This window comes from Halomonas campaniensis (assembly GCF_002211105.1).
Classification (GTDB): domain Bacteria; phylum Pseudomonadota; class Gammaproteobacteria; order Pseudomonadales; family Halomonadaceae; genus Vreelandella; species Vreelandella campaniensis_A.
In genome coordinates, this window is record NZ_JPUA01000034.1 from 710761 (window position 1) to 768431 (window position 57671).

Annotated in this window: 50 protein-coding genes and 2 tRNA genes (2 of these 52 only partly in view); 37 read left to right on the forward strand and 15 right to left on the reverse strand. The window is 55.4% G+C overall.

Translation table 11 applies throughout. From position 1 onward, the window contains the following. Nucleotides 1-83, reverse strand: partial view of a PRC-barrel domain-containing protein gene (locus JI62_RS15705; protein WP_088701040.1) — the 5' end (the start) only. 349 nt of this gene lie to the left of the window's left edge; 83 of the gene's 432 nt are visible here — the first part of the coding sequence; the start codon lies at nucleotides 81-83; the stop codon falls past the left edge of the window. A gap of 439 nt (nucleotides 84-522) precedes the next feature. Here JI62_RS15705 and JI62_RS15715 point away from each other — a divergent pair, with 439 nt between their 5' ends. Next, nucleotides 523-1479, forward strand: a complete 957-nt coding sequence (locus JI62_RS15715; protein WP_088701042.1) for a L,D-transpeptidase family protein — start codon at nucleotides 523-525, stop codon at nucleotides 1477-1479. Nucleotides 1480-1643: 164 nt separating this feature from the next. On the opposite strand, the gene JI62_RS15720 is transcribed toward JI62_RS15715, so the two are convergent. Together JI62_RS15720 and JI62_RS15725 are read right to left on the reverse strand one after the other, a co-directional pair. Further along, the gene (locus JI62_RS15720) at nucleotides 1644-2312 is read right to left on the reverse strand and encodes a 2OG-Fe(II) oxygenase (RefSeq protein ID WP_088701043.1); all 669 of its coding nucleotides are present in this window, start codon (nucleotides 2310-2312) and stop codon (nucleotides 1644-1646) included. Next, complete coding sequence (locus JI62_RS15725; protein ID WP_170938571.1) at nucleotides 2309-2980, reverse strand: CoA pyrophosphatase; 672 nt, start codon at nucleotides 2978-2980, stop codon at nucleotides 2309-2311. The genes JI62_RS15720 and JI62_RS15725 overlap by 4 nt, the downstream gene beginning before the upstream one ends. 94 nt (nucleotides 2981-3074) lie before the next feature. Between JI62_RS15725 and JI62_RS15730 the strand changes: the two genes are divergently transcribed. Next, nucleotides 3075-3632, forward strand: a complete 558-nt coding sequence (locus JI62_RS15730) for an NUDIX hydrolase (protein WP_088701045.1) — start codon at nucleotides 3075-3077, stop codon at nucleotides 3630-3632. 28 nt (nucleotides 3633-3660) lie between these two features. Here the strand turns inward: JI62_RS15730 and JI62_RS15735 are convergent, their stop codons facing one another. Beyond that, entirely contained in the window at nucleotides 3661-3972 is a 312-nt protein-coding gene (locus JI62_RS15735; RefSeq protein ID WP_088701046.1) for an NGG1p interacting factor NIF3, read from the reverse strand. A 142-nt stretch (nucleotides 3973-4114) separates the two neighbouring features. Between JI62_RS15735 and JI62_RS15740 the strand changes: the two genes are divergently transcribed. From JI62_RS15740 to JI62_RS15795, 12 genes are all read left to right on the forward strand, one after another. Next, on the forward strand, nucleotides 4115-5065 hold the full coding sequence (locus JI62_RS15740; protein ID WP_088701047.1) for a sugar-binding transcriptional regulator: 951 nt from the start codon (nucleotides 4115-4117) through the stop codon (nucleotides 5063-5065). Nucleotides 5066-5237: 172 nt separating this feature from the next. Next, the gene (locus tag JI62_RS15745; protein WP_088701048.1) at nucleotides 5238-6560 is read left to right on the forward strand and encodes an ABC transporter substrate-binding protein; all 1323 of its coding nucleotides are present in this window, start codon (nucleotides 5238-5240) and stop codon (nucleotides 6558-6560) included. Between the two features lie 107 nt (nucleotides 6561-6667). Beyond that, a complete protein-coding gene (locus JI62_RS15750; protein WP_088701049.1) occupies nucleotides 6668-7558 on the forward strand; it encodes a carbohydrate ABC transporter permease in 891 nt (296 codons plus the stop codon). A 29-nt stretch (nucleotides 7559-7587) separates the two neighbouring features. After that, the gene (locus JI62_RS15755; protein ID WP_088701050.1) at nucleotides 7588-8454 is read left to right on the forward strand and encodes a carbohydrate ABC transporter permease; all 867 of its coding nucleotides are present in this window, start codon (nucleotides 7588-7590) and stop codon (nucleotides 8452-8454) included. A 12-nt stretch (nucleotides 8455-8466) separates the two neighbouring features. Continuing rightward, a complete protein-coding gene (locus tag JI62_RS15760) occupies nucleotides 8467-9618 on the forward strand; it encodes an ABC transporter ATP-binding protein (protein ID WP_088701051.1) in 1152 nt (383 codons plus the stop codon). Next, nucleotides 9615-10286 (forward strand): HAD family hydrolase, encoded by a 672-nt coding sequence (locus JI62_RS15765; RefSeq protein WP_088701052.1) that lies wholly within the window; start codon nucleotides 9615-9617, stop codon nucleotides 10284-10286. Before JI62_RS15760 ends, JI62_RS15765 begins: the two co-directional genes overlap by 4 nt. Nucleotides 10287-10343: 57 nt before the next feature. After that, a complete protein-coding gene (locus JI62_RS15770; RefSeq protein ID WP_088701053.1) occupies nucleotides 10344-11129 on the forward strand; it encodes an L-iditol 2-dehydrogenase in 786 nt (261 codons plus the stop codon). Between the two features lie 7 nt (nucleotides 11130-11136). Next, nucleotides 11137-11757: a nucleoside/nucleotide kinase family protein gene (locus JI62_RS15775; protein ID WP_088701355.1), complete on the forward strand. Its 621-nt coding sequence runs from the start codon at nucleotides 11137-11139 to the stop codon at nucleotides 11755-11757. A gap of 85 nt (nucleotides 11758-11842) precedes the next feature. Beyond that, nucleotides 11843-13348 carry a mannitol dehydrogenase family protein gene (locus JI62_RS15780; RefSeq protein WP_088701054.1) on the forward strand — a complete coding sequence of 502 codons (1506 nt, stop codon included), beginning with the start codon at nucleotides 11843-11845 and terminating at the stop codon, nucleotides 13346-13348. After that, nucleotides 13348-14835 (forward strand): xylulokinase, encoded by a 1488-nt coding sequence (xylB, locus tag JI62_RS15785; RefSeq protein ID WP_088701055.1) that lies wholly within the window; start codon nucleotides 13348-13350, stop codon nucleotides 14833-14835. Before JI62_RS15780 ends, xylB begins: the two co-directional genes overlap by 1 nt. A 20-nt stretch (nucleotides 14836-14855) precedes the next feature. Further along, the gene (tal, locus tag JI62_RS15790) at nucleotides 14856-15809 is read left to right on the forward strand and encodes a transaldolase (protein ID WP_088701056.1); all 954 of its coding nucleotides are present in this window, start codon (nucleotides 14856-14858) and stop codon (nucleotides 15807-15809) included. 147 nt (nucleotides 15810-15956) lie between these two features. Next, complete coding sequence (locus tag JI62_RS15795) at nucleotides 15957-16799, forward strand: fructosamine kinase family protein (RefSeq protein WP_088701057.1); 843 nt, start codon at nucleotides 15957-15959, stop codon at nucleotides 16797-16799. A gap of 20 nt (nucleotides 16800-16819) precedes the next feature. On the opposite strand, the gene cynS is transcribed toward JI62_RS15795, so the two are convergent. Next, a complete protein-coding gene (cynS, locus tag JI62_RS15800) occupies nucleotides 16820-17260 on the reverse strand; it encodes a cyanase (protein ID WP_088701058.1) in 441 nt (146 codons plus the stop codon). A 57-nt stretch (nucleotides 17261-17317) separates the two neighbouring features. Next, the gene (locus JI62_RS15805) at nucleotides 17318-18130 is read right to left on the reverse strand and encodes a formate/nitrite transporter family protein (RefSeq protein ID WP_088701059.1); all 813 of its coding nucleotides are present in this window, start codon (nucleotides 18128-18130) and stop codon (nucleotides 17318-17320) included. Nucleotides 18131-18566: 436 nt separating this feature from the next. Here JI62_RS15805 and JI62_RS15810 point away from each other — a divergent pair, with 436 nt between their 5' ends. The 5 genes from JI62_RS15810 (at nucleotide 18567) to JI62_RS15830 (ending at nucleotide 27616) form a co-directional block, all read left to right on the forward strand. Then, nucleotides 18567-20489, forward strand: a complete 1923-nt coding sequence (locus JI62_RS15810; RefSeq protein ID WP_088701060.1) for a sigma-54 interaction domain-containing protein — start codon at nucleotides 18567-18569, stop codon at nucleotides 20487-20489. Between the two features lie 257 nt (nucleotides 20490-20746). Next, nucleotides 20747-22216: a TolC family outer membrane protein gene (locus JI62_RS15815; protein WP_088701061.1), complete on the forward strand. Its 1470-nt coding sequence runs from the start codon at nucleotides 20747-20749 to the stop codon at nucleotides 22214-22216. 77 nt (nucleotides 22217-22293) lie between these two features. Then, nucleotides 22294-23571, forward strand: coding sequence for an efflux RND transporter periplasmic adaptor subunit (locus JI62_RS15820; protein ID WP_088701356.1), 1278 nt, complete (start codon nucleotides 22294-22296; stop codon nucleotides 23569-23571). After that, nucleotides 23571-26759 carry an efflux RND transporter permease subunit gene (locus JI62_RS15825; RefSeq protein WP_088701062.1) on the forward strand — a complete coding sequence of 1063 codons (3189 nt, stop codon included), beginning with the start codon at nucleotides 23571-23573 and terminating at the stop codon, nucleotides 26757-26759. The genes JI62_RS15820 and JI62_RS15825 overlap by 1 nt, the downstream gene beginning before the upstream one ends. Nucleotides 26760-26929: 170 nt before the next feature. Next, on the forward strand, nucleotides 26930-27616 hold the full coding sequence (locus JI62_RS15830; RefSeq protein ID WP_088701063.1) for a hypothetical protein: 687 nt from the start codon (nucleotides 26930-26932) through the stop codon (nucleotides 27614-27616). Between the two features lie 55 nt (nucleotides 27617-27671). On the opposite strand, the gene JI62_RS15835 is transcribed toward JI62_RS15830, so the two are convergent. Further along, on the reverse strand, nucleotides 27672-28604 hold the full coding sequence (locus tag JI62_RS15835) for an alpha/beta fold hydrolase (RefSeq protein ID WP_088701064.1): 933 nt from the start codon (nucleotides 28602-28604) through the stop codon (nucleotides 27672-27674). Between the two features lie 76 nt (nucleotides 28605-28680). Beyond that, the gene (locus JI62_RS15840) at nucleotides 28681-29292 is read right to left on the reverse strand and encodes a TetR family transcriptional regulator (RefSeq protein ID WP_088701065.1); all 612 of its coding nucleotides are present in this window, start codon (nucleotides 29290-29292) and stop codon (nucleotides 28681-28683) included. Between the two features lie 208 nt (nucleotides 29293-29500). Here JI62_RS15840 and JI62_RS15845 point away from each other — a divergent pair, with 208 nt between their 5' ends. Both JI62_RS15845 and JI62_RS15850 read left to right on the forward strand, forming a co-directional pair. Then, nucleotides 29501-30532: a succinylglutamate desuccinylase/aspartoacylase family protein gene (locus tag JI62_RS15845; protein WP_088701066.1), complete on the forward strand. Its 1032-nt coding sequence runs from the start codon at nucleotides 29501-29503 to the stop codon at nucleotides 30530-30532. A 207-nt stretch (nucleotides 30533-30739) separates the two neighbouring features. Further along, nucleotides 30740-32212 carry a catalase gene (locus JI62_RS15850; protein WP_088701067.1) on the forward strand — a complete coding sequence of 491 codons (1473 nt, stop codon included), beginning with the start codon at nucleotides 30740-30742 and terminating at the stop codon, nucleotides 32210-32212. Nucleotides 32213-32274: 62 nt separating this feature from the next. Here the strand turns inward: JI62_RS15850 and dusA are convergent, their stop codons facing one another. Together dusA and JI62_RS15860 are read right to left on the reverse strand one after the other, a co-directional pair. Continuing rightward, complete coding sequence (gene dusA, locus JI62_RS15855; protein ID WP_240513266.1) at nucleotides 32275-33312, reverse strand: tRNA dihydrouridine(20/20a) synthase DusA; 1038 nt, start codon at nucleotides 33310-33312, stop codon at nucleotides 32275-32277. A 197-nt stretch (nucleotides 33313-33509) separates the two neighbouring features. Further along, nucleotides 33510-34316, reverse strand: coding sequence for a sulfite exporter TauE/SafE family protein (locus JI62_RS15860; protein ID WP_088701068.1), 807 nt, complete (start codon nucleotides 34314-34316; stop codon nucleotides 33510-33512). Nucleotides 34317-34462: 146 nt separating this feature from the next. On the opposite strand from JI62_RS15860, the gene JI62_RS15865 reads away from it, so the two are divergent. Next, nucleotides 34463-35059, forward strand: a complete 597-nt coding sequence (locus JI62_RS15865) for a hypothetical protein (protein ID WP_088701069.1) — start codon at nucleotides 34463-34465, stop codon at nucleotides 35057-35059. A 5-nt stretch (nucleotides 35060-35064) separates the two neighbouring features. Here JI62_RS15865 and JI62_RS15870 read toward each other — a convergent pair whose 3' ends face one another. Next, the gene (locus JI62_RS15870) at nucleotides 35065-35589 is read right to left on the reverse strand and encodes a helix-turn-helix domain-containing protein (protein ID WP_035563045.1); all 525 of its coding nucleotides are present in this window, start codon (nucleotides 35587-35589) and stop codon (nucleotides 35065-35067) included. A 303-nt stretch (nucleotides 35590-35892) separates the two neighbouring features. Between JI62_RS15870 and gltX the strand changes: the two genes are divergently transcribed. From gltX to JI62_RS15885, 3 genes are all read left to right on the forward strand, one after another. Next, a complete protein-coding gene (gltX, locus tag JI62_RS15875; RefSeq protein WP_088701071.1) occupies nucleotides 35893-37377 on the forward strand; it encodes a glutamate--tRNA ligase in 1485 nt (494 codons plus the stop codon). Between the two features lie 134 nt (nucleotides 37378-37511). Beyond that, nucleotides 37512-37587, forward strand: a tRNA-Ala gene (locus JI62_RS15880). A gap of 65 nt (nucleotides 37588-37652) precedes the next feature. After that, nucleotides 37653-37728: transfer RNA gene (locus JI62_RS15885), tRNA-Glu, on the forward strand. A 622-nt stretch (nucleotides 37729-38350) separates the two neighbouring features. On the opposite strand, the gene gltA is transcribed toward JI62_RS15885, so the two are convergent. After that, a complete protein-coding gene (gltA, locus tag JI62_RS15890) occupies nucleotides 38351-39637 on the reverse strand; it encodes a citrate synthase (RefSeq protein WP_088701072.1) in 1287 nt (428 codons plus the stop codon). Nucleotides 39638-40138: 501 nt separating this feature from the next. Between gltA and sdhC the strand changes: the two genes are divergently transcribed. The 9 genes from sdhC (at nucleotide 40139) to sucD (ending at nucleotide 51974) form a co-directional block, all read left to right on the forward strand. Then, a complete protein-coding gene (sdhC, locus tag JI62_RS15895; RefSeq protein ID WP_088701073.1) occupies nucleotides 40139-40516 on the forward strand; it encodes a succinate dehydrogenase, cytochrome b556 subunit in 378 nt (125 codons plus the stop codon). Continuing rightward, the gene (sdhD, locus tag JI62_RS15900) at nucleotides 40510-40857 is read left to right on the forward strand and encodes a succinate dehydrogenase, hydrophobic membrane anchor protein (RefSeq protein ID WP_088701074.1); all 348 of its coding nucleotides are present in this window, start codon (nucleotides 40510-40512) and stop codon (nucleotides 40855-40857) included. The genes sdhC and sdhD overlap by 7 nt, the downstream gene beginning before the upstream one ends. 4 nt (nucleotides 40858-40861) lie before the next feature. Continuing rightward, a complete protein-coding gene (sdhA, locus tag JI62_RS15905; RefSeq protein ID WP_088701075.1) occupies nucleotides 40862-42634 on the forward strand; it encodes a succinate dehydrogenase flavoprotein subunit in 1773 nt (590 codons plus the stop codon). A gap of 27 nt (nucleotides 42635-42661) precedes the next feature. Continuing rightward, entirely contained in the window at nucleotides 42662-43372 is a 711-nt protein-coding gene (locus tag JI62_RS15910) for a succinate dehydrogenase iron-sulfur subunit (protein WP_088701076.1), read from the forward strand. Between the two features lie 349 nt (nucleotides 43373-43721). Beyond that, nucleotides 43722-46556, forward strand: a complete 2835-nt coding sequence (locus JI62_RS15915; protein WP_088701358.1) for a 2-oxoglutarate dehydrogenase E1 component — start codon at nucleotides 43722-43724, stop codon at nucleotides 46554-46556. Between the two features lie 38 nt (nucleotides 46557-46594). Next, nucleotides 46595-48181 carry a 2-oxoglutarate dehydrogenase complex dihydrolipoyllysine-residue succinyltransferase gene (odhB, locus tag JI62_RS15920; protein ID WP_088701077.1) on the forward strand — a complete coding sequence of 529 codons (1587 nt, stop codon included), beginning with the start codon at nucleotides 46595-46597 and terminating at the stop codon, nucleotides 48179-48181. A 135-nt stretch (nucleotides 48182-48316) separates the two neighbouring features. Beyond that, nucleotides 48317-49756: a dihydrolipoyl dehydrogenase gene (gene lpdA, locus JI62_RS15925; RefSeq protein ID WP_088701078.1), complete on the forward strand. Its 1440-nt coding sequence runs from the start codon at nucleotides 48317-48319 to the stop codon at nucleotides 49754-49756. Between the two features lie 179 nt (nucleotides 49757-49935). After that, the gene (sucC, locus tag JI62_RS15930; RefSeq protein ID WP_088701079.1) at nucleotides 49936-51102 is read left to right on the forward strand and encodes an ADP-forming succinate--CoA ligase subunit beta; all 1167 of its coding nucleotides are present in this window, start codon (nucleotides 49936-49938) and stop codon (nucleotides 51100-51102) included. Then, nucleotides 51102-51974 carry a succinate--CoA ligase subunit alpha gene (gene sucD / locus JI62_RS15935; protein WP_009287300.1) on the forward strand — a complete coding sequence of 291 codons (873 nt, stop codon included), beginning with the start codon at nucleotides 51102-51104 and terminating at the stop codon, nucleotides 51972-51974. Before sucC ends, sucD begins: the two co-directional genes overlap by 1 nt. A gap of 61 nt (nucleotides 51975-52035) precedes the next feature. Here the strand turns inward: sucD and JI62_RS15940 are convergent, their stop codons facing one another. Both JI62_RS15940 and JI62_RS15945 read right to left on the reverse strand, forming a co-directional pair. Continuing rightward, complete coding sequence (locus tag JI62_RS15940) at nucleotides 52036-53061, reverse strand: lysylphosphatidylglycerol synthase transmembrane domain-containing protein (protein WP_088701080.1); 1026 nt, start codon at nucleotides 53059-53061, stop codon at nucleotides 52036-52038. Further along, on the reverse strand, nucleotides 53039-54157 hold the full coding sequence (locus JI62_RS15945; protein ID WP_088701081.1) for a glycosyltransferase family 4 protein: 1119 nt from the start codon (nucleotides 54155-54157) through the stop codon (nucleotides 53039-53041). Before JI62_RS15945 ends, JI62_RS15940 begins: the two co-directional genes overlap by 23 nt. Nucleotides 54158-54358: 201 nt before the next feature. Here JI62_RS15945 and JI62_RS15950 point away from each other — a divergent pair, with 201 nt between their 5' ends. The 3 genes from JI62_RS15950 to JI62_RS15960 all read left to right on the forward strand — a co-directional run bounded on the left by JI62_RS15950 (nucleotide 54359) and on the right by JI62_RS15960 (nucleotide 57297). Next, nucleotides 54359-54775 carry a CopG family transcriptional regulator gene (locus JI62_RS15950; RefSeq protein ID WP_088701359.1) on the forward strand — a complete coding sequence of 139 codons (417 nt, stop codon included), beginning with the start codon at nucleotides 54359-54361 and terminating at the stop codon, nucleotides 54773-54775. A gap of 65 nt (nucleotides 54776-54840) precedes the next feature. Continuing rightward, nucleotides 54841-55968 (forward strand): extracellular catalytic domain type 1 short-chain-length polyhydroxyalkanoate depolymerase, encoded by a 1128-nt coding sequence (locus JI62_RS15955; RefSeq protein ID WP_088701082.1) that lies wholly within the window; start codon nucleotides 54841-54843, stop codon nucleotides 55966-55968. Between the two features lie 42 nt (nucleotides 55969-56010). After that, complete coding sequence (locus JI62_RS15960; protein WP_240513267.1) at nucleotides 56011-57297, forward strand: amidase; 1287 nt, start codon at nucleotides 56011-56013, stop codon at nucleotides 57295-57297. A gap of 58 nt (nucleotides 57298-57355) precedes the next feature. Here the strand turns inward: JI62_RS15960 and JI62_RS15965 are convergent, their stop codons facing one another. Continuing rightward, on the reverse strand, nucleotides 57356-57671 hold the 3' portion of the coding sequence (locus tag JI62_RS15965; protein ID WP_088701084.1) for an exoribonuclease II. The gene runs 1625 nt beyond the window's last position; the window shows 316 of its 1941 coding nt (coding positions 1626-1941); its start codon lies beyond the right edge, outside the window; it ends in the stop codon at nucleotides 57356-57358.

Genomic DNA, 57671 nt, shown 5'->3' on the forward strand with positions numbered 1-57671 from the left:
TCTTCAGCGTTTACGGTGCCTGCGGCAAACATAAAGGCCGGAACCATGAGAGTGCCTAAAATAGCGGGTTTAACCATTTTCATTTTGCTTGCTCCTTGCGATTTTATTGGGCTTAACGACTCCGCGTAACAACCCGAATAAATCAATAGTAACGGTATTAGCTTCGTTTAAAATAAAATAAGCGATGGCAATGCCGGGGCTATTATTCCTAAGTGAGTTAATTACCCTGAATAGCTAATACATTAAGGTATTGCATTAGGATAATTGACGCTGTCTTGCGCGTCACTGCGCTAAGACACTTATCAGGTTAGTCGCTGTGTTCAAAAATACAACCATTCAATTGAAGATTCTAACTAATGGGGCGCTTCTAGGGTTTCTCCCATGGCCCGGCATCCGCGCCTTCGTGCGACAGTCTGTCGAGTTGACCCATCCTCGATCAGTGGTCATATTCATCTCCAAATGGCTCACTTTTATCCTCGGTTTGATAAAAGTGAGGTCGCATAAAAAGGAGAACCTCTGACCATGAACCCCCACCCTTTGCAGACTATCAAGCAGCTCTGCGTCAGTAGTATTGCGTTAGGCGCATGGCTTTTTGCCTCGAGCGCGACAGCCGATAACAGCGAGCTGCCCAAAGGGCATTTTCTGTTGCCTGAAGTGGGCAATATGGTTGGCCAGGTGTATACCGTCACGGCGGCCGAAGATGACACACTGCTGGATATTGCCCGCATACACAACGTGGGCTATGAAGAAATTCGTATGGCTAATCCTGATGTTAGTCTCTGGGTTCCGGGAGAAGGAACAGAGGTCACTATCCCTGGGCAGTTTATTCTTCCCGATGAGGAGCGAACAGGGATCGTCATCAATGTGGCGGAGCTGCGCCTCTACTACTACCCCGATGTCGAGGCCGGAGAAGCGCCGCGGGTGGAGACTTATCCTATTGGTATTGGGCGTGACGCCTATAATACGCCGCTGGGGATTACCGAGACGACCATGCGCCTTGAAAATCCAGCCTGGTACCCACCTGAGTCGATTCGTCGTGAAGCTGCTGAGCGTGGTGATCCCGCCCCCGCGGTTGTGCCTCCCGGCGCCGATAACCCCTTAGGTAAATACGCTATTCTGCTGGATATTCCCGGTTACCTGATCCATGGCACCAATCAGCCTGATGGCATTGGCATGCGCGCTAGCCGTGGCTGTATCCGCATGCACCCTGAAGATATTGAGTCAGTTTTTTGGCGGGTGCCAGTAGGCACGCAAGTCAATATTATCGATTCGCCTATTAAAGTAGGCTGGGATACCAGCGGTAAAGGCTACATTCAGGCGTTTACCGCCACGGATGAAAACGCTTATGGCATGGACACGCTATTAAACGTGGTCGGGCTTATTGAAGAGCACGAGGGCGATAACACGCATAGCGCCAATTATGAGCAGGTGCGCGAAGTGCTGGAGCGGGCCAACGGGCAAATTGTTCCGCTTAGCTAAGCTGTTGTAGCGCTTAAAACGCTAGGATTTGTCTGAAAACTGGCTGCGCTCGACCATACGGCGTTAAAAATCGGCTCAAAGTACTCATTTACGACACGTAAACTCCGTCTTTTCGTCGATTTTTGCCTTGTCTGGCCTTCGCTCGCCGACTTTTCAGACAAACCCTAACGTGCAGGGTCAAGCACGCCACCCAGTGACGCATTGCGCCGAAACCAGCCCGCGATGCTGGTGCGCGGGTGGCGGGTTGGCAGTACTTCGTGGGGAATGGTTTCAGATAGAAAACAGGCGAAAGTGCCTGCTTCGGGGATGACCCGGGCGACTTCCTGGCTGGGGGCGTCAGGGTGATAAATCACCATTTCACCGCCGCCATCGCTTGGCCAGTTGGGGGTCAGATAGCCAACCGTTGAGATGACCCGGTTGGCGCGACCGCGAAAGCTATCCAAGTGTCGCTGATAGAATGCGCCGGGGGGGTAGTGGGCAAAGTGAGCCTCGTACTCAAACAGGCCCAAAAACAGCGCGTGGTTAAGCGCCTGCTGTAGCTCGCTCATGGCGTCTAAATAACGCCGTTGGGCAGCGCTCTCTCGATCCAGCCAGTGAATTGCGTCGCCACGGATATCTTTACGCAGCAGGTGCTGTTGGCCACGGCCAATGCCCGCTTCATCCAGTCCGTTATACGCCGCCCGGTGCAGCAACTCTTGGTTCAGCGCGGCGCATAGTTCCAGGTCGATGACCTCGCGGCCTACATACCAGCCCTGTTCAACCAGCGCATCCACCAGGGTGAGCTGCGTTGCGGGCTGTAGCGCAGGTGACGGCGTAGCAATATTGGGTGTCATTGGTTGGATCTCGATGGCGCCGAGCCCGAAACGGTCGTGGAGGATGTTGATAGGCGGCTTTTGCGTTCAGGGTAGTGGCGCAAAGGTCCGTGGGGGCGTTGATATAGGTCGATCGGCATACCAAAACCTTCAGCCAGCAGTTCCACCAGCATCATGGCCGAAAGCCCCCAGATGACATGGCCGTCTACGTGGTAGCTGGGCACGTAGTGGGCCACCCCATCCACGGTAATCACATCGGTATGCGTACGGTGGTCGTCTAGAAAGTGGCTCAGCGGTACTTCAAAAATGGTGTCTAATTCGCCGGGGTCGGCAACCAAGGGTAGATCCGGCGGAATAATACCCACCCAGGGGGTGACGCGAATGCCGTGCAGCGAAATAACGTCCGACAGCCGCCCCAGGGGTTGCACCAGAGCGGGGTCAAGGGCAATCTCTTCTTCTGCCTCACGAAGCGCCGTAGCGTAGAGATCAGCGTCAAAGGGTTCGCGCTTACCACCCGGGAACGCCACCTGGCCGCTATGGGTGCTCAAATGGCTGGCCCGGCGGGTAAACAGTAAAGTAGGCACTGGGCGCTCGACAATCGGCAACAGCACGGCGGCCTCGGGCATCACGATGTGATCCAAGCGTTGAGGCGTCAGTTGTTGCAGCCGTTTACGCAGTTTCTCTAACATAGGGCATCCCGTTACTTTGTTCTCTTTTACCCAGCAGCGGTCGTTGGCGTCAAGGGCGTCGAGGCTTCTATTCACTAGCCGTTGAGAATATGCGATGAATTTCTGTAGCCAGTGTGGTGCTAAAGTACGGTTTGCCGTCCCGGAAGGGGATGACCGCCCGCGCTATCTGTGCGATGCCTGCGGCACTATTCACTATCAAAATCCACGCATCGTGGCCGGTACGCTGCCCGTTAGCGGGAGTAAAGTGCTGCTCTGTAAGCGCGCGATTTCACCGCGCAAAGGCTACTGGACGCTGCCTGCTGGCTATATGGAAAATGCCGAGTCAACCCAGCAGGCCGCTTCCAGAGAGACTCGGGAAGAGGCCTGTGCCGAAGTCGAGCTGGCCAACCTCTACACGCTCATTGACCTACCGCATATCAATCAGGTGTATATGATTTTCCGCGCCGAGCTGGTGGGAGGCTTTAGCGCCGGGCCGGAAAGCCTGGAAGTCGCGCTATTTGAAGAGCACGAAATCCCCTGGGATGAATTGGCTTTCACCACCATTGAGCGCACGCTACGTCACTTTTACGCTGACCGCGCCCTCAATGAGTTTCCGCTGCATATCAGCATGGTGACCCCCGAAGACCGCGAGCGCTATTTTGGCAGCGCGTGAGTCATTCACACCCCGACGAAAAATCCACTTACAGATCGGCCAACTGCCATACATCATAAGCGACTTCTTCGTAGGGGTGGGCTAGTTTTAAGGCCGCGATGGCGCCGTGAATATGCGCTTCCTCGCACAGCAACTCGACTTTGAACTCTTCGACCTTTTCCAAGCTGCCCACTGAGCCGATATGCGGGTGGGCCCCCTCGGTTGGGCGAAACTGGCCCGTACCGCGGGTTTGGAAACAGGCGTTTTCGTAGGCGCCTACACGCCCTGCACCGGCCTCAAACACCGCCTGCTTGACGCTTTCGGCATCTTCTATGGGGACAAAAAAAGCGAGCTTATACATGGTGTATCTCCAAATGATCGGTTCATTGGAAAGCGCTAAACGGTGGCTATCTTAGCGGATAGGTGACTATTGGTCTCGGGCTTGGCTTTGTATGATGATATTTTTATGACGTTTCCCCTATGACTGTTAGACGAGCCGCCCCATGGATAAATTTGAAGTGAAGTTGGATCAGGCCGCCAGGGCTGCCTGGATGTCCTACGTCGGTGGAATGACTCAGGATGAGATCGCCAGCCAGTTGGGTGTTTCACGCCCCGGCGTTCAGCGTTTATTAGCCTTGGCCCGCCAGGAGGGGCTGGTAAAAGTCCATATCGATCATCCGATCTCTCACTGTATGGCGTTGGGCAGCACGCTGCGCGATCACTTCGGTTTGACCTACTGTGAAGTGGTGCCCGCTGATAACCATGCCGCCGACAGCGCCGCCTCCTACTTGGCAGTTGCGGCCGCCGAGCGCATAGCGCAACTGGTTGAGCGCAGCGAACCGTTGACGCTTTCGCTGGGCACCGGGCGTTCGGTGCGGGCAGCGGTAGAAGCGCTTAGCCGTGTCGAGCGGCCCCAGCACCGCTTTGTGTCGCTGGTGGGCAATGTCGCCCGGGATGGCTCGGCCAACCGCTACGATGCGGTGATGGTAATGGCGGATAAAACCGGCGGCGAACGCTTCTTGCTGCCGGCACCGGTGGTCGCCGAGTCGCTGGCTGAAAAAGAGGCAATGCTTGCCCAGCGGCTGTTTAAGGCGATTGCTGATGTGGCCAGAGAGTCAGAGGCCGCCTTTATCGGTATCGGGCGTATTGATCGTCAGGCCACGCTGTTTCAAGACCACTTTATTAGTGAAAGCGAGCTGGACGAGTTACTGGGACTGAAAGCAGTGGGGGAATTGCTAGGTTGGCCGCTGAACCGAGACGGCGAAGTGATCGACTGCTCCATTACGCGGCGGGTCACCAGTCTTCCCCTGGAGCGCTTTGGTAAGCACCACATGGTAGCCATCGCCGGTGGCCACGAAAAAGCCCCGGCGATACATGCCGCGCTACGCGGCGGCTGGCTGAAAGGGTTGGTGACTGACGAAGTGGCCGCTAGACAGATTGTTGAGTCGTTATAGGTGTTTAACGCTCTGGGTGTGCACTGCAACATGCATTAGAGGTTATGAATTAGCGTAAAGTCTAAGCTAATCAGCTTTGCTTTTTTTTGGCTTACGTACGATCATTTGTTCGATAGGTGATCAATAAGATCAAGGCGACAACAATGCCAATACCAGCCCATAGGAGTGCTTTATGCGACTCGCACGTCACTTGCCCGTTACCACGTTAGCGGCCGCCATTGCCATATCGGGCCATGCCCAGGCGCAAACTGAAATTACCGTGGCCACGGTTAATAACAACGATATGGTGATTATGCAGAGCCTCACCGAGGCTTTCGAAGAGGCACATCCCGACATCACCCTGGATTGGGTGGTGCTGGAGGAGAACGTGCTTCGTCAACGCATGACCACCGATATTGCCACCGGTGGCGCCCAGTTCGATGTCATGACGATTGGTACTTACGAAGTGCCTATTTGGGCTGAGCGCGGCTGGCTTTCACCGCTGGATAATCTGCCCGACGCCTACAATGAAGACGACCTGCTAGCCTCCGTTCGCGATGGTTTAAGCTACGACGATACGCTTCACGCACTGCCGTTTTATGCTGAAAGCTCAATGATGTACTACCGCACGGATCTATTCGAAGAAGCGGGCATTGAGATGAGCGAGCAACCCACCTGGGAAGAGGTGCGCGAGTGGGCGGGTGAGCTACATGGCACCCAGGATGGCTTGGCTGGGATCTGTTTACGCGGCAAGCCTGGCTGGGGCGAAAACATGGCGTTTGTCTCCACCCTGGTGAACACCTACGGTGGCCGCTGGTTTGACGAAGAGTGGAACCCTGAACTCAACTCTGAAGCCTGGGTGAACGCTATTCAGTTTTATGTCGATTTGCTCAACGACTACGGCCCGCCGGGGGCTAGCTCCAACGGCTTTAACGAAAATCTGGCGCTATTCTCCCGTGGCAACTGCGCCATGTGGGTGGATGCCACCTCGGCAGCCGGCAAACTGTATGACGGCAATGAGTCCGATGTGGCGGACAGCCTAGGGTTTGACCCGGCACCCGTGGCCGAAACACCTAAGGGCTCCCACTGGTTGTGGTCCTGGGCGTTAGCCATCCCGGCTTCTTCAGAGAACCAGGACGCGGCGCGTGAGTTTATTACCTGGGCAACCTCCCAGGAGTACATTGAGCTGGTGGGTGAAACCCAAGGCTGGACCAGTGTGCCACCAGGCACCCGGGAATCGACCTACGCCAATGAGCAGTACACCGAAGCCGCGCCCTTTGCTGACTTCGTGCTAAAGGCCATTAAGGATGCCGACCCCACCGACTCCACCCTGGAGCCCAATCCTTACGTGGGTGTTCAGTTCGTCGGTATTCCCGAGTTTCAGTCGATCGGTACCCAGGTGGGGCAAACCATTGCCGCGGCGTTAACCGGTGATACCACGGTGGAGCAAGCGCTAGAGAGTGCTCAGCGTGCCACCGAACGCACCATGCAGCGGGCTGGCTACATCGAACGATAAAAGAGAATGACGCCTGCCTTCCTCTTGTTTACTACAGCGGAGGCAGGTGTTTTATCGATGTTTTCGAGCAGTTTTTGTAAACAGCCTCGTACTTCGCAGGTAACCCCATGACTAAAACACGTGCTTCCGGCCGTACCGTCGGTGGGCTGAGAACGCTGTCGCTCCAAGCGCCGGCCGTGACGCTACTGCTGCTATGGATGATTGTGCCGTTAGGCATGACGCTATGGTTCTCTTTTCAGTATTACAACCTGCTCATGCCCGGTATGACTGGCTTTGCCGGGTTGGAAAACTATGAATACCTGCTCACCGACCCAGCGCTGTGGGCAGCGATGGGTAACACGCTGCTGCTGGTGGGGTGGGTGCTGGCGATTACCGTGGTGGGCGGCACCCTGCTAGCGGTGCTCTTCCAGCAAGAGTTCGCAGGACGCGGGATCGCCCGTGTACTGGCGATTTCACCGTTTTTTGTGATGCCCACCGTGAGCGCTCTGGTGTGGAAAAACATGATGATGCACCCCTCTAACGGGGTGCTGGCGTGGCTGGCTGAGTCCATCGGGTTGCCCGCTGTCGACTGGTTCTCCTCGCTGCCGCTGACCTCGATTGTGATCATCGTGGCTTGGCAGTGGCTGCCGTTTGCACTGCTGATTCTGCTCACCGCCATGCAGTCGCTGGATGAGGATCAAGTGGAGGCCGCCAGAATGGACGGGGCAGGGCCGGTGGCGATTTTCTTCTTTATTACGCTGCCGCACCTAAAACGGGCCATTAGCGTGGTCATCATGATTGAGATGATCTTCCTGCTGACTATTTTTGCCGAGATCTTTGTCACCACCTCCGGTGGGCCTGGCTTGGCCACTACCAATCTGGCCTACCTGATTTACATTCGTGCGCTGCTGGATTTTGACGTGGGCACTGCCTCCGCCGGTGGAGTGATCGCAATCATTCTCGCCAATATCGTGGCGATCTTCCTGGTTCGAATGGTAGCCAAAAACCTGGAAGAGTAGACCGGCACTTGTGTCCTGGGAGTACTTCGATGACAACATTAAATTCCAAAACCGCCGCGCCTCACTCTGTGTCGGGGTGGCGGTCGGCGCAAAGCAAGCGCGCCATCATAACGGTGCTGGGCTGGTCAGTAGCATTAGTGATCTTCTTTCCGATCTTTTGGATGATCCTGACCGGGTTTAAAACGGAATCGGCGGCGATTGCTGACCCCACGCTGATTTTTTCGCCCACCCTGGAAAGCTACCAGGCGGTACAGGCACGCTCGGGCTATACCCGATTTGCACTCAACAGTGTAGTGGTGGCCTTTGGTTCGACGTTCTTCGCGCTGTTGATTGCGATTCCTTCAGCCTATGCCATGGCTTTTTTGCCGACTAAACGCACCAAGGGCACGTTGCTGTGGATGCTCTCTACCAAAATGTTGCCCTCGGTAGGTGTGCTGGTGCCGATTTACCTGATTTTTCGCGACGTTGGGCTACTCGATACCCGCACCGGCCTAATCATTGTCTATACGCTGATGAACCTGCCGATCGTGGTGTGGATGCTCTACACCTTCTTTAAGGATATGCCTAAAGACATTCTTGAAGCGGGGCGAATGGACGGTGCTTCGACACTGCAGGAAGTGTGCTTTCTGTTGCTGCCACTCACGCTGCCGGGGATCGCCTCAACGGGCCTGCTATCAGTCATTTTGAGTTGGAACGAGGCGTTCTGGAGTCTCAACCTAACGACCTCAAATGCTGCGCCGTTAACCGCCTATATAGCCTCATTCTCAAGCCCTGAGGGGCTGTTCTGGGCCAAATTGTCCGCCGCTTCCACCATGGCGATTGCGCCGATTTTGATACTTGGTTGGATGACCCAAAAACAAATGGTGCGCGGCCTCACCTTTGGTGCCGTCAAGTAAAGGATCTTCCTCATGGCAACACTACAACTGCACAATATTACCAAGCGTTTCGGCGATACCGAGGTGATCAAGGGCATCGACCTTGAGGTGAGTGACCGCGAATTTGTGGTCTTCGTAGGGCCTTCCGGCTGTGGTAAATCGACCCTAATGCGCATGATCGCCGGACTGGAGAGTGCCTCTGACGGCGATATTCTGATCGACGGCCAGCGCATCAATGACGTAGGCCCAGCCGATCGCGGCCTCGCCATGGTGTTTCAGAGCTACGCGCTCTATCCGCACATGACGGTAGAGGACAACATGGGGTTCAGCATGCGCTTGGCGGGGGTGCCCAAAGAGGAGCGACGGGCCAAAGTGCTGGAAGCGGCCAAGATTCTGCAGCTGGAGCCACTGTTGGATCGCAAGCCCAAAGCGCTCTCCGGCGGTCAGCGCCAACGGGTAGCGATTGGCCGGGCGATTGTACGTAACCCCAGTATCTTCCTGTTTGATGAGCCGCTCTCCAACTTGGATGCTGCGCTGCGGGTTCAGATGCGTATCGAGCTGGCGCGCCTGCACGATGAGCTGGACGCCACCATGATCTACGTCACCCATGATCAGATCGAAGCGATGACCATGGCGGATAAAATCGTCGTGCTCCACGACGGTGTGGTCGAGCAGGTGGGCTCGCCTATGGCGCTCTACCATCATCCGCGTAATCGCTTTGTAGCGGGTTTTATCGGCTCGCCGAAAATGAATTTTCTGCCGGTAACGCTGATCAGCGTTTCGCCTGAAGGCGTGGGGATTCGGATGCCCGGTGGCGGTGAACGCAGCGTGCCGGTGGACGGTCAGCACTTGGAGGCCAACGCCCCCCTTGAGCTGGGTGTTCGCCCGGAACACTTAGTGCTTGATGAGCAGGGCCCGTTGAGCGGTGAAATTAAAGTCTTGGAGCGGCTAGGCGGCCAGACCTCGCTCTATGTCCAGATGGACGACGAACTCATCACTATCATGGCCGATGGTGACGTGGCCTACCGGGTCAACGATACGGTGCATTTCGGCTTTGCCCCTGAGCGTGCCCATCTTTTTGAGGCTAGCGGCCTGGCCCTGCCCAGCTTGCAGCAGCACCCTCTGGCGGGTCTGACCCGCCACGATAACCGTGCCCCCGGCTCGCCTTCTGAGGAGCCTGCATGAGGACACTCATCTTTGACTGTGATGGCGTGCTGGTCGATAGCGAAGCCCTTGCCGAAGGCACTTTGGTGGAGTACCTCTCCCATTGGCTGCCCGATCTGAATATCGATCAGGAACTTGGCCAGGCGCTGGGGATGACCACGGCGGCTATTCTCGCTCATCTCGAATCGTTAAGCGCCCACGCCCTGCCAGTGGATGCCACTGAACAAGTGGATACCGCCATTGAGGCGCGTCTGGCGCGAGAGCTTAAAGCCATAGAGGGAGCTGACAAAGCGATTCGTGGCATCACATTGGAGAAGGCGGTGGTCTCCAACAGTCGCCGCAGCCGCGTGCTGGCGTCACTGGCGAGCACGGGATTGGCCGATGCGTTTGGCGAGGTGCCTATTTTTACCGCTGACCAGGTGGCTAATCCCAAGCCCGACCCTGCGCTCTATCGCTTGGCGGCCTCTCACTTAGGCCAAGTACCAAGGGACTGCCTGGTGGTAGAGGATAGCGTGGCCGGGGTGACCGCCGCCCATGCCGCAGGTATGTGCGTGATTGGGTTCGTCGGTGCCAGCCATGTGGATGCTGAGCAGTCGACGCGGCTGACGCAAGCCGGCGCCTGGCGCATTTTAGCGCATATGCATGGCCTGGAAGCGTTGGTGGATGAGTGGCAAGCCAGTGGTCCATAGATCACTTAATGAAGGGTTCCCGGCAATAACGGCGCAGCGATAAATGAGAGCATAACGATGAAGCTAAACAACAAAGTCGCGGTGATTACTGGCGGCGCGCGGGGCATCGGCTTGGCCATTGCCCAGCGCTATTTAAGCGAAGGGGCAAGCGTTGTGGTGGCGGATATTGACCGCGTTGCCATTGATGAGGCAGTGGCGACACTGCAGCAGCAGGCGGCGGGTGAAAAGGTGATGGGGGTTGAGCTCAATGTCTGTGTTCAGGCCTCGATAGATGCCATGGTAGAGGCGGTAAACAAGCGCTTTGGCGGTATCGATATTCTGGTCAATAACGCTGCCGTCTTTGATATGGCGCCGGTGCTTGAGGTGACCGAGGCAAGCTTCGACAAGCAGTTTGCGGTCAATACCAAAGGTATGTTCTTTACCCTGCAGGCGGTTGCCCGTTCCATGGTGGCCCGCGGTCAGGGGGGCAAAATTATCAATATGGCCTCACAGGCAGGTCGCCGCGGTGAAGCATTGGTAAGCGTTTACTGCGCCAGTAAGGCCGCAGTGATCAGCCTTACCCAATCCAGTGGGTTGGATCTCATCAAGCACCGCATCAACGTTAATGGCATCGCCCCCGGTGTGGTGGACACGCCGATGTGGGAGGAGGTCGACGCGCTGTTTGCCCGTTTTGAAAACCGCCCGCTCGGTGAGAAGAAACGTTTGGTGGGAGAGGCAGTGCCGTTTGGGCGTATGGGACTTCCCGAAGATCATACTGGCGCCGCCGTGTTTTTGGCCAGCCAGGACAGCGACTATGTGGTCGCCCAGACGCTCAATGTCGATGGCGGCAACTGGATGAGCTGAGGTGGTCATGACCCCTGATCTAGATACGTTGGCCCGGCAGATTATTGGCGCCGCTGAAGGCGCATCACGCTACCTGGTAGCGCTGGCAGGGCCACCGGGGGCGGGAAAATCCTACCGCAGCGCCCAGCTCTGCGCTGCGATTAATCAACACCTGCCCGGCCAAGCGGGGCTGGTGCCCATGGACGGCTACCACTTCGATAACGCTGTGCTGGGCGAGCAGCAGGTGCCCGTCAAAGGTGCGCCCCATACCTTCGATGTAGAGGGGCTGCGCTGCGACCTCGAACGTATCCGCCAGGCTATTCACCCGGTAGCGGTGCCGGTATTTGACCGCCCGCTGGATCTCGCCCGTGCCGGTGGACGCCTGATTACCCTTGAACAGCGCATTGTCATTGTTGAGGGCAACTACCTGCTGCTTGACCGCTCACCCTGGCGCGAACTGCGACCGCTGTTTGATTGGACGCTGTTTATAGACGTCGACGACGTCGTACTGGTTGAGCGGCTGGTCAACCGCTGGCTCGAGATGGGCCAGGATCGCACCGGGGCGCTTGAGCGCACCCACCACAAAGACATGCTCAACGCGCAGTTAGTGAAGAGTTGCTGTTTACCGCCCGACCAGCGCTGGCGCTAGTACTTTGTGTTAGCACATTTAAACCGCCTCTTTTACCTGCCTTATTCACCCCATCGCGCCAAGTAGGCCTTGGCTGGAGAGTCCCATGACCCGTCTTAACAATCACAACCTGGGCAAGCTAACCGACGATGTTGCTAAACCTAATTACGTTGCCAAACCTCAATATGACCGCAAGACGCTCACCCCCGGCATCGTACATATTGGGGTAGGCGGCTTTCATCGTGCCCATCAGGCGATGTACCTGGATACGCTGATGAATCAGGGCGAAGCGCTGGACTGGGGCATTGTGGGCGTAGGCGTGATGCCAGGCGACAAACGCATGCAGCAGGCGCTGGCAGCGCAGGACTATCTCTACACGCTGGTGGTTAAGCACCCTGATGGCCGGTATGAGCCGCGGGTCATTGGCAGCATGGTCAATTATCTGTTCGCACCGGAGGAGACCAAGGCGGTGATCGAGCAGATGGCTGATCCGGCGATTCGCATTGTGTCACTGACGGTGACCGAAGGCGGTTACAATTTTCACCCGGTGAGCGGCGAATTCGACCTCGATAACCCCCAGGTGCGTGGTGATCTTGCCAACCCCACCCAGCCGACCACCAGCTTCGGGCTGGTGGTGGAAGCGCTTGTCCGCCGCCGTGCGCGGGGCATTGCGCCGTTCACCGTGATGTCCTGCGATAATATTCAAGGTAACGGCGATGTGGCCAAGCGTATGTTCGGCGCCTATGCCCAGGCGCGGGACGCCGAGCTAGGCGCCTGGCTGGAAGCAGAGGTGGCGTTTCCCAACGCCATGGTGGATCGTATTACCCCGGTGACGTCGCCCACGGATATTGATGAACTGAGTCAGCGCTTTGGGGTAGAGGACGCTTGGCCGGTGGTCTGCGAACCCTTCACCCAGTGGGTGTTGGAAGACCACTTCCCCCTTGGGCGTCCGGCGTTTGATAAAGTGGGTGTTCAAGTGGTGGAGGATGTCGAGCCCTACGAGCTGATGAAGCTGCGCCTACTCAACGCCAGCCACCAGGCGTTGACCTATTTTGGCTATTTAGCCGGATACCGCTACGCCCATGAGGTGTGCCAAGATCCGCTATTCGTTGATTTTTTATTGGGCTATATGCGCGAAGAGGGCACGCCGACCCTGGCGCCAGTGCCAGGGGTTGATTTGGAAACCTACCGCTTAACGCTGATTGAGCGCTTCGCCAACCCGCAAATCAAAGATACTCTGGCACGGCTCTGCGCCGAGAGCTCTGACCGTATCCCTAAGTGGCTAGTGCCGGTGATTCGTCAGCAGTTGGCCCAAGGTGGCGAGATAGAGCGCAGCGCCGCTGTGGTGGCCAGTTGGGCACGCTACGCTGAAGGGGTAGACGAGCAGGGCGAGCCCATTGAAATTGTCGATCGCTTGAAAACGCCGCTCATGGCGATTGCCGCAGAGAACCGCCAGCGGCCCACGGCCTTTATCGAAAATCGCGAGCTGTTTGGCGACTTAATCGACAGCCCTCGCTTTGTTGAAGCCTATTTAGCCGCGCTAAGTTCCCTGCACGAACGTGGCGCACGCGCTACCCTAGAGGGTCTGGCATCGTCCAAAGGAACAGTGTGATGTATATCGGGGTGGATTGCGGTACCCAGAGTACCAAGGTAGTGGTGGTAGACGTTGAGCGGGGCAAGATTCTGGCTGAAGCAAGCCGCCCTCATCACCTGGACGAGGGCGAAAATGGCCGCCGTGAACAGGCGCCTGCGGAGTGGTTAGCCGCATTGAAAGCGGCGTTTTTTGCCGCGTTGGACAAAGCCGCTGTATCGGCGAGCCAAGTGCGCGGCATGGGTGTTTCTGGTCAGCAGCATGGCATGGTGGCGCTGGATGGCAACGGTGTGCCGGTCTACCCCGCCAAGCTATGGTGCGATACCGAGACCAGTGCCCAGAATGCCGATTTGGTGGCTCGATTGGGGGGCGAGGCGGGTTGTTTGGAGAAGCTGGGGCTAGTGCTGCAAACCGGCTACACAGCCTCTAAAGTTGCTTGGCTGCGTGAGCATCAGCCGGAGGCGTATCGGCGTATCGAGAGTTTGCTGCTGCCCCACGACTACCTCAATTTCTGGCTGACGGGCGAGCGCGTTACCGAGGCGGGTGACGCCTCCGGCACCGGCTACTTTGATACCCGCAAACGCTGCTGGCAGCTAGACGTATTTGCACAGATAGCCCCAGAGTTAGACCCCGAAAGGGTGCTCCCCCGTGTGCTGGCAGCCCATGAGCCGGTAGGCCTTGTGTGCCCAGCCGTGGCCCGGGAACTGGGGCTTGGCGATCAGGTAGTCGTCTCCTCTGGCGGCGGTGATAATATGCTGGGTGCCATTGGTACGGGCAATATCACCCCAGGATTGGTCACGCTCAGTTTGGGCACCTCCGGCACCGTCTGCGCCTACTCGGCGACTTCTGTTGAGTGCGATAGTGCCATGGTGGCCAACTTCTGTTCCAGCACCGGTGGCTGGCTGCCGCTGATCTGCACCATGAATGTCACCTCCGCTACCACCCGTGTGCGCGAGCTGTTTGGTTTGGATCTGGCCGCTTTTGGCGAGCGAGTGGCCAGCGCCCCCATAGGCGCTGAAGGCGTCACCGTGCTGCCATTTTTTAACGGCGAACGGGTGCCGATGCTGCCCGACGCCTCGGCGGACTTTCTTGGCCTGACCAGCTTAAACACCACCCAGGCTAATTTATGCCGGGCCGTGGTGGAGGGGGCCACTTTCGGGCTACGCTATGGGCTGGAGTTGTTGGGCGATTTAACCGCCGGTGCCAGTCAGATCCGTTTGATCGGTGGCGGTGCCAACAGCCCTGTGTGGCGGCAGATGGTTGCTGACATTACCGGCACCCAGGTAATTTGTCCTGAGATTACCGACGCGGCCGCGTTAGGTGCAGCCATACAGGCGGCCTGGTGTGACCAGCGTTCAGAGAGCGTCACCCTGGAAGCGCTGTGTGAAAAACTAGTCCACCTGGATGCACAGTCACTGGCTGACCCCCATCCAGCGCGAGTGGCTGCTTACCAACCCATTTATAGGCGCTACTGCGCAGAACTTGAACAACGCCATGGCGGCGCTTAAACGCATATCAAGGAGATTTTATGACCAGCCAGCTGCAACAGCTAAAGCAACACTCGCTTGTCGTCGCCGACACCGGTGACCTTGAGGCTATTCGTCGCTATCAGCCCCAGGATGCGACGACTAATCCCTCACTGCTACTCAAGGCGTTTAGTTTGGCGGGTTATCAAGCGCTGATTGATGAAGAGCTGAGCAGCGTCAAAGCCTCTGGCGGCAGCCGTGAAGAGCAGGTCAAACATGCCGTTGACCGCCTGGCAGTCGCTATGGGCAGTGAGATTTCCGCCGTTGTGCCGGGGCGTGTTTCCACCGAAGTGGCGGCGCGGCTGTCGTTTGATACCCAGGCCAGTATTGCCAAGGCCCACGAGTTAATCGAGCTGTATGACGCCCGCGGTGTCTCCCGTGACCGCGTGTTGATCAAGCTGGCGTCTACCTGGGAGGGCATTCGTGCCGCTGAGGTGCTTGAGCGCGAGGGCATTCAGTGCAACCTGACGCTGCTGTTCAGTGAAGCTCAGGCCCAGGCCTGCTTTGATGCCGGCGTGTTTCTGATCTCGCCCTTTGTGGGCCGGGTGACCGACTGGTACAAAAAAGAGACCGGCAACGACTACACGCCGGAAAACGACCCGGGGGTTCAGTTTGTGCAAGGCGTTTGCCAACGTGCCAACCAGGGCGGCTACGATACGGTGGTCATGGGGGCGAGCTTCCGTACCACCGGTCAGGTGCTTGCCCTGGCAGGCTGCCCAAGACTGACGATTTCGCCGGCGTTGCTGGAGGAGCTGGAGGCAACAGAAGGCAGTGTCAATGTGCAGATTCAATCTGGCGAAGGTCGCGGCAAACCGACTGAACCGTTAAGTGAATCGGCTTTCCGCTGGGGCCACAACCAAGACGCCATGGCTAATGACAAGCTGGCCGAAGGCATCCGCCGCTTCCACGATGACCAGCTTGAGCTAGAGAGCCTGATCGATAAACGACTAGGCTAATAGGTTAGCCCATGGCGTCGGGGTTAGGGTGCAGCGGGGGGCCATGGCGGTCAGATGGCGAAAGTAGCGCCCATGGATGGGTTAACAGCGACCCCGCGGATCCCTAACCCCGACGCAGTTATTCATTGGGGGACAGGAGATAGCCTCATGGATGCCACCCTTAGCCAACTATTGAAATCTATTGAATTAACCCCCGCTGGTAGTTTGCGGTCGCTCGGTGGGGGTGACATTGCTGCCGTATATCGTCTGGAGACCCGCCAGGGGCAGGTGGTGATTAAGCACGACAATGAATCACGACTGCGCGGTGAAGCCGAAGGGCTACGTGCGTTGCGCAGCGCCTCTGGGCAGTTGGTGGTGCCTGAAGTGTTAGGCCTGTCAGCGGGCTGGCTAGTCATTGAGTCACTGGATACAGTACCTGGCGGGCCGCAGAGCGAAACCGCGTTAGGTGAAGGGCTTCGCGGGCTGCACAGTGTGATTGGCGACGCCCACGGCTGGCATCAGGATAATGCCTGTGGGCGCACGCCCCAACCTAATGCACCGCTCAGTGATGGGCGGGCCTTCCAGCGCGAGCGGCGTTTATTACCCCTGTGTGAGGCGTGCCACCAGCGTGGTCTATTGGACGCAGCGCTACGTGGGCGTATCGAGCGCTTGGCTCAGGATTTGGAGCGCTGGCTGCCAGATGCGCCGCCCAGCTTGCTCCACGGTGACCTCTGGTCGGGGAATGTGCTCTTCACCACAAAGGGGCCAGCGATTATCGATCCAGCAGTGTATCGCCACTATCCAGAGGTGGATATAGCGATGCTGACGCTCTTTGGCTCGCCGGGGGAGGCGTTTTTTGACGCTTACTGGAACGGCGACGCCCCGGCCGACTGGCCGAGGCGTGAAGCGCTGTTTCAGCTCTATCCGTTGCTCAATCACCTGCTGCTGTTCGGTGCCAGCTACCGTTCGGCGGTTGAACGCAGCGTGGCGAGGCTCGAGTCTTTCACCTGAGCCTTGCCAGCACTTGTGTTTTACCAGGATTTATAGGGCAAAAACTTGCCGTTTAAAGTGAGCAGTACCCGGTCGCCCTTGGGGTCTTCGACTTTGTCGACCTCCATGGTGAAGTCGATGGCACTCATAATGCCATCGCCAAACTTCTCCTGTACCACGTCTTTCAGGGTCTCCCCGTAAACACCGACGACCTCATATAAACGATAGATAAAGGGGTCTTGGGGGATCGCTTCATCCCAGGCTTTGGTGGGGAAGGCTACCAGGGCATCGGCGACCTCGCTCTCCACGCCCAGTGTGTCGCAAAGCTTAGCGGCAATCGCTTGGCTGGCGCTATTCATGCCGTAGCAGGCGGAGGCGACCCACACCGGTGACATGCCAACGGCGTTACCAATATCGTCCCAGCTCATTTTTTTACGCGCTTTGGCGGCGAGCAGGGTGTGACGCATTTCGAGCTTATCCATGGTGATTCTCCTCTAGAGTGGGGGGAGGGCGAGTGACGCCCTTTTTTGGTTACTGGATCAAGACAACACTTTTTTGGGCTGAGTACGGACGTGGGTGGTATAGAGCACCAAACCTACCAGTGTCAGGCCGCCAACCAAGTTGCCTAGTACCGTGGGGATTTCGTTCCACATAATGTATTGATACAGGGTGAAATCGGCGCCCATCATCAGGCCAATCGGAAACAGGAACATGTTGACGACGGAGTGCTCAAAACCGAGATAGAAAAACACAATGATCGGCATCCACATGGCCATGATTTTGCCGGAAACCGTTGTCGAGATAGCGGCGCCCACTACGCCCATAGAGACCATCCAGTTGCAGAACATGCCTCTTAGAAAGAGCACAATCCAACCGGCAAATCCTGCCTCCTGGTAACCTACTGTGCGACTTTCACCCACCGTCATCATGGTTTGGCCGACCGCGTTGATCTCCTCGGTACCACCCATGGTGAAATTCAGGTAGCCAAAGGTGGCGATAAACAGGGCGCCCCCCAGATTGCCAAGCCCTACCAGCGCCCAACACTTGAGCATTCGCGGCAGGGTCACGCCGGGTCGTTTGTCGAGCCATGCAATAGGCACCAGCGTAAAAACCCCGGTGAGCAGGTCATAGCCCATCAGATAGAGCATGACGAAACCCACCGGAAAGAGCAGCGCCCCAATTAAGAAGTTGCCGGTTTGGGTCGCAATGGTGATGGCAAAAATAACCGCCAACGCCAGGGTTGCCCCGGCCATAAAGGCGCGGATAAGCGTATCCCGTGTTCCCATATAGACTTTTGACTCCCCCTGATCCACCAACTTGGTGACAAACTCACTGGGCATTAGATAAGACATATGTATGTCTCCTGTGTCATTTCGGTTAATTAACGCTTAATCCAAGAGTTTTAGTGTTTCCTGATAAGAGCAAAAAATAGGAGCAACAAAACCGATGGCTGCGCCGTCCTGGTGCAAAAGAGATTAAGCGTGTGGCGCAATCGCACTATTCACATAGCGTTTCCATCTAGCTATGCCACCTAGTCGTCCTACCTAGCTGTTCCACTTAACTGTTCCACCTAACCATTGCTATTTATGTGCCAACTCGCTAGAAGTGTTTTTAAGCTGTTGTTTTTATTTAATTAATTGGTTTTTGAAGCAGTTTTTCGGGAAAGCTAGAGTGGCCACGAAAAATCGTAATTAACGATATTTCGTTGTTTTATTGACGGAATATCGTAAGTGGCGCGGGAATTGAATGGATAAGTGGAGACCACCTTGAAACCTGGGGTATGCACCAATGGGTGAACAAGCACGTACTCACACTGCCGCTCTAATGGGCGATTTTTCACCGCTTGCAATGATCGTGATTGATCCGTTTGTCGATCAACTACTGGACGCTAACCCAGCTGCTTGCGAGATGCTCCATATTGATCAAACGCTGCCTTTAGCGGCCCCGTTTAGCCACCGCTTGAGTGCTTCACTGCCGCTTTGGGTGAGCTTTACCGACGAGGCGCTGACACAAAAGGCGGCCTGGTCAGATGATTTGGTAATGCTGGATATGCTCCGTCAGCCGTATCGCATTGAGGTTTATGCTCAGCGTGTCGACGACTCTTCGCAGCTGTTATTAACATTGATTGACCGCAACAAGGCCGAGCAGCGCCGTGCCAAAGCCGAGCTAGGCCGCCAGCACCGTCAGGGGGAGGTTGGCTGGCAGCGGGTTGAGCAAGTGTTTGAACGGATTGAAAAGCAGAACCAGCTTATTTTGGGCGCTGCGGGGGAGGGCATTTACGGCCTGGACGCTGAAGGCAAAACCACCTTCGTTAATCCCGCAGCAGAACGCATTCTGGGTTGGAGTACCGAGGACATGGTGGGCCACGATGCACACCTTATGTTTCACCATACTCATGCTGACGGCAGCCATTTTCCGGTGCAGCAGTGCCCTATTCACGCCTCGTTTAGCGACGGCCAGGTGCATCACGTCGATAATGAAGTGTTTTGGCACAAAAATGGCGAAGCAATTCCTGTGGAGTACACCAGCACGCCGATATTTGAGATGGGACGATTGGTCGGGGCAGTGGTGCTGTTTCGTGATATTCGCGAGCGTAAGCGCGCCGAGCAGCAGTTGCGCGATGCCCTTGCAGAAGTGGAGTCTCTTAAGCAGCGTTTGGAATTGGAAAATGAGTACCTTCAGGAAGAGATAAAAGCGGAGCTGAACCATCGGGATATTGTCGGCAACAGCCCGGCGGTGGCCAAGCTGATCCAGCAGATTGAGTTGGTGGCGCCCACCAGCGCCAACGTGTTGATTAGCGGCGAGTCGGGTACTGGCAAAGAGCTGATTGCCCGCGCCATTCATGCCGGGGGCACGCGCAGCGACCGACCGCTAATCCGCGTGAACTGCGCGGCTATTCCTCGTGATCTGTTTGAGAGCGAATTCTTCGGCCATGTAAAAGGGGCTTTTACCGGCGCGGTACAGGATCGCCCAGGGCGCTTTGAGCTTGCTCACGGTGGCACTCTATTTCTGGATGAGGTCGGCGAAATCCCTTTGGAACTGCAGAGCAAGCTGCTGCGGGTGCTGCAGGATCAGCAGTTTGAACGGGTAGGCGATAACCGTACCCGCGAAGTGGATGTGCGGGTGATTGCCGCCACCAATCGCGAACTGCGCGATATGATTGAGGCAGGCCACTTTCGTGAAGATCTCTATTTTCGTCTCAACGTGTTTCCCATTGATTCGGTGCCGCTACGCAAGCGGATTGAAGATGTGCCGCTGTTGGCTCGACACTTCTTACAGCGCGCCTGCCTGAAATTTAATAAGCCGGGGGTGCGCATTCCTCCGGCCCAGCTGGAGATCCTGCAGCGCTATCCCTGGCCGGGCAATATTCGTGAACTGGAGAACATCATTGAGCGGCAAGTTATTGTGACCCAGGATCGGCGCTTGATGTTTGATGACCTGCTGCTGGGAGAGGCCCCGCGCAAGATAGGCCGCACTAACCCTGTCTCTGCGGCGGGCCATGCCGGTGCAGAGCAGAAGGGAGTAGCGCTGCTTACCGAGCAGGCGCTTAGCCAGCGCAAGCGGGAGAGCGCGGTTGCCGCTCTGGAGCGAGCAAGAGGTAAGGTTTCTGGGGCGGGTGGTGCGGCGGAGTTGCTTGGCATAAAGCCAACGACGCTGGCCTCGCGGCTTACTAAGTGGGGCATCGACCCGAGAGAATTCCGTAAAAGCTAACCGTATTAATCGCCAACGCAACATGCGTTGGACTAAGGTAAGCTGGAAGTGACTTGACAATAGACTGTTCACACATTTTTAGATTGTTCAAGGCTAGCATACATACATGAATGTAACTATAATGCTCATCTTTCTGAATGGCACCGTATTTCGAGTGATTTAGCGCGCTAATTGGCTTGGTTTTCTATAGCACGAGTCGAGTAAGCTGAGAGACTAAGCGCGTTTACCATCTGACACTGATACCTAGAGGCAATCCCATGCGACTGGCACACTGGGCAGTCAATGCCCCTTTACGACCCTTACTATTGGCGGTATTAACCGCTTCTTTTGTATTGCCTGCTCAAGCTGCCGATCTCATCACGATTACCCGTGATGCGTTAGACAATAACGCTGAGCTTGCCTCGGCGCGCTCGCAGTATCTGGGTGTAGAAGCAGGCAGAGACGTTGCACGAGGTGGGTTGCTCCCGCAAATTAACGCTTCGGGCACCGTGGCGCACAACGAGCAGTATGAAAGCCAGGGCTCATCTCAAGCCGGAGCAGGTGCTGGCGCGGGCGCGGGCAATGTGAGTGCCGGTGATGACCGTTACAACACCGTATCGCTCACCCTTGAAGCCACCCAAGCGCTTTATGATGAAGTGACACGTAGGCAAGTCACCCAGGCTGAGCGCCAGATCGACCAGCAGGTCTATCTGCTCGCAGCCACCGAACAGCAACTGCTAATTGACGTGGCCAGCGCCTACTTTGACATTTTGCGTGCCCACGAAGTACTCGAAGCGCGTTTTGCTCAAGAGCGTGCCATCGGGCGTCAGCTCGAGCAGGCGGGCGAGCAGTTTGAAGTTGGCTTAATAGCGATTACCGAAGTCGAAGAGGCTCGCGCCACCTTTGACCAGTCCCGTGCTGACCGGATTGCCGCAGAGAGCAATCTGCAGGTGGCTTTTGAGGCACTGGAGCAGTTGACCGGCCAGCGCTACGCCAGTATTGAAGCCCTGGGCGACAGCATGCCCATTGCGCTTCCTGAGCCAAGCAGCCGCGACTACTGGGTAGAGCAAGCCATCGAGCGTAATCCTCAGGTGTTGGCGCAACAGGCGGGGATTGAGGTGTCACGCAGCGGTGTGGAAATTGCCCGCGCGGGTCGTTTGCCTACCCTTTCAGCCTTCGGCAACTATCAGTATGGCGACAGTGATATTGATAACACCACCGGCAATGACTCCTCTAGTCAGGTAGGCATACGCGCTAATTTACCGGTCTACACCGGCGGCAGTACCAGCGCGAGCATCCGCCAGGGTACTTATCAACTGGAAAGTAGCCAGTATGATTTCGAATCTCAGCGTCGCTCGTCGATCCAGCAGGTTCGTTCGCTGTATACCCAAGTCAGCAACGATGTGGAAACCGTCGAGGCCCGTGAGCAGGCGATCGTCTCGAACCGCAGCGCTCTGGAAGCAACCCGCGCTGGCTACGAGGTCGGCACCCGGAACATCGTGGATGTTTTGAACGCTGAGCAGAATTTGTATAACGCCATCGCCAACTACGCAGAGGCTCGCTACGACTATGTCGTTAATCTGCTCTCGCTGCGTCAGCAGGCAGGACGCCTTGATGTGGACGCCATTGAAGAAGTTAATGCGTGGTTAACCGGTGATGAGGTGAATTTTACCTTGCCAGAAAGCATTGGCAATGACCGCTATGAGCCCGCGCTCAACATCGGCGCACCGCCCCAGCCTGGCACGTAATGGCTTGTCGGTTGGAAGTGATACAGATGCGCATGTGCTATCGGTCACCTTAAAAAAGATATATGGGAATGCAACGTATGAAGAAGATGATTCACTCTCGCCGAGCGAGTCTGGTGACGCTGGTAGCTGCGCTGGCACTTTCAGCCTGTGGGCAGGAACAAAACGAGGCGCCTCAACAGGGCCAAGGTGCCCAGCAAGAAGCCCCGCCCCATAAGGTCGAAGTGGCTGAAATGGCGCGCCAGGATATACCGCTGGATAAGTCATATCCTTCTCTGTTGCGCAGTGATGATGAAGTCACTTTGGTTGCCCGTGTCAATGGGTTTCTGGAGGAGCGCCACTTTGAACCCGGTCAGTTAGTGGAAGAGGGCGATCGTCTTTATACCATCGAACCGGATCTTTACCAGGCAACCGTCAATCAGCGTGAAGCCGATCTACAGAGCGCCCGTGCCGAGCTTGCCCGCGCTCAGCGCGACGCTCAACGTTTTGAGCAGCTTCTAAGCCAGAACTCGGTGAGCCGTCAGCAGTATGATCAGGCACTGGCAGACCAACGGGTCGCCCAGGCGAGCGTTGCGCAAGCAGAGGCTGCCTTGACCAGCGCCAACCTGGATTTAGGCTATTCCCAGGTGACGGCTCCTGTCTCGGGCATGATCGGTTTGAGCCAGATTAACGTAGGCAACCTGGTTACCTCTGGTACCGAACTGGCGACGATCACGCCGCTGGATCCACTGGAAGTGCGCTTCCAACTGCCTCAGCGTGACGCCTTCGAGCTGCGTCGCCAGTTGCGTGACGGCGGTGATACGTCGGATATCCGTGCGCGGTTGAGTATCCCTGGAGTGAGTGGTGGCAGCGACTCTGAGTTGGAAGGGCATTTAGACTTCCTGGGGTCGCGGGTAGATAGCGGCACCAGCACCGTGCAAGCGTCCGCTACCTTTGAAAACCCCAATGCGGCTGTGCTACCCGGCCAATTTGTGCGTGTGCGCATTGAGGGCCTGAAGCGCTTTGAGGTCTTGGCAGTGCCTGAGATTGCGGTGACGCAAGGGTTAATGGGCCCTCAGGTGTTTGTCCTGGATGAGGACAACAAAGCCCGCGAAAGAACTGTTTCATTGGGTGAAGTGGCTGGCCCGTGGCAGTTGATTCGTGAGGGGCTGGAGCCGGGGGATCGTGTGGTGGTCGGCGATCCTGCTGGTTTAGAGCCGGGCATGACGATTGACCCTCAGCCGTTTGATGGCAACGCTGAGGATATCGTTGAAGATGTAGAGCAAGAAGAGACGCAGCAGCAGGCTGAAGCGGCAGAGTCAATGGAAGAGGGGGCAGCCGATAGTCAGCCCGCTGAAGGGGAAGAGGGTGCGCAATAATGAACTTCTCTAACTTCTTCATCAGCCGCCCGATATTTGCCACGGTACTGGCGATTATCGTGACGCTGGTGGGCGTGATGTCGATGCGCATTCTGCCCATTGAGCAGTACCCCAGCGTGGTGCCGCCAACGGTGTCGGTGCAGGCGCAGTTCCCTGGGGCGGATGCAGAAACCGTTGCACAAACGGTGGCGGCCCCCATTGCAGAGGCCATTAACGGCGTTGAGGACATGCTCTACATGACCTCTAACAGCGCTGATAACGGCCTTATGAGCCTGAGCGTTGCCTTCAATATCGGCACCGATGGTGATATTAACACCATCAACGTTAACAACCGGGTTCAGGGGGCGCTTTCGCAGTTACCTGAAGCCGTGCAGTCACAAGGTGTTACCGTTGAGCTGCGCTCTGACTCTATTTTGATGTTTATCGCGTTGACCTCACCTGATGGTGACTACGACAACATCTATATGCAGAACTACGCCACGTTGAACGTGCTTGATGAACTGCGTCAGGTGCCGGGTGTGGGTAATGCAGAAGTGCTGGGCGGCGGTGAGTTTGCCATGCGTATCTGGATGGATCCGGATAAGCTGGCCCAGTACGACCTGACGCCCAGTGAAGTAGCTAGTGCGATCAGGGCGCAAAATACGGAAGTTCCGGCGGGCAACTTGGCCTCTACGCCGCAAAGTGAGCCGCGGGCGTACACCTATACGATTACCGCGGGCGGTCGTCTCAGTAATGTCGACGACTTCCGTAATATTTACCTGCGTACCAATAGCGACGGCTCTTCGCTGCACCTGGAAGATGTCGCGCGTATTGAGCTTGGGGCATCTTTCTACGGGGTTGATGCGCGTTTGAACGGCTCAACCATGACGCCGATTATTATTAACCAGCAGCCCGGTGCAAACGCGCTGGAAACTGCTCAGGGTGTGCGGGATACGATGGAGGAGCTGTCTGGCCGCTTCCCACCCGGGCTCGAGTATGTGGCACCTTATGATACAACCCTGTTTATTGATGCCTCCGTGGAAACGGTGCTCCACACTTTTATTGAAGCCTTTCTGATCGTTATCGTCATTCTGTTTATTTTCCTACAGAACTGGCGCTTCACCGTGATTGCCATGTCGGTGGTACCGGTCGCTGTTGTGGGTACGTTTGCAGGTTTCTATGTGTTTGGCTTTTCGATCAACTTGCTGACCCTGTTTGCCTTGGTTTTATCGATAGGGATAGTGGTCGACGATGCCATTTTGGTGGTAGAGAACGTCGAGCGCGTGCTGAGTGAAGAAGACGATATTAGCGTACGCGATGCGACTATTCGGGCGATGAAAGAAGTTGGCGGGCCGGTCATTGCAACTTCGCTGATTATGGCCGCAGTGTTTGTACCCGTGGCGTTTCTGGGCGGTTTTACCGGTCAAATTTACCAGCAGTTCGCGATCACTGTCGCCATCTCGGTGGCTATCTCAGCGTTAATGGCGCTGACCTTTACCCCCGCCTTGTCAGCGATTTTCATCAAGCACAAAATCGCCGGTGCTGGCCAGTCCAAATTCAAGCGAGCCCTAAACACACCGCTACGCCTTTTTGACCGACTGTTTGCTGGCATTACCGCCGCCTATATGTGGGTAGTAAAAGGCTTGGTGCGTTTTTGGGTGTTAGCGTTAGCACTAACGGTGCTTACCGGGGTGGGTTCCTACTGGCTCTACGCCAATACGCCTTCGACGCTGGTGCCGGAAACTGATCAGGGGGTTGTGTTGGTGAGCGTGTCGCTCCCCGACGCCGCATCGCTGGATCGTACCCAGCGCTATATGGCAAAACTGAGTGCGGCGATTGAAGATATCCCCGGGGTAGAATACTCCTCCGCGGTGGCTGGCTATGACATTTTGTCGAGTTCCGTGAATACCGCTCGGGGGGTAATGTTTATCAATCTAAGCCCCTGGTCTGAGCGTGACCTGACGGCCACCGAGCTCGTAGGGCGTATTATGGGGTTAGGCGCCAGTATTGATGGTGGATCCGCGATGGCCTTTAACTTGCCACCTATCATGGGGCTTTCGACTACCGGCGGGTTTACCGGCTACTTGCAGTCCTTTGATGGTGCATCGCCCCGTGAGCTGTATGAAGCGTCGCTGCAAATCATGCAGAAAGCTAACCAGCACCCTGCCTTGAACCGTGTATTTACTACGTTCAACGTTAATGTACCGTCCTACCGCGCCAACATTGACCAGCAAAAAGCCTTAAGTTACGGCGTGGCGCTGGAAAACATTAATTCGGCCCTGGGCAATACCTTTGGTAACGGCTTTGTGAACTACTTCAGCTATCAAAACCGTAATTTCCAGGTCTATCTGCAAAACGAAGATGAATTCCGCAAGACACCGGAAGACGTCAGCAGCGTTTACGTGCGTGGCGGAAATGGCGAACGTATCCCTCTCTCTGAATTTGTCGAGCTGGAGCGCCAAACCGGTCCGTCGGTGGTGTCCCGCTTCGGCGTATACGCCGGTGCAATGTTCCAGGGTGAGCCAGCTGCTGGTTATAGCTCAGCTCAGGCGATCGAAGCGATGAACGAAGTCGTGGAGGAAGCGCTGGGCAGCAACTGGGGTATGGGGTGGACGGGTACCGCCTATCAAGAGTCCAATATGGGCAGCGCCGCGACGCTGGCGATTGTCTTCGGCCTGTTGATGGTCTTCCTGATTCTGGCGGCTCAGTATGAGAGTTGGTCGTTACCGCTAGCGGTACTCACCGCCACACCCTTTGCGTTTCTGGGAGGGATTGGCGGTATCGCGTTGCGCGGGCTGGACACCAGTGTGTATGTGCAGATCGGCATGCTGGTGGTGGTTGGGCTTGCTGCGAAGAACGCGATCCTGATCGTTGAGTTCGCCGAACTGCAGCGTAAGGAGCAGGGGAAATCAATCCGTGAGGCGGCGATTACCGCAGCAGAGCTGCGCTTCCGTCCCATCGTGATGACCTCGCTGGCATTTATCTTTGGTACCTTGCCGCTTGCATTGGCAACCGGTGCCAGCGACGTGAGCAGCCATCACATTGGTACCACTGTGGCGATGGGTATGTTCTCTGTTGCCACCTTGGGTAGCCTGTTTATTCCCAGCTTCTACGCCATGATTGCGACGGTCTCTGATTGGCTGAGTCGCAAAATGAAAGGGCATAAACATGATGGCTCACAACCGGCACTTGAGCATGACAAGCACTAACCCTTAGCGACTCATCAAAGGGTGAGAGTAGGCGGGTGCCATCTTCGGGTGGCACCCGCTTTTTTTATGGAGCTGACCGAGATCAAGGTAGAGGTGGCGCGGAAAAGCTAATCTGAACTAAGCTGGAAGTAACAATACATCACCGGCTAAGTACCGGGGGAGGCGCCATCATGAACGCTCTAGTGCACGCTGCTACGCAGTTTCCGACCATCGTCTTTACGTTGCTACTCGGTCTGTTAGCTCTTTACTGGCTGTTAGTGATTATCCGTTTAGCCCCTCTGGAGCTGTTTGAACGTGATAGCCTCAAAGAAGATCATCTCGCCAGCACGCTGGTTTCTCTAGGCTTCGCTGGAGTTCCCGCCACGCTGGCATTAACGGTGATTCTGACTATTGCCGCAGTACTAACAGTCGCGATCGAGCTGCTGGTATTGCGGTGGCTACCGCTTGGCTTGATACGTATACCGGTAGGGGTGCTAGTGCTATGGGGCACGCTGGTCATGGCCTCGCCCATCGCAGCAATGCTCTGCCAAGCACTGCATCGTGGACTGCATCGGTACCGCCCCTTCACCCGGCGTTGTCTGCTGGGACAAACGGTTGTGGTAACCGAGCGCCAGGGTGCGGGTGAGCAGGCGTTTGCGGTGATTGATAATGAGCCGGCGAGCAGAGTCAAACTGCTTAGCAAAAGCGATGCTCTGCCTGTGCAGGGGGAGCGCCGGGTGCTGGTGAAGTATTTGCCTGAAGAGGGGGCTTACCGCAGCGTATCCGAGCAGACGTACCTTGAAACGCGGATTCGTTTAAATAAAATGCGGCTAAACCAGAAAAATCGCCACTCTACCCATTACTCGGCGTCTCACTGATACCGCTTTTCACTGAGGAGAGTAACCGGGACGCAAATATTTCAAGCATCCCGGTCTACTTCCGCCACCGCCGCCACAGTTGTGCTAGCCACTGCACTGCACGCTGCCAGCGAGTGGCGTTTTGTGTTTTATTCAATGAGGTTGGACGAGGTGCGGGGCGATTTAAAAAGTCGTGAATGGGATCAACCTGCTCGGGCTTATCCAGCATAGGCGCGTGACCGCAGTGAGGCACGTTTAGGGTAACAAGTTTAGGGTGTGCCTCGGCCATCCGCGGCAGCATTTCTGCATCCAGAAGCGTCGATTCCTCGCCACGTATTACCATCACCGGACAGCGAATGTTCGCCCAGTCAGCCCACATGTCCCGCGGCGTATCGTGCACAAACTGCTCGCCAATGCGCGGATCGAAGTGATACGTCCAACTGCCATCCGGTAACCGTCGGGCACTGTTGAGAGCCAGTTCACGCCGAGCAGATTCAGCGCTAATACCGAAACTGGCGTAGTGCCGGTTGAGCTCTTGCTGGAGTTCGCTAAAAGTAGAGAAGCGGTGGGTAACGCCGAAATAGCTAGAAAGACCTATAAGGCCCTGGGTGTTCAGCTCGGGGCCTACGTCGTTAAGAATCAGCCGGGAAATGCGCGCGCTGTGCTGCGGGTCAGCAGCGATCAACATACCAAGCAGACCACCCATTGAGGTGCCCAACCAATCCACGTAATCGAGTTCAAAGTGATCGAGCAGTGCGATCGCTATCGACACGTAATGGCTATAAAGGTAGTCATGGGCAGGAAACAGCGACCAGCTGGATAACCCGCGACCTGGGGTGTCCGGGGCAAGAATCCGCCATTCAATGCCGAGTTCTCGCGCCAGCGCGCTGAAGTCGCCGCCATGACGGGCAAATCCATGCCAGGCGATTAACGTGCGCGGGGCGTTAGGGTTCCAAATGCGTACGACTACTTCTAATTCGCGTACGCGGACAAACTCCAAGGCATCCATAGTGTGCTCACACGGCTATAAAAGTAGCTCAGTATAAGCATACTTGCTGCATTGCAGCGAGAGTGTGGGGGATTGTTTAACGCTGCATCATGCGAATAGAGGCATCAATCAGTTCGCCACCGCGTTCACGAATCGAAAACGCCTCGGGGTTACGTAGCCAATCATGGAAAAGGCCCCCCAGCATGGATTGCATCAAGCGCGTTGCCACTTCGGGACTGAGGTCTTCACGCAACAGTTGCTGCTGCTCTGCAAGTACAAAGACATTCAGCATCTCTTCAAAACACTCGTTGCCGATCTGATCCTGCATATCAAGCGGGTTAATATCACTGAAGAACTCGCAGCGATGCAGCAAAATGGAGAGTATTCGCTGATAAGAAGGTTGCTCAAGGCGTACTAAACCCGCATGGCAGGCCAGCCGTATCGATTCCAGCGGTGATAATTCGGCGTCAGCTTTGTCCACCTCATCCATCAGCGACTGGAAGGGCATGCGCACCTGTTCAACCAGCGCCATAAACAGGTCGCCTTTGTTTTTAAAGTGCCAATAAACGGCACCACGGGTGAGGCCAGCATGGCGAGCGATTTGCTCAAGGGAAGTGCGTGCCACGCCTTTGGCAAAGAATACCTCTTCAGCAGCGTCAAGCAGTGCTTCTCGGGTAGCAGCCGCTTCTGCTTTGGTCTTTCTTGCCATGGAAATACAACCTCATAATCGGACACAGTATGGTCACATTTTAACCTAAGCAGCAGGATATTTACATTCAAAACTGTATGGATAAATGTTCCATCTCATAACGTGAATTAACAAATTCGTCATTTCGCGACTGGAAGCGTATAAACGGGCAGTGAGACAGGCCCTAATGTCGTTAGCAAAACGAATTAAAAAAAACAGGAAAGAAAGCATGGCGCGAGCTCCTTTTCAGCTGGGTGAACATATCATTATGCCTGGCCAACGCTTACAAGTTGATGTGCCGGTGGCACGTTTATATACCCATACGCCTCTGCATATACCTGTCGAAGTCGTTCATGGCCGCAAGGATGGCCCAGTGCTGTTGGTATGTGGTGGCATCCATGGCGATGAAATCAATGGGGTGGAGATTGTTCGTCGAGTACTGCGCGCGAAAGCGATTAGTAGTATCCGCGGTACCTTGATCGCGGTGCCGGTTGTGAACGTACTTGGCTTCTTGCAGCAAACCCGCTATTTACCTGATCGGCGTGATCTCAATCGCTGTTTTCCAGGCAGCGAGTCGGGGTCGCTAGGCGGCCGTATTGCAAATCTGTTTCGCGAACAAATTGTCGATCACGCTACCCATATTATTGACCTACATACCGGCGCAATCCATCGCACTAATCTGCCGCAAATTCGTGCCCAACTCCGTCCTGGAAGCGAAACCGAGCGCATGGCCGATGCTTTCGGTGCGCCCGTGGTACTGAATGCGGAACTGCGTGAAGGTAGCCTGCGCCATTACGCCCAGAACCGCGGGATTCCAGTGCTGACCTATGAAGCCGGTGAGGCATTGCGTTTTGACGAGTGGGCGATTGCCCCTGGGGTGCGTGGTGTACTGCGGGTTATGCGCCGACTAGGCATGCTGACCGGTGAGCAGCGCCACCGCACGCCAGCACCCGCGGAGCTTGCCAAAGGGTCAAGCTGGGCCCGGGCACCTATCGATGGTATTTTGCGGCCCAAGGTGCGCCTAGGCGCCCGGGTTGCCAAAGGCGAGGTGCTGGGCAAAGTCGCTGACCCCTTTGGCAATGACGAGGGCGAAGTGCGCGCCGTCGCCGATGGTATTGTGATTGGCATGAGCCGCTTGCCGCTGGCCAATGAGGGCGAAGCGCTGTTTCATATTGCCCGTTTTGATGAGATTGATGAGGCCGAAACGGCTGTCGAGAGCTTTAACTCAAGCTTGGTGCCGCCGCCTGATTCGTTTTATTAATCGCTCTTCATAGCTAAGAGCTATCGCTGTGATAGTTAAGGATTAGCTACTATAAATGGCAAGTTGGCAGTGGTTTGACTATACCTAGGGGTGGGCTTTGTTAGCGGCTGCAAAAATGATAACAACTAAAACAAACAGCTAAGCTTTCATCGTACTCGAGCGAGTGGCGATCAAACGCCACGTCTACCGTGACACGGAGGAAAAGCGATGACGAGCGATAAACCTAAGCACACCACAACGGATGCGGGCATAGGAGTCAACAGTGATGAACACTCACTCTCAGTAGGCCCCGATGGGCCGATTGTTCTGCATGATCACTATTTGATGGAGCAGATGGCTGCCTTTAACCGGGAAATGATTCCGAATCGTCAGCCCCACGCAAAAGGGAGTGGCGCCTTTGGTCACTTCCAAGTCACTCACGACGTTAGCCAATACACCAAAGCTGACTTTCTCCAGCCGGGCAAGAAAACCGAGATGTTGGCTCGTTTCTCGACGGTGGCCGGTGAGGCGGGTAGTCCGGACACTTGGCGCGATCCTCGTGGCTTCTCGCTGAAGTTCTACACCGAAGAGGGCAACTTCGACATGGTGGGTAACAATACCCCTGTGTTCTTCGTGCGCGATCCGCTCAAATTCCAGCACTTTATCCACTCACAAAAGCGTCGAGCGGATAACGGCTTGCGTGATCACGATATGCAGTGGGACTTCTGGACGCTTTCGCCGCAATCTGCACACCAAGTAACCTGGCTAATGGGCGATCGTGGTATCCCCGCCACTTGGCGCCACATGAACGGCTATTCCAGCCATACCTATATGTGGGTGAACGCTGAAGGCGAGCGCTTTTGGGTGAAGTACCACTTCAAAACTGATCAGGGCATTAAGTGCATGACCCAGGAACAGGCCGATAAGATGGCGGGCGCGGATGCCGACTACCACCGCCGCGACCTGTTCGACGCCATCAAACGCGGCGATTATCCCACTTGGACGCTGCAAGTTCAGATCATGCCCTTTGAAGATGCCAAGACCTACCACATCAACCCCTTCGATTTGACCAAGGTGTGGCCGCACGCCGACTACCCGCTGCAAGAAGTCGGTAAGATGACCTTGGATCGCAACCCCGTCGATTTCCACAGCCAAATCGAACAGGCCGCGTTTCAGCCCAGCAACGCCGTACCGGGTACCGGTTTCTCGCCCGATAAAATGCTGTTGGCGCGGGTAATATCCTACGCTGATGCGCACCGTGCGCGTTTAGGGGTGAACTACCAACATATCCCCGTTAACGCGCCCAAGACCCCGGTGAACAGTTACAGCCAGGGTGGTCAGATGCGTATTAACCACTCCACCGACCCGGTGTACGCACCTAACAGCAAAGGGGGCGCGCACGCCAACCCGGAAAAGTACCCGGAAGATGCAGTATGGGAGACGGACGGCGAGTTGGTTCGCGCTGCCTACACGCTGCGCTCGGGCGATGGCGACTTCAACCAAGCCAATGATCTGGTCAATAAGGTAATGGATGATGCCGCCCGCGACCGATTGGTCAACAATATTGTCGGCCACGTTTCCGACGGTGTGGAAGAGCCGGTGCTGTCACGAGTATTTGAGTACTGGAAAAACGTCGACCAAACGATCGGCGAGCGTGTCGAGCAGGGCGTAATGGCGAACCGTCGGGAAAACGGTCAGTAAGCTTACGCTATTAGAAAAACGAACCCGCTACGCTTGCGTAGCGGGTTTTTTGTACAACGCACTTATACAACGAGCTCGGGTTCGTTCACCAAGCTAAGCGCGTCATCAAATAAGCGCAATCCTGCGCCTTCTTTATGGGCGTATTCTGACAAATGACGGCGGAAGCGCCTGCCGCCAGGGCAACCCTGGAATAAGCCCAGCAAGTGACGGGTAATATGATTCAGCTTCGCGCCTTCATCCAAGCGCTGCTGAATATAAGGCCGGAAAGCTATTGCGGCATCCAGGCGGCTCGCCGCCGGACCTTGCTCACCAAACAGCTGCTTATCGACGCCTGCAAGCAGCCAAGGGTTTTGATACGCCTCACGCCCTACCATCACGCTATCCACATGGGTAAGCTGCGCTTGGCACTCCGCCAGCGTTTTAATCCCGCCGTTAATGCCGATATGCAATTCAGGGCGGCTCTGTTTTAGACGGTGAACACGGGGGTAGTTAAGCGGCGGCACATCGCGATTCTGTTTAGGCGACAGCCCCTGCAGCCACGCCTTACGGGCGTGAACGGTAAACACCTCGCAGCCTGCTTCAGCAACGATAGCGATAAACCGCTCAAGGTCGGCATCTTCATCCTGGTCATCAATGCCAATACGGCACTTCACCGTGACCGGAATAGATACAGCTGCCTGCATCGCCCGCACAGCCTCGGCCACCTTTTCGGGGTAGCCCATTAAACAGGCGCCAATCAGGTTGTTCTGCACGCGGTCACTCGGGCAACCCACGTTCAGGTTCACCTCATCATAGCCCCACGCCTCAGCAATCGCCGCACACTCGGCTAGCTCACCGGCATCGCTGCCGCCCAACTGCAGCGCAAGCGGATGCTCCACCTCGTTATAGCCCAAAAAGCGCTCACGGGGTGTCCCGTGCAAAATCGCACCGGTCGTGACCATCTCGGTATACAGCAGTGCACGCCTAGTTAACGTGCGTGCGAAGGCTCTGTAATCGCGGGTCGTCCAGTCCATCATAGGCGCGACGGAGAAAGTTCTATCCAGCTCCGGGCGGGCAATGCCAGACTTCATGCGGGTTTGCGCGGTTGTGTTATCATTCATAGCTGTTCATATTTACAGTGTTTTAGCCACGTTTTTAGCTAATTGGTGTCACAAATTTGGCACTTCGTGGCACTTTCATTTGTCACATTTCGAGGCAGTGATGGCGACGATCATGAAGCATCCAAAAAGGGAGGGCAGTTTCTCATATACTGCCCATTTTAGCATTCCGAGAAAGGGCCATACGCTAAAGCCTGGGGTTAAGCAGTAAACACCGCATACACCATCTGCAGTGCCAGCCCCATCAGCATAAAAGCGAATACCCGTTTGAGGAGTTTGACAGGTAGCTTATGCGCTAACTTTGCTCCGATGGGAGCCGTTAGGATACTGAAGGGCGCCATCAGCAGTAACGCAGGCAGGTAAACGTAGCCGAGCGCTGCACTGGGCAGCCCTTGGGTAGACCAGCCGTTGATTATGTAGCCAAGCGCACCCGCAACGGCGATTGGTAGGCCTACGGCTGCTGAGGTGCCTATTGCGCGGGGTAGCTTGACATTGCACCAGGTGAGGAAGGGCACTGTAAGTGAGCCGCCGCCAATGGCAACGAGTGCGGAAATGCCACCGATGCCCAACCCCACACCGCTTACACCGATAGGGCCGGGGAGGCCGCGGCTTGGTTTGGGCTTGATGTTTGCCAGCATCTGGAGCGACATTAGCACCATAAAGCAGGCGAAAAAGATAGCAAGGCCACGCGTGGGTATCAGTGCCGCGATAAACGTCGCCAAAAAGGTGCCGACTAATATGCCAGGGGTAATAAAGCGCACGATGTCCCAGCGAACGGCCCCGTGCCGATGGTGGGAAAGCAGGCTAGCGGTAGAGGCGGGAATGATGGCCGCCATGGCGGTGCCTAAAGCCAAGTGGGCAAGGTGGTCGTGGGGCACGCCTTGAAGTACAAAAAGGGACGTTAAAATCGGCACCATAATACCGCCACCGCCAATCCCCAACAAGCCTGCCATCAGACCTACAAAGCCACCCAGTGCTACATAAGCCAACCACCAAATGATGTCCAAAGCCGTTGCTCCTAAAAGTGTCTTGTTAGCATGATAAGCACATTGTACCGGAAGCGGTGTAAGTAGCGGGGCCAAAAACGAGTATTCCACTGTGGCGGCGGCAATGCAGTGGTAAGCTGCAGAACAAGTAATATTTCGGAGTTCGTATGCGCAATGTAATAAGCAGTGTTGGCGTGTTGATGGTATCCGCTGCGCTACTGGCAGGCTGTGGTGAAACAGACGCGCCGAATGAGTCGGCGGCAACCGCAGAACAAACATCAGCCCCTGAACCGACAGTTGCCGAGATAGCAGTGGCTGAAGCGGAAGAAGTGGCGCCACTCGTCGTCGAGATAATGGCGCATGTATCGCTGCGTAGCGACCGGCGTTTAATGGTGGAAGGCGAAAGCAATTTACCTGACGCGACGTTGGTGCAGATTATTGTCGAGCGTGAGATTAGCAGCGTGCGTTGGCGTGAGCGGACACGTGTAGACGATGGTGTGTTTGCAGCGGGGCCATTTGGCCCTGGCAGTGGCTTACCCGATGGTGGCTATATAGTACGGGTGGAGGTTTCCGAAGGCAGTGTACAGCCGGAAGCCGTTCAGGCGCGTATTGGCCACGAGGGCCAGCACCTGGCGGGAGAGCTGGTAAATCAATCCCGCCATGGGCTGGGCCAAGTGGCCACCTACTCACGTCGCTTCTTGGTGGGGAGTGAGCCAAGGCAAACGCGTGACCAGGTGGAGGTGCTAGAGAGTCCGGGGAGGTAGACGCTTTAGGCAGGATGCCAATGGGCTAACAGTACTGCATGAATCGATGTGTCGCTTGGGGCCTTGGCGAAGTGCTCAATGACGAAACGATCGTCGCGTTGCACTACATAGTGGCCCGCCTTGTGAAACACATGGGTCGGCCCGAGTAGCAGTAGATCACCAGCGTTAACGGGCGAAAAATCTGTACCTTGGCCAGGTGTTGCCATCACACAGGGTGCTTTCCAGTCAATGTTCAGCGGGAGATGACTGGGCACTTTAATGGTCGTTGCCTGTACCTGTTCCCAGGGGAGGGGGCCGGTATGAGTCAACGTTAATAGCTCGGGCGCGCTATCACCTTCCAACAGTGTTGCCAGGGAGCAGTCCAGGGCATCAGCGAGCGCCACAAGGCGTTCGTGACCGATCTGTTTGATCGCCCCAGATTCCCAATAAGAAATGGTGACATCTGACACGCCAACTTTGCGCGCAAGGGCAGCTTTGTTGAGCTTGGCCCTAAGCCGCAGTTGCTTGATACGTGAGCCTAGCGATTCCATTTCGTCTTCCTGATAATGAGCGAAAATGCTCGTTGAATGACTTCCACTATAATAATATTTTCTAATATAGATAGTGGCGCTATGAACATACGTTATTGGTCTGTCTCAAGCTTGGGGTATGCGCCCAAGGTTTTGCTGCAGAGCCATACTAAGCGATTGTGCTTTAGCGCGCATTAGTGGACAAATAACGTTGAGTTAATTTCTCTGACGCTTTCTTGCGCTAGTTGTTCCCTGGGCAACGCTGTTGGTTGCGCCTAAGGTGCGTATAATATTGCCATGCATTTTTGCCAATAGGACGTTTTCATGACCGTACGTACTCGCATCGCACCTTCTCCCACCGGAGACCCCCACGTTGGTACGGCTTACATCGCGCTTTTTAACCTCTGTTTTGCGCGTCAGCATGGTGGCCAATTTATTCTGCGCATTGAAGACACGGATCGAGTGCGCTCTACGCCTGAGTCGGAGCAGATGATTCTCGATTCGCTGCGTTGGCTGGGGCTTGAGTGGGATGAAGGCCCGGATATTGGTGGCCCCCACGGCCCTTATCGGCAAAGCGAGCGGGGCGATATTTATGCCCAATACGCCCAGCAATTGTTGGATGCGGGTCATGCCTTTAAATGTTACCGCACCAGCGAAGAGCTGGATGAGCTGCGCGAAGCCCGCAAAGCCGCGGGCCTGCATTTGGCATTGAAGCCAGCTGATTTGGTGCTGGATAGCCAAGAGCAATCACGTCGGGAGCAGGAAGGTTGGCCTTATGTGGTGCGTATGAACGTGCCTGCAGAAGGCGTTTGTGTGGTCAATGACATGCTGCGCGGCACTATTGAGGTGGAGTGGGCACAGGTAGATGCACAAATTCTACTTAAATCAGATGGCATGCCCACTTACCATTTAGCCAATGTGGTCGATGATCATCTAATGGCAATCACTCATGTATTGCGCGGAGAAGAGTGGATCAACTCAGCACCAAAGCACCAATTGCTGTATGAGTATTTTGGTTGGGAAATGCCGCAACTTTGTCACATGCCGCTGCTGCGCAACCCGGATAAATCAAAGCTCTCTAAGCGCAAGAACCCAACCTCCATCAATTACTACCGTCGAATGGGCTTTTTACCCCAGGCCGTTACCAACTATTTGGGGCGAATGGGGTGGTCGATGCCCGATGAGCGCGAAAAATTCAGCTTGCAAGAGATGATGGCAGAGTTCTACGTGCAGCGTGTCTCGCTAGGTGGCCCGGTGTTTGATCTGGAGAAGCTGACTTGGCTTAACGGTGTGTACATTCGCGAAGACCTGGACGACGACGCTCTGTTGTGTGCACTTCGCGAATGGGCTTTCAACGAAGCCTACATTAAGCAGATACTGCCTCAGGTACGACCACGGGTAGAAACGCTCTCCCAGGTAATGCCCTTGGCAGGGCACTTCTTCTCGGGCCTTCCAGCGCTAACAAAAGCGTCGTTTGATAGCGTGAAGCTTGAGGAAGAGGAACTGGTCAAACTACTCCAGTTCCTTGTTTGGCGGTTCGAGGGCGTTTCGGCTTGGCACAAAGAGGCGCTGCTGAGCGAAGTGAAGATACTGGCTGAGTATTTTGATTTAAAAATGAAGGCTTTCCTTGCTCCGGTGTTTATTGCCATTACCGGCAGCACCTCCAGTACCTCAGTGATGGACGCTATGGCGATTCTGGGGTCAGACGTTACCCGGGCGCGGCTGCGCAGTGCGATAGAGGTCTTAGGCGGCGTCTCCAAAAAACAGGCCAAGCGCTTTGAAAAAGAGTTTCGTGAAGTCGCTTCGTGAAATAGTTTAGTAAAATCAGCTAACCGCAATTGATATAGCATTAGCGCCAATTTCTTACTCTTGGGAAATTGGCGTTTTTGCAGTTGACGAAGGTCAGCGGAATCAGTATTATACGCTCCGTCTTCGCGACATGTGGGGCCTTAGCTCAGCTGGGAGAGCGCAACACTGGCAGTGTTGAGGTCAGCGGTTCGATCCCGCTAGGCTCCACCAATTCATACGGCTTTAATCGTAGCGTATGGATAGCAGCTCAAGAAGGCATATAGTGAGTGTTACACGTCCCATTCGTCTAGTGGTCTAGGACACCGCCCTTTCACGGCGGTAACAGGGGTTCGAACCCCCTATGGGACGCCACTGCTCGGTTACCCTTCCTAATTGTTTATTTCCCTGGCAATGAGTTCTCTCATATGCTGGTTTTCTGCATTCCTGTCATTCGCAAAAAAAAGCAAAAATCGACTAATTTTGGACGATTTTGTGCTTGACTTGTCCACTTTTGCGATTCTGGCTTAAAGGTTGTGCACAACCCCTTGTTGTTGACGCAAAAAATCTTTAACAGAACTTAAATCGTTTAAAAACAACAGCTTATGTTAGGTTAAAAAATGACCAATTTAAGGCTGGCCCGCTGTCCATGGCGATTTCGGGACGTTTTGAAGTGGTTGTGAACAGGGTTATCCACAGATAGTGTGGAAAACCCTGAGCAAGATCCAGAAGCAAAAAAGTCAAGCGATAATAGGGTCGAATTAGGTGTTTTTGAAGGCCTTCAATGGTGCATCTGGGCTATCGCAGCAGCCTGGGCTCAGAAAGGGCAAGGGTGGCCTCTAAGGGGAGGGCTTGCTCAAGGCATCTTGGTAGGTTGGTAATTGGCGCGAGCGCGTATGGTGGTGCGTTGCTGGCCTATCAGTCAGAGCGTTAATCAACCCATACGCAAAAGGCCACCCCAAGGTGGCCTTTGATCGTACTATCAAACGAGGATAATTTATTTTGTTGGATAGTCACGCTGGTCGTGGCCAATATAGAGCTGGCGCGGGCGACCAATTTTGTAGCTTTCGCTGAGCATCTCGTGCCAATGCGAGATCCACCCAATGGTGCGCGATACCGCGAAGATCACGGTGAACATATTGGTTGGGATGCCCATCGCTTTCAGAATGATGCCTGAGTAGAAATCAACGTTCGGGTACAGCTTCCGCTCAATGAAGTACTCGTCTTCTAAGGCAATCTGCTCAAGACGCTTGGCAATTTTGAGCTGCGGGTCGTCGGCCATGCCGAGTTCTGCGAGAACTTCGTCGCAGGTCTCTTTCATTACCTTGGCGCGCGGGTCGAAGTTGCGATAAACGCGGTGACCAAAGCCCATTAGTTTGAACGGGTCGTCCTTATCCTTGGCTTTATCGACAAAGTGCTGGATGTTCTCTTCGGAGTCTTCACCGATTTCGTCAAGCATGGCGAGCACGGCTTCATTGGCGCCGCCGTGAGCGGGGCCCCAAAGTGCCGCGATACCTGCGCTAATACAAGCGAACGGATTGGCCCCCGTGGAACCTGCCAGGCGTACAGTTGAGGTAGAGGCGTTCTGCTCATGATCCGCATGCAGCATAAAGATGCGATCCATGGCTTTCGCGTATACCGGGTTGATTTTGTACTCTTCGCAAGGGTTGCTGAACATCATGTAGAGGAAGTTCTCTGCATAGCTCAGGTCGTTGCGCGGGTAGTTAAAGGGCTGGCCGACATTATATTTGTGCGACATGGCCGCTAGCGTAGGCATTTTGGCAATCAGGCGTATCGCGCTGATCACACGATCTTCTTCTTGAGTAATGTCCATGTGGTCATGGTAGAAAGCTGCTAAGCCACCTACTACACCGCACAAGATAGACATCGGGTGCGCGTCGCGACGGAACCCTTTAAAGAAGTTATTGATCTGATCGTGAACCATGGTGTGGTTACGAATGCGCGATTCAAAATCCGCATACTGCTCGTCGTTGGGTAGCTCACCAAACAGCAGGGTGTAGCACACCTCGACGAAATTAGACTCTTTAGCCAGTTGATCAATGGGGTAGCCGCGGTGAAGCAGTACGCCCTTGCCACCATCAATGTAGGTAATGGCAGACTGGCAGGAAGAGGTGGCCATAAAGCCGGGGTCGTAGGTGAACAGGCCTTCAGCGCCTAAACCGCGTACGTCGATGACGTCGGGGCCAAGTGTGCCGGAATACATGGGTAGTTCGATCGGTTTATCCAGACCGTCTACCGTCAATGTCGCTTTCCTGTCAGCCATGCTGGCCTCCTTTCGAATTCGGGTTGGGACGTAAAGTCATTGCTGCGCATACCGCGCCGGCGAAAAGGCTTGCCCACTATAGAAGTGTGCGACATTTTGTCAATTAGCCTAAGCGCTAGCTACAGGTTGTACAAATATTGTTGTTGTGGATAATTTTTGTATATGATGAAAAAGCCTACATGATGGCGAAGCGTCAGAAGATTGACGATAGGCTTATATGATATGTTAACAGGCTTATCAAATTGCTAATCTACTGTCACTATAACCATGCTGCAGCGCAAAATCGACTCAGGATGAAGACAATTTTCTTGCACCATAGTCGAGTTAGGCCTGAGTTCGGTTTGTAAGCGAGGGCGAAGGTTCTTATAATCCACGGCGCGCGACCGGCAGGTAGGTGGTCGTGCCCGACTTGGCAACGGCCGAGCCCCTTCCAGCAACCACCGCCCGCTCGGGCCATGCCCGACCTGTCGCAGAGCGGGCCAAGAGAGTGTGTAAAAAGCCGTGAATAGCAAACGACCCGTAAACCTAGACCTTACTACGATACATTTTCCACTGCCGGCGCTGACGTCGATCACCCACCGCATCACGGGTGTCATCCTGTTCGTTGGCCTGATTTTCGCTTTTTGGGCGCTGGACAAATCCTTGTCATCTCCTGCGGGTTTCGATGCCGTTAGCGATGCGCTGGCCAATAATTTTTTGGCTAAGTTGATTGCTTGGGGACTGTTATCTGCACTGGCATTTCACTTTGTCGCAGGTATCAAGCACCTGCTGATGGATGCCGACATAGGGGTAACCCTTGAGGGTGGCGTTAAAAAAGCGCAGATCACCGTCGTGGTCAGCGCCGTTCTGATTATTCTGGCAGGAGTTTGGGTATGGTAACTAACATTACAAGTTTTGGCCGTAGTGGGCTTTCAGATTGGCTGATGCAGCGCGTTTCTGCTGTGATTTTGGCTCTCTACACGGTCTTTATCGTTGCCTTCCTGCTGTTTAATCCGAACCTCGATTACTACGCCTGGAGCAGCCTGTTCAGCCAGACGTGGATGCGGATTTTCTCGCTATTGGCGTTTGTCGCCATAGCCGCACACGCCTGGATCGGTCTGTGGACCGTTACCACCGACTATCTCAAGTCCACTCGCCTGCGCGTGGGTGTCCAAGCTGTCATCATCCTGGGCATTTTCGTGTACTTGGTGTGGGGCATTCAAATTCTGTGGGGAGCTTGATTACATGTCTAATCTGCGTAGCCTGACGTTTGACGCCATTATCATTGGTGGCGGTGGCTCTGGCCTGCGAGCCGCTTTGGAACTGGCAAAGTCCGGTAAAAAGACGGCCGTGTTATCAAAAGTGTTCCCGACCCGCTCTCACACCGTTTCTGCACAGGGTGGTATCACATGTGCAATCGCGTCCGATGACCCCAACGATGATTGGCGCTGGCACATGTACGACACCGTTAAAGGCGGTGACTATATCGCTGACCAGGACGCGGCCGAGTATATGTGTTCCGAAGGCCCGAAAGCGGTATTTGAGCTTGAGCACATGGGCTTGCCGTTTTCGCGTTTAGACAACGGCCGTATCTATCAGCGCCCATTTGGTGGTCAGTCGAAGAACTTTGGTGAAGGCGGCCAGGCGGCCCGTACCTGTGCGGCGGCTGACCGTACCGGTCACGCGTTGCTGCACACGCTTTACCAGAACAACCTGAAGAACAACACCGTGTTCCTCAATGAGTGGTACGCGGTGGATCTGGTCAAAAACGCCAGCGGTGATGTGGTCGGCTGTATTGCCATGTGCATCGAGACGGGCGAAGTGGTTCACGTTAAGTCCAAGGCCACTGTATTAGCCACTGGTGGTGCAGGTCGTATTTACGCTTCGACCACCAATGCGTTGATCAATACCGGTGACGGCATCGGCATGGCGCTGCGTGCGGGCTTCCCGATGCAGGATATGGAAATGTGGCAGTTCCACCCAACCGGGATTTACGGTGCTGGCACGTTGGTCACAGAGGGCTGCCGCGGTGAAGGTGGCTACCTGATCAATAAAGATGGCGAGCGCTTTATGGAGCGTTATGCGCCGAATGCTAAAGATCTGGCCGGCCGTGACGTTGTTGCCCGTTCCATGGTCATGGAAATCCTCGAAGGTCGCGGCTGCGGCGAGAAGGGTGACCACGTCTTCCTGAAGCTCGATCACTTGGGTGAAGAAGTCCTTGGCAAGCGCCTGCCGGGTATCGTCGAGCTTTCTAAGACCTTTGCGCATATCGACCCGGCGAAAGACCCGATTCCGGTCGTACCGACTTGTCACTACATGATGGGCGGTATTCCGACCAACATTCATGGCCAAGCGATTACCATGGATGAAAGCGGTAAGGATCATATTGTTAATGGTCTGTTTGCCTGTGGTGAGGCGGCCTGTGTATCTGTTCACGGTGCCAACCGCTTGGGCGGCAACTCACTGCTGGATCTGGTGGTCTTTGGGCGTGCTGCAGGCATGTTTATCGAAGGCGCGTTGAACGAAGGCATCGAGTACCTGGACGCTTCCGAGTCTGATATCGAGTTTGCCATGAAGCGGATCACGCGCTGGAACGAGTCTGAAGGTGGCGAAAGCATTCCTGAGCTGAAAGCTGAGCTTCAGGAAATCATGCAGACCTCTTTCGGCGTATTCCGCGAAGAGAAAAACATGCTGGAAGGCGTCGATAAGCTAGCGCTGCTGCGTGAGCGTATCGCCAATGCTTACCTGCCTGACAAGTCCAATGCCTTCAACACTGCCCGTGTAGAAGCGTTAGAGCTTGATAACTTGATGGAAGTGGCAGAAGCGACGGCGATCGCTGCCCTTGAGCGTAAAGAGAGCCGCGGCGCCCACTCGCGCTACGACTATCCAGACCGTGATGACGTCAACTGGCTGAAGCACTCGCTGTTCTTCCCGGCTACCAAAGAGCTGAAAAAGCGCGACGTTAACTTCAAGCCGAAAACTGTTGATACGTTCGAGCCTAAGGTTCGTACCTACTAAACGCCGCATAGACGAGAGGGAGTCACTATGTCCAATCTTCAGGTATCCGTATACCGCTACAATCCGGAAACCGACTCCGCACCTTACATGCAGGAGTTTCAGGTCGATACCAAAGGCCGCGATGTAATGGTGCTGGATGTTCTTCATATGATGAAGGAACAAGACAGCGGTTTGGCGTTTCGTCGTAGCTGCCGTGAAGGCGTCTGCGGTTCTGACGGCATGAACATGAACGGCAAAAACGGCCTGGCGTGCATCACGCCGCTGTCTGACGTTGTCAAAAACAACAAGCTGACTCTGCGTCCGCTGCCAGGTCTGCCGGTTATTCGCGATATGGTCGTGGATATGGGGCTGTTCTATAAGCAGTACGAGCGCATCCAGCCGTACCTGCAGAATGACACGCCACCGCCTGCCATTGAGCGTCTGCAATCGCCCGAAGAGCGCGACAAGCTAGATGGCTTGTATGAGTGTATTCTATGCGCATGCTGTTCAACGTCTTGCCCGTCTTTCTGGTGGAATCCAGAGAAGTTTGTCGGCCCGGCCGGTTTGCTGCAGTCATACCGCTTTTTGGCCGATTCACGTGATACCGCCACCAGTGAGCGGCTGAGCAATCTGGAAGATCCGTTCTCGGTGTTCCGTTGCCGTGGCATCATGAACTGTGTAGCGGTATGTCCAAAAGGCCTTAACCCTACCCGGGCAATTGGTAAAATTCGCGAAATGTTACTCGCTGACGCTACCTAAGCCTATGACATATTAGTAAAAAAGCGTCTGCCACTTAAGTTGGGTGATAATGCCACTTAAATCATGGCGCTTCGCTTGTTATCATAGGGTTTGTCACGCGGTGCGGCGTCACGTCGCACCGCTGATCAGACAAGTTTGAAAGCCGGTACCTGAGGTACCGGCTTTCGAGCATGAATTGAAGACGAAACACCGTACGACCGTTAGATGATGAATAGCTAGACGAACAGGGTTTCCGGCCGTTGGCCGGCGCCGCCGGCAAATGTCCCGCCCCGCCGGCAGGGCAATAGCGATGTCGCCGCACGTTTGCGACGATACCGATACCACCCCATCAGTGCAGGGTGACCGAGAGATGCAACAAGGCATAATGGAGTTGATGTGGCGTTCCTCTCACGTTAGTGGCGGCAATGTTCACTACGTGGAAGCGCTTTACGAGCAGTACCTCGCCGATCCTGAGTCTGTCCCTGACGAATGGCGCAGCTATTTTGACCAGTTGCCGCGTCCCGAGGGCAGTGCCTCCCACGATGTTCCACTTAGCCCCGTGCGTGATCAGTTCTACCAGTTGGGGCGCGAAAGCCGCCCGGGCCGTGTAGTCGCCGCTGCTGATAGCGGTGAAAACAAGAAGCAGGTAAAAGTCCTGCAACTGATTAACGCTTACCGCTTCCGTGGCCATCAAAAGGCCAATATCGACCCGCTAGGACTGCGTAATCCCACCCCCGTCCCCGATCTCGATCTGTCCTTTCATCAGCTTTCCAAAGCTGATCTGGACACCGAGTTCCAGACCGGTTCTTTCTTTTTAGGTATCGACAAAGCGCCACTGCGTGACATCGTGGATGCGTTGGAGCGTACTTACTGCCGCTCCATCGGCTGCGAAATCATGCATATCGTCGATACGGAAGAGAAACGCTGGCTACAGCGGCGTTTTGAGTCGGTACGCAGTGCGCCTGATTTCAGTGCCGACGTGCGCAAGCACGTGCTGGAGCGCTTGACGGCCGCCGAAGGTTTGGAGAATTACCTGGCATCCAAGTATCCAGGTACCAAACGTTTTGGTCTTGAAGGCGGCGAATCGTTTGTGCCGATGATGGACGAACTTATCCAGCGTGCCGGTGGTTATGGCACCAAGGAAGTGGTCATCGGTATGGCGCACCGTGGTCGACTCAACCTGTTGGTCAATATTTTGGGTAAAAACCCAGCTGACTTGATTGACGAGTTCGACGGCAAGAAAGTCATTGAGCGCGGCTCGGGTGATGTGAAGTACCACCAGGGTTTCAGTTCGAACGTCATGTCCCCGGGCGGCGAAGTCCATTTGGCGATGTCGTTCAACCCATCGCACCTGGAAATTGTCGCGCCTGTCGTAGAGGGCTCGGTGCGTGCCCGCCAAGATCGCCGTAACGACGAAGAGGGCAGCAAAGTGCTGCCGATCAACGTCCACGGCGATGCAGCGTTTGCCGGTCAAGGCGTGGTGATGGAGACATTTCAGATGTCCCAGACCCGAGCTTATAAAACCGGTGGCACCGTCCACATTGTGATCAACAACCAAGTGGGCTTCACCACCTCGCATCCGCTGGATGCACGCTCTACCGAATACTGCACCGATATTGCCAAGATGGTTCAAGCGCCTATTTTTCATGTCAATGGCGATGACCCGGACGCAGTGCTGCACGCCACCCAAGTAGCCCTTGATTACCGTCAGCAGTTTAAGAAAGACGTGGTGATCGATTTGGTCTGCTACCGGCGTCGTGGCCACAACGAAGCTGATGAGCCGTCAGGCACGCAGCCGATGATGTATGCCAAGATCAAAGACCATCCTTCGGCGCGCACGCTGTATGCCAAGCGCTTGGTTGAGCAGGGTGTGCTCTCCGAAGAAGACGCCAAAGCGATGGTGGAAACCTATCGTGATGATCTAGTGGCAGGCAACCACGTTGCCAATGCCCTGGTTCAAGAGCCTAATGCGTCGCTGTTCGTTGACTGGGCGCCTTATCTTGGCCACGAATGGTCGGGCGATGCCGACACGACCTTTGATATGAAGCGTCTGCAGCAGTTGGCGGCGCGTATGTGCGAGGTGCCGGATGGCGTCGAAGTGCAGCGCCAAGTAGCCAAAATATATGAAGATCGGCGTAAAATGCAGGCCGGTGGTTTGGCACTTAACTGGGGCTTTGCGGAAACGCTGGCCTACGCCACGCTGCTAGAGCAGGGCCATCCGATCCGGATTACCGGGCAAGACGTGGGTCGCGGTACGTTCTCCCACCGTCATGCAGTGGTGCACAACCAGAAAGATGGCACCACCTATGTTCCGCTACAGAACATGGCCGACGGTCAGCCGCGTTTCACCATTCATGACTCCTTCCTTTCGGAAGAAGCGGTGCTGGCATTTGAGTACGGTTACTCAACCACTGCGCCGAATGATTTGGTGATTTGGGAAGCCCAGTTTGGTGACTTCTTCAACGGTGCCCAGGTCGTCGTGGATCAGTTCATCTCCTCAGGTGAAACGAAGTGGGGCCGAGTGTGTGGGTTAACCATGCTGTTGCCACACGGCTATGAAGGTCAGGGCCCTGAGCACTCTTCGGCACGTCTGGAGCGCTTCCTGCAAATGTGTGCCGAGCACAATATGCAGGTCTGTGTACCGACCACGCCCGCGCAGATTTACCATCTACTGCGTCGTCAGGTGATTCGTCCGCTGCGTAAGCCGCTGGTGGTCATGACCCCTAAATCGCTGCTGCGTCATAAAGAGGCGACGTCGAGCCTTGAAGATCTGGCCCACGGCAAGTTCCATATGGTGCTCGCCGACCAGGCAGATCTCGCGGCGGAGAAAGTCACCCGCGTTGTGCTATGTGCTGGCAAGGTCTACTACGACTTAGCCGCTTGGCGCGCTGAGAATGAGCGTCATGACACGGCAATCTTACGTCTGGAGCAGCTCTACCCCTTCCCGAAAGAAGAGCTTCTGGAAGCGCTGCAAGACTATACCAACGTAGAGGACATTGTGTGGTGTCAGGAAGAGCCGCTCAATCAGGGCGCTTGGTACTCCAGTCAGCACAATATGCGTGCAGTGGCCGATATGATTAAAGATGGCCTCGGTCGCGAGTTGAAATTTGCCGGACGTCCTGCCTCTGCTGCCCCAGCAGCTGGCTACATGTCCGTCCACACTGAACAGCAGCGCCAGCTGGTGGAAGACGCTTTTAATTTATAAGCGGCCACTGGATTTAGAGAACATATAAGGGAAACGACATGGCTACTGAGATCAAAGCGCCAACCTTTCCGGAATCCGTTGCCGAAGGCACAGTGGCGGCGTGGCATAAAAAGCCGGGTGACAGCGTTGAGCGTGACGAGCTGATTGTTGAGATCGAAACCGACAAAGTGGTGTTGGAAGTCGTCGCACCGGAAGCGGGTACCCTGACCGACGTGATGGCCGAAGAGGGCGATACCGTTGAGTCTGAGCAGGTGCTGGGCAAAATCGGCGAAGGCAGCGCGTCTAGCAGCCAAAAAGAAGAGAAATCTTCTGGCGATGACAGCGCTGAAAAAACTGAAGAGAAACCTGAAGAGAAGTCTGAAGGTAAGAAAGAAGACAAAAAAGCCAGCGGTGGCGGCAAGCAGCACGACGTAAAAGCCCCCAGCTTCCCTGAGTCAATTCAGGAAGGCACCGTAGCCACCTGGCACAAAAAAGTCGGCGAAGCAGTGAAGCGTGATGACGTGCTGGCCGATATCGAAACCGACAAGGTGGTGCTGGAAGTAGTGGCACCGGCCGATGGCGCCCTGGCTGAAATTAAAGCCGAAGAGGGAAGCCAGGTTGAATCCGAAGCGATTCTCGCGACTTTCACCGAAGGTGCCGGTGGTGACAGCGGTAGCGAGAGCGGTGGCGATTCAGCGTCCGCGAAATCAGACAGCAGCGATGACGATGGCGCCGATGAAAAAGTCGGTGACAAAATCCTCGCCCCAGCCGCACGTAAAATGGTTGCCGAGCACGACCTGGACGTTGCCAAGATTGAGGGCACCGGCAAAGGTGGCCGCATCTTGAAAGAAGACGTGCAGAAAGCGGTAAAAGACGGTTCCGCCAAGAAAGCAGCGAAATCGGCCGCACCGGCGAAAGCCGCCGCTGCACCGGCTGCCGAGGGGGAGCGCATCGAGAAGCGCGTACCGATGAGCCGCCTGCGTCAGACCATCGCCAAGCGCTTGGTTCAGGCGCAGCAAACCGCGGCGATGCTGACTACCTACAACGAAGTGGACATGACCGAGATCATGGCCCTACGTGCGCAGTACAAAGAGACGTTCTTAAAAGCTCACGATATCAAGCTGGGCTTTATGGGCTTCTTTGTAAAAGCGGCGTCAGAAGCGCTCAAGCGATTCCCCGACGTTAACGCCTCCATCGACGGCACCGACATCGTTTATCACGGTTACCAGGATATCGGCGTAGCGGTCTCCACCGACCGTGGTTTGGTCGTGCCGGTACTGCGTGACACTGACAGCATGAAAATTGCTGACGTCGAGCGTAAGATTGTCGATTTCGGTAAGCGTGGTCGTGACGGTAAGCTGGGCATGGACGACATGATCGGCGGCACCTTTACCATCACCAATGGCGGCACCTTCGGTTCGTTGATGTCGACCCCGATCATCAATCCGCCGCAAACCGCTATTCTGGGCATGCACAAAATCCAGGATCGTCCGATGGCAGTCAACGGCAAGGTCGAGATTCGTCCGATGATGTATCTGGCACTCTCATATGACCACCGCATGATCGACGGCAAAGACGCCGTTCAATTCTTGGTTACTCTCAAAGAGTTGCTGGAAGACCCGGCGCGTCTGCTGCTGGATGTCTAAAGCATAAGCGTCGTATTTATTGAAATAGTGATTCAGTACGCTACTGCTTAACCAGGATTTATCTGCAATCGCACTTAGCCTCCCGCCCGGTTTTAGTCAATAACGGGGGGAGGCCAGCAAGCTAAAGGAGCCAACATGGCTGATAAGTTTGATGTGATCGTTATCGGTGCCGGCCCTGGTGGTTACGTTGCCGCCATTCGTGCTGCACAGATGGGCCTAAAAGCGGCCTGTATTGAAAAATGGATTGGTAAAGAGGGCAATGTTGTCCACGGCGGCACCTGCTTGAACGTAGGTTGTATACCGTCTAAAGCGTTGCTTGAAGCGTCGCATAAGTTTGTCGAAGCCAAGCACGATTTCGACGATATGGGCATTCAGGCTGGCGACGTCTCCATGGACGTCACCAAGATGATGGCGCGCAAGGACAAGATCGTTAAGAACTTGACCGGCGGCATTTCAGGTCTGTTCAAGGCCAACGGCGTTACCGCCATCGAAGGTACCGGTAAAGTGGTTTCCGGCAAGCAGGTTGAAGTCACCGACAACGACGGCAATACCACTACCTATGATGCCGACAACATCGTTATCGCTGCGGGCTCAGTACCGGTGGAAATTCCGCCGACCCCGCTGACCGAAGGCCTGATTGTCGACTCTACCGGCGCGTTGGAATTCACCGAAACACCGAAGCGTTTAGGCGTGATTGGTGCCGGTATCATCGGTCTTGAGCTGGGTAGCGTCTGGAATCGCCTGGGCTCTGAAGTTACCGTACTTGAAGCTATGGACTCCTTCCTGCCGATGGTGGATACCACCGTCGCAAAAGAGACGCAGAAACTGCTCAAGAAGCAAGGCCTGGACATCAAACTGGGTGCTCGCGTCACCGGATCGGAAACTAACGGTGAAGAGGTTATCGTTAAGTACACCGACTCAAACGGTGAGCAAGAGATGACCTTCGACAAACTTATCGTTTGTGTCGGCCGTCGCCCCTACACCAAAGGTGTCATCGCTGACGGTGTTAGCATCGAGTTAGATGAGCGTGGCTTCATCTTTGTTGACGACCAGTGCCGTACCAATGTCCCGGGCGTTTACGCCATCGGTGACTGTGTACGCGGTCCGATGCTGGCGCACAAAGCGTCTGAAGAGGGCATCATGGTGGCGGATATCATCGCTGGCCATAAAGCAGAGATGAACTACGACACTATTCCTAGCGTTATCTATACCTACCCGGAAGTTGCATGGGTCGGTATGACTGAGCAGGACGCCAAAGCGAAAGGCATTGAAGTCAAAACCGGTACCTTCCCGTTCGCGGCCAGCGGCCGTGCAATGGCTAACAACGCCACCGAAGGCAGTGCCAAAATCATCGCCGACGCGGAAACAGATCGTATCCTCGGTATGCACATTGTGGGTCAGCACGCTGGCGAGATGATTGCCCAGGGCGTGATTGCCATGGAATTCGGCTCTAGCGCCGAAGACCTGGCGTTGACCTGCTACGCGCATCCGACCATGTCGGAAGCTGTTCATGAAGCAGCGCTTGCGGTTGATGGCCACGCTATTCATATGGCTAATCGCAAAAAGCGTAAATAATTCAGTAAGCAACAACGAAGCGCCACCTTTTAAGGGTGGCGCAAACTTTCGGCTTTGTCTTAATCCACAAAGATCGAAAGAACGGGGATGGCCCGTTCTTTTAAGACCGTTCTTGTAAGGCTGCTCTTAAAAGAAAACGGGTCATCGTTCGAGTCACATGCAACCAATGGCATGAATCGATGAATCTTCACGAGTATCAAGGTAAACAGCTGTTTGCCGACTATGGTCTACCTGTGTCAAAAGGCTTTGCAGTGGACACGCCCGAAGAAGCAGAAGAGGCGTGTAAAAAAATCGGTGGTGACATGTGGGTGGTTAAAGCCCAGGTGCACGCCGGTGGCCGTGGTAAAGCGGGTGGCGTTAAGCTGATTAAAGATCCGGCTGAAGCGAAAGCCTTTGCTGAGCAGTGGCTGGGTAAGAACTTGGTTACCTTCCAGACTGACGAAAAAGGTCAGCCGGTTGCCAAAATTTTGGTTGAAACCTGCACCGACATCGCCGACGAACTGTACCTCGGTGCCGTTGTCGACCGTACCACCCGTCGTGTTGTCTTCATGGCCTCTACCGAAGGTGGTGTTGAGATCGAGACGGTTGCGGAAGAGACGCCGGAAAAGATTCTGAAAGCCGAAATCGATCCGCTGGTCGGCGCACAGCCGTACCAAGCGCGTGAGCTAGCCTTTGCTCTGGGCCTGAAAGGTGACCAGATCAAGCAGTTCACCAAGATTTTCTTGGGTCTGTCTCAGTTGTTCCACGACAAAGACCTGGCGCTATTGGAAATCAACCCGCTGGTTGTGACCGACGAAGGCAATCTGCACTGCCTCGACGCCAAATTGGGTCTAGACAGCAACGCGTTATACCGTCACCCCGACCTGCAGGCGATGCGTGATCCTTCGCAAGAAGATCAGCGCGAAGCCGATGCGGCGAAGTGGGAACTTAACTATGTCGCGCTTGATGGCAACATCGGCTGCATGGTTAACGGCGCAGGCTTGGCCATGGGCACCATGGACATCGTCAACCTGAGTGGCGGCAAGCCCGCTAACTTCCTGGATGTAGGCGGCGGCGCCACCAAGGAGCGCGTGGCTGAAGCGTTCAAGATCATCCTCTCTGACGACAATGTGAAAGCCGTTCTGGTTAACATTTTCGGCGGTATCGTACGTTGCGACATGATTGCTGAAGGCATTATCGGTGCCGTTGAGCAAGTGGGTGTCAATGTACCAGTGGTCGTACGTCTGGAAGGTAACAACGCCGAACTGGGTGCTGAAAAACTAGCATCTAGCGGTTTGAACATCATCGCGGCTACTAGTCTGACCGACGCGGCTCAGCAGGTCGTTAAAGCGGCGGAGGGCAAGTAATGAGCATCCTGATCGATAAGAACACCAAGGTCATCTGCCAGGGCTTTACCGGTGGCCAAGGCACGTTCCACTCCGAGCAGGCGATTGCCTACGGTACGCAAATGGTCGGTGGTGTTACGCCGGGTAAAGGCGGCCAGGAGCACCTCGGTCTGCCCGTTTTCAACACCGTGAAAGAAGCGGTAGCGAAAACCGGCGCGGAAGCCAGCGTTATCTACGTACCGGCGCCGTTCTGCAAAGACTCGATCCTTGAAGCGGCGAATGCCGGTATCAAGCTGATTGTGTGCATCACTGAAGGCATCGCCACGCTGGATATGCTCGAAGCCAAAGTGAAGTGCGACGAGCTGGGTGTACGTCTGATCGGCCCGAACTGCCCAGGTGTTATCACTCCGGGCGAATGCAAAATCGGCATCATGCCGGGTCACATTCACCAGCCGGGCCGCGTAGGCATCGTATCTCGTTCTGGTACCTTGACCTATGAAGCCGTTAAGCAGACCACTGATCACGGTTTTGGTCAGTCTACCTGTGTAGGCATCGGCGGCGACCCGATTCCGGGCTCTAACTTCATCGACATCCTTGAGATGTTCGAGAAAGACCCGAAAACCGAAGCCATCGTCATGATTGGTGAAATCGGTGGTACGGCGGAAGAAGAAGCAGCGGCTTACATCAAAGCCAACGTTTCCAAGCCTGTGGTTTCCTACATTGCCGGTGTGACTGCACCTCCTGGCAAGCGTATGGGCCACGCGGGCGCGATCATCTCTGGCGGTAAAGGCACCGCTGACGAGAAGTTTGCTGCCCTTGAAGACGCCGGTGTGAAAACCGTGCGCTCTTTGGCGGAAATCGGCGATGCGCTGAAAGAAGTCACTGGCTGGTAAGTCACTGACGTTTAGCTGCACGCGATAAGGGCGCCCCTCGGGGCGCCCTTATTCATTTGTGCTACCGTGCCGGTGATCGGCGCAGCATGCGATAGCTGTACAGCACAAACAGCGGTGCGCCCGCCGCCAAATATAAATGGTAGCTCACCAGCCGCCATATCAGTACCGCTGCAGCGGCCTGTTCGCGCTCCATTAGCGGCAGCAACAGAGTACCCACGCCTACCTCCGCAGCACCCGCGCCTCCAGGCAGAAAGCTAAACTGGCTGGCAGCCATGGCCAGCATTTGCGTTAAAAACGTCCACATCCAATCTGCATGACCGCCTACCCCCAGCACTGCCAAATAGAGCAAACTATAGCGCATCAGCCAATGCATCGTGGTCAGTAGTAGCATTGCGAATAACGTAGAGCGCGGCAGCTTAAGCGTTACCTTTAAGGCATGCCGACAGCGTAGAAGGCGTCGTGCCAGCCAGCGCCGCCGATAGCGGTTTGGCCAGGGGGAGTTTATGCTGGGAGAACGCAATAAACTGGGCAAATAGCGCATTACCGCAATCACCACTGTGGCCAAAAAGGCTAAACCGACCAGCGCCCACTGCACCAGCGATTGATGGGGCCATTGGGTGTCGCTTAGTAACGAAAAGAGCACTAGGCCGCCCAGCATCGCCAGGAAGAACAGTAGGTCACAGCCTTGATCAATCAGGAACATCGCCGCGCCTTTAGCGGGCGGGAAGCCGCGCTGGGCAAGCAGCATCAGTAGGGTGACTGGGCCACCGCTGCCGCCTGGGGTGGCACACAGTGCAAACTTAGACGCCAGCTCAATACCCAGGGCGCCGCGTTGACCAAGCCTGCCTGCTCGGCCACTCAGCATCAAGCGCATTCTCATTGCATTAAGATTCCAGCATAGAAACGCTAGCAAAAGCATTAATAGCAACAGTTCGAGTGGAAACTGCTTTACCCGCTGTAACGCCTCTGCGCCGCCCAGCCAAGTGGTGAGCACCAGTGGCGCCATCAGCGCCAAGGCAATCATTACGCCGTGGATGGGCCGCCACTTGAGAAGCTGACGGAAGTTAGTGGTGTTGGTGGAGTGCATACGGTTGGCTGCTGTGGCAAAGGTGTTGATAGTGCTCAAGCAGTGAGTGCATCACGCCATCCCAATTGAAATGGCGCTCTACATGGCGGCGTGCATAGTGCCCGCTGGAGGCTACATCATTGCTAAATAGCGCCACGCACGCCTCAGCCATGGCCGTGGGATCAAGCGGCTTACATAAAATGCCTGCACCCAACGGCACGTTTTCTGCCAACGCCCCTGCGTTTGCTGCTACGACTGGAATCCCGCTCGCCATAGCTTCCTGGGCAATTAATCCGAATGTCTCCCGAGTGCCCGCGTGCAGCAAGGCATCGCTACTGGCGAGTGCCTTCGCTACCTCGTGGGCGCCACAGCAGCGATCCACAATGGTGACATTGCTGGGTACGTGATGCGGCATACCGGGGCCCATTAGCAGCAAATGGTAATCGCTGCCTAGCTGGCGCATCGTCGCCAGTAACACGTCAATATTCTTCTCGCGAGAATTACGCCCCACAAAAATCAGCAGCTTTTTCTCGCTGGGTATACCCATGGCTTGGCGAAAAGCTGGGTCACGCTGCTGTGGGTTAAATTGCGCCAAATCGACGCCCAGCGGTTGAACGCGAACGTTATCAACGCCCCATTCCCGCAGCCGGTTCGCCATGGCATGACAGGGTGCCAGCACGCTATCAAACTGACTGTAGAGTGTCGTGACATAGTGGGTTAAGCGCTTCTCAACGTAGCGCCCAAAGCGATCCCCCATCAAGCGTGGAAGATCAGAGTGATAAAACCCCACCACCGGAACGCCGAGCTGCTGTCCCGCAGCCAGCGCCGCCCATGCCGTTACGTACGGGTCGCCAGCCTCAATCAGGTCGGGTTTTAGAGCAATCAGGGTATCGCGCCAGGGTGAGCCTCGCAGCGGAAAACGGTAGCCCTGGCCTAACGGCAGATGTAACGCCGGTAAGGTGTGGTGGTCGCCGAGGCTATCGCGCTCCGCCCCCGGCACCAGCAGGCTGGTACGCAGCTGTGGAATGCGCGAAAAAACACGGTGTTTGGCCTGTAAATAAGTACGTACGCCGCCGCTGGCGGGGGCATGAAACATCGTCACATCGGCAATGTGCAAGCTAATCTCCAACCAAAATGAGTGTCATCGTTTCACCATAAAGGAGAAATAAGTCAGTTCGACGACACTTGAGCCGGTGCACTGGACTATTTATGAGCCTAAACTATTATAAATAACATCCATATGGATGGTATATGGAGTCTATTTAGGTGTTATAGTGCCAAATAGATGTCCAATGACGAGCACAACGAGGCTTCACACATGAGCGTGCACGAACTGCGCCGCAAGAGCGGCGACTCCAGCGAGAAAATTACTATCAACCTGGGGGTGGTTGATCTGGGGCAGATCGACCTGCTGGTACAGGAGGGGTTTTACTCCAACCGAACCGACCTGATACGCACTGCCATCCGCAATCAATTGGCAAACCATGCTGATGTGGTGAGAGAGACGGTTACCCGCAAGTCGTTTGTACTTGGGCTTGAGCACTACAGTCGCGCGGATCTGGAGGCTTTACAGTCGGCAGGGGAGACGTTGCAGATTCAGGTGCTGGGAATGGCCAGTATTGCCGACGATGTCACGCCGGAGCTTGCTCTTGCCACTATTGAGTCAGTGGTGGTGTTAGGGGCTTTAAATGCCAGTAAGGCGGTTAAGGCCGCGCTGGCGGATCGGATTCACTGAATGAGTCATCACTCAGTCATGAGCTACGCAATCACACCCACAGTCATTGAATAAGGATATTGAAAATGATCGATGCCACTATGACGAAGCGAATGGAAGAGGCGACGCGACTTACCCGCGCGGGAAAACTGCACGAGGCCATGGCTCTCCTTCAGGGCGGTATGCCCGAGGCAAAGCGTGAAGAAGCGGCGGATAACGCTGACCGAGATGGCAATATCTTCGATGGCATCTGGACGGTTATCGATAAAGAGAGCACGGTTAAGAAGCCAGCATCAGAGACACCATCGTCTGCCTCCGATCACGCTAGTCAAATGAGTATGGGGGGCTTTTCGACGGGTAGCTTTAGCAACCAAGTGGGCAGCCGCGATTACAAACTATATATCCCCAGCGGCTATCACGGTCAGGCGATGCCGTTGGTGGTTATGCTGCATGGCTGCACGCAGAGTCCTGACGACTTCGCTGCCGGCACCGAGATGAACCGGCTGGCCGAAAAGCAGCTTTTCTGTGTGCTCTACCCCTCTCAGCCGATGACCGCCAACAGCTCCAAGTGCTGGAACTGGTTCAAGGCCGAAGACCAGCAGCGGGAGGGTGGTGAGCCGGCAATTTTGGCGGGCATGACTCGTCAGATTATCGACACCTATGCACTCGATGCCACCCGTGTCTATGTGGCAGGGCTCTCGGCCGGCGCTGCCATGGCGACCACCCTGGCGATGACCTACCCGGATCTTTTTGCGGCGGTAGGCGTGCACTCTGGCCTGCCCCACGGCGTAGCCAAGAGCCTTCCCGATGCTCTAGGGGCAATGCAGGGCGGCACGGGTCCCTTGGGTGGCGGAAATAAAGCCAAACAAGCCGGATGGGCGTCGGACGTTCCAGCGATTATCTTTCATGGCGACCGTGATACCACCGTGCACCCCAGTAACGCGGATCGCGTGGCCGCCCAGTACAGCACATCAAACCAAGCGGGGGCGAGGGTAGAGCAGGGAAAGGTGCCCAATGGGCGTAGCTACACTATTACCACGCATCAGGATGCGGAAGGCAAATCATGCCTAGAGCAGTGGCGCATCCACGGCGCGGGCCACGCCTGGGCGGGAGGCAGTGTTAAAGGCAGTTACACCGACCCTACTGGCCCAAATGCCACTGAGGAGATGCTGCGTTTTTTCTTACAGCACCAGCAGGCCACTAAACAGGTCTAAACGCTAAAGTTTCATCATTTCACTACAAGGAAAAACGTTGTGATGAATGATTCTAATATGACTATTGCTACCTTTCAGGCCGCTTTGAAAGAGGGCCGCGCAGAGCCCTATGACTGGTGGCATGCTTGCGCGGCCCAAATACAAAAACGCGAGCCCGAGGTGCAAGCCTGGGAGGCGCTGGCACCACGCTTGCCTGCGTTACTTTCGGATGTAGATGTCGCCAGTAAGCCACTGTATGGCGTGCCGGTAGGTATTAAAGACATAATTGATACGACGTCTATGCCCATTACCTGGGGGACTCGTGGTTATCTTCGCTCTTCTGGTTCACAACTTAATGCCGCCTTGGTCACGCTGTTAGAACAGCAAGGGGCGCTGATCATGGGTAAAACAGTATCGACTGAGTTTGCCTATTTCACACCGGGTAAGACCCGCAACCCCCATGATCCAACCCGCACACCGGGTGGTTCATCAAGCGGCTCGGCGGCGGCTGTCGCAACCGGTATGGTACCGCTGGCATTTGGCACTCAAACGGCCGGCAGCATAATTAGGCCAGCGAGTTACTGCGGCGTATTTGGCTTCAAGCCCACGTTTGGCACGCTTAGCTGTGACGGCGTGAAACCGCTTGCAGCCTCGCTAGATACGTTAGGCTGGTTTACCCGGCATATCGACGATATCTGCATGACGTTCTCGGCTCTGACTCAGGCGCCAACCATCCGAGCGTTAGATAACCTCAAAGGTGTCCGCGTCGGCATCCACAGCCTGCCCGTTGATGAGCCACTGACGCCTGATGTTGAGCAGGCCCTGGCCAATGCCCAGGCACTTTTTGAGCAGGCGGGTGCCGAGGTAGTGCCACTGAATTTAGATGCTCGCTACGAAGCACTTGTTGAGCATCAAAAAGTGGTGATGTCCTATGAAGCTGCTCAATCACTAGCGAGTGAATATAAGAATTACGCCGCTAAGATGGGCGTTAAATTGGTTGAGTTAATCCAGCAGGGGCGCAACACTAGCTTTCATCGCTATCTCGAAGCCAAGCGTGCCACCAGCGAAATGCAGCAGGCGCTTGCTCAGGTATTTAGCGAGCAGGTAGATATCATCCTCGCCGCTAGCGCTCAAGGCGAAGCGCCGAAAGGCCTCGATGCAACTGGCGACCCGATTTACTGTCGGGCTTGGACACTGTTGGGAGTACCATGCCTCAATTTACCATTGAGCCAAAGTAGTGCCGGCATGCCGGTCGGTGTCCAGATAATCGCCGACCGCTGGCAGGATGTGAAGCTTTTACAGATCGCCCGCATGTTGATGAAGATGAGCTCATCCTCACCCGCACAATAGAGACAACAACGGCGCCCTAGGGCGCCGTTGTCGGTTACTGCAAGTAAACAAATACGGTTTATGCAGTGGGTTTAGCTACCAGCGAACGGGTCTCTTCGCGGGCTTCGGTCAAGATGACGCGAAGCGGATCGCCAAGCTTATAACGCTCTTCGCCTTCGATCTGGATACGGCCCTCTTTATCGTCAATCACCACTTTACTGCGGTCACTGTGCATTAAGGGCGCTGGCACAAACGCCGTCGCGCCATTCTCCAGCAGACGAACGCGCATACCGCCACGGTTGATGGCCATGATTTCGGCCTCAAAGGTGTCCTGGTTCTGCGCGGAGGGCGTCAGGTAACGCACGTAGAGCCAATCCTTCACATCGCGTTCGGCC

What these genes read in the sequence shown, in the direction of transcription:
- JI62_RS15775 (WP_088701355.1), top strand. Translation starts at nt 11,137, where the DNA reads ATGACCCCTGATCTAGATACGTTGGCCCGGCAGATTATTGGCGCCGCT.
- sucC (WP_088701079.1), top strand. Translation starts at nt 49,936, where the DNA reads ATGAATCTTCACGAGTATCAAGGTAAACAGCTGTTTGCCGACTATGGT.
- JI62_RS15870 (WP_035563045.1), bottom strand. Translation starts at nt 35,589, where the DNA reads ATGGAATCGCTAGGCTCACGTATCAAGCAACTGCGGCTTAGGGCCAAG.
- JI62_RS15850 (WP_088701067.1), top strand. Translation starts at nt 30,740, where the DNA reads ATGACGAGCGATAAACCTAAGCACACCACAACGGATGCGGGCATAGGA.
- JI62_RS15715 (WP_088701042.1), top strand. Translation starts at nt 523, where the DNA reads ATGAACCCCCACCCTTTGCAGACTATCAAGCAGCTCTGCGTCAGTAGT.
- JI62_RS15830 (WP_088701063.1), top strand. Translation starts at nt 26,930, where the DNA reads ATGAACGCTCTAGTGCACGCTGCTACGCAGTTTCCGACCATCGTCTTT.
- JI62_RS15910 (WP_088701076.1), top strand. Translation starts at nt 42,662, where the DNA reads ATGTCCAATCTTCAGGTATCCGTATACCGCTACAATCCGGAAACCGAC.
- JI62_RS15815 (WP_088701061.1), top strand. Translation starts at nt 20,747, where the DNA reads ATGCGACTGGCACACTGGGCAGTCAATGCCCCTTTACGACCCTTACTA.
- sucD (WP_009287300.1), top strand. Translation starts at nt 51,102, where the DNA reads ATGAGCATCCTGATCGATAAGAACACCAAGGTCATCTGCCAGGGCTTT.
- JI62_RS15825 (WP_088701062.1), top strand. Translation starts at nt 23,571, where the DNA reads ATGAACTTCTCTAACTTCTTCATCAGCCGCCCGATATTTGCCACGGTA.
- JI62_RS15765 (WP_088701052.1), top strand. Translation starts at nt 9,615, where the DNA reads ATGAGGACACTCATCTTTGACTGTGATGGCGTGCTGGTCGATAGCGAA.
- JI62_RS15725 (WP_170938571.1), bottom strand. Translation starts at nt 2,980, where the DNA reads ATGTTAGAGAAACTGCGTAAACGGCTGCAACAACTGACGCCTCAACGC.
- dusA (WP_240513266.1), bottom strand. Translation starts at nt 33,312, where the DNA reads ATGAATGATAACACAACCGCGCAAACCCGCATGAAGTCTGGCATTGCC.
- cynS (WP_088701058.1), bottom strand. Translation starts at nt 17,260, where the DNA reads ATGGATAAGCTCGAAATGCGTCACACCCTGCTCGCCGCCAAAGCGCGT.
- JI62_RS15795 (WP_088701057.1), top strand. Translation starts at nt 15,957, where the DNA reads ATGGATGCCACCCTTAGCCAACTATTGAAATCTATTGAATTAACCCCC.
- JI62_RS15760 (WP_088701051.1), top strand. Translation starts at nt 8,467, where the DNA reads ATGGCAACACTACAACTGCACAATATTACCAAGCGTTTCGGCGATACC.
- JI62_RS15845 (WP_088701066.1), top strand. Translation starts at nt 29,501, where the DNA reads ATGGCGCGAGCTCCTTTTCAGCTGGGTGAACATATCATTATGCCTGGC.
- JI62_RS15735 (WP_088701046.1), bottom strand. Translation starts at nt 3,972, where the DNA reads ATGTATAAGCTCGCTTTTTTTGTCCCCATAGAAGATGCCGAAAGCGTC.
- JI62_RS15940 (WP_088701080.1), bottom strand. Translation starts at nt 53,061, where the DNA reads ATGCACTCCACCAACACCACTAACTTCCGTCAGCTTCTCAAGTGGCGG.
- JI62_RS15745 (WP_088701048.1), top strand. Translation starts at nt 5,238, where the DNA reads ATGCGACTCGCACGTCACTTGCCCGTTACCACGTTAGCGGCCGCCATT.
- gltA (WP_088701072.1), bottom strand. Translation starts at nt 39,637, where the DNA reads ATGGCTGACAGGAAAGCGACATTGACGGTAGACGGTCTGGATAAACCG.
- tal (WP_088701056.1), top strand. Translation starts at nt 14,856, where the DNA reads ATGACCAGCCAGCTGCAACAGCTAAAGCAACACTCGCTTGTCGTCGCC.
- JI62_RS15805 (WP_088701059.1), bottom strand. Translation starts at nt 18,130, where the DNA reads ATGTCTTATCTAATGCCCAGTGAGTTTGTCACCAAGTTGGTGGATCAG.
- JI62_RS15835 (WP_088701064.1), bottom strand. Translation starts at nt 28,604, where the DNA reads ATGGATGCCTTGGAGTTTGTCCGCGTACGCGAATTAGAAGTAGTCGTA.
- sdhD (WP_088701074.1), top strand. Translation starts at nt 40,510, where the DNA reads ATGGTAACTAACATTACAAGTTTTGGCCGTAGTGGGCTTTCAGATTGG.
- JI62_RS15915 (WP_088701358.1), top strand. Translation starts at nt 43,722, where the DNA reads ATGCAACAAGGCATAATGGAGTTGATGTGGCGTTCCTCTCACGTTAGT.
- JI62_RS15960 (WP_240513267.1), top strand. Translation starts at nt 56,011, where the DNA reads ATGAATGATTCTAATATGACTATTGCTACCTTTCAGGCCGCTTTGAAA.
- JI62_RS15780 (WP_088701054.1), top strand. Translation starts at nt 11,843, where the DNA reads ATGACCCGTCTTAACAATCACAACCTGGGCAAGCTAACCGACGATGTT.
- JI62_RS15840 (WP_088701065.1), bottom strand. Translation starts at nt 29,292, where the DNA reads ATGGCAAGAAAGACCAAAGCAGAAGCGGCTGCTACCCGAGAAGCACTG.
- gltX (WP_088701071.1), top strand. Translation starts at nt 35,893, where the DNA reads ATGACCGTACGTACTCGCATCGCACCTTCTCCCACCGGAGACCCCCAC.
- lpdA (WP_088701078.1), top strand. Translation starts at nt 48,317, where the DNA reads ATGGCTGATAAGTTTGATGTGATCGTTATCGGTGCCGGCCCTGGTGGT.
- JI62_RS15770 (WP_088701053.1), top strand. Translation starts at nt 10,344, where the DNA reads ATGAAGCTAAACAACAAAGTCGCGGTGATTACTGGCGGCGCGCGGGGC.
- JI62_RS15750 (WP_088701049.1), top strand. Translation starts at nt 6,668, where the DNA reads ATGACTAAAACACGTGCTTCCGGCCGTACCGTCGGTGGGCTGAGAACG.
- JI62_RS15950 (WP_088701359.1), top strand. Translation starts at nt 54,359, where the DNA reads ATGAGCGTGCACGAACTGCGCCGCAAGAGCGGCGACTCCAGCGAGAAA.
- JI62_RS15820 (WP_088701356.1), top strand. Translation starts at nt 22,294, where the DNA reads ATGAAGAAGATGATTCACTCTCGCCGAGCGAGTCTGGTGACGCTGGTA.
- xylB (WP_088701055.1), top strand. Translation starts at nt 13,348, where the DNA reads ATGTATATCGGGGTGGATTGCGGTACCCAGAGTACCAAGGTAGTGGTG.
- odhB (WP_088701077.1), top strand. Translation starts at nt 46,595, where the DNA reads ATGGCTACTGAGATCAAAGCGCCAACCTTTCCGGAATCCGTTGCCGAA.
- JI62_RS15740 (WP_088701047.1), top strand. Translation starts at nt 4,115, where the DNA reads ATGGATAAATTTGAAGTGAAGTTGGATCAGGCCGCCAGGGCTGCCTGG.
- JI62_RS15810 (WP_088701060.1), top strand. Translation starts at nt 18,567, where the DNA reads ATGGGTGAACAAGCACGTACTCACACTGCCGCTCTAATGGGCGATTTT.
- JI62_RS15755 (WP_088701050.1), top strand. Translation starts at nt 7,588, where the DNA reads ATGACAACATTAAATTCCAAAACCGCCGCGCCTCACTCTGTGTCGGGG.
- sdhA (WP_088701075.1), top strand. Translation starts at nt 40,862, where the DNA reads ATGTCTAATCTGCGTAGCCTGACGTTTGACGCCATTATCATTGGTGGC.
- JI62_RS15720 (WP_088701043.1), bottom strand. Translation starts at nt 2,312, where the DNA reads ATGACACCCAATATTGCTACGCCGTCACCTGCGCTACAGCCCGCAACG.
- JI62_RS15955 (WP_088701082.1), top strand. Translation starts at nt 54,841, where the DNA reads ATGATCGATGCCACTATGACGAAGCGAATGGAAGAGGCGACGCGACTT.
- JI62_RS15865 (WP_088701069.1), top strand. Translation starts at nt 34,463, where the DNA reads ATGCGCAATGTAATAAGCAGTGTTGGCGTGTTGATGGTATCCGCTGCG.
- JI62_RS15730 (WP_088701045.1), top strand. Translation starts at nt 3,075, where the DNA reads ATGAATTTCTGTAGCCAGTGTGGTGCTAAAGTACGGTTTGCCGTCCCG.